Raw genomic sequence first — 51,133 nt, 5'->3', positions numbered from 1 at the left:
CTATGTTTTATCCAGATCTTTTTGATGTCATCGTTGTTGGTGGTGGCCATGCCGGAACTGAAGCAGCTATGGCATCAGCAAGAATGGGACGAAAAACATTACTTTTAACCCACAACATCAATACATTAGGTCAAATGTCATGTAATCCAGCTATTGGTGGTATTGGTAAAGGACATCTAGTCAAAGAAATTGATGCTATGGGTGGACTAATGGCACACGCCATTGATCTTGCAGGGATCCAATTTAGGATCTTAAATAGCAGCAAAGGTCCTGCGGTAAGAGCTACTCGTGCTCAAGCAGATCGATCCTTATATCGCAAAGTTATAAGAACAACGCTTGAAAACCAAGAAAATTTAATGTTATTTCAGCAATCTGTTGAAGATGTGATCATTGAAAACGATCAGATCACCGGCGTTGTTACCCAGATGGGTGTCTCTTTTAAAGCAAAATCGGTTGTATTAACCACAGGTACTTTTTTAGATGGTAAGATCCATATAGGCTTGGATAATTATAGCGGTGGTAGAACAGGCGATCCTGCGTCGATCGGCCTTTCTAAATCTTTACATCAATATCCATTTAGAATGGGACGTTTAAAAACAGGAACACCACCACGTATTGATGCTAGAACCATAGATTTTTCTAAATTAGGCACTCAATATGGTGATGATCCTGTACCTGTCTTTTCATTTTTAGGCGATGCTAAGCAGCATCCTAAACAGATCCCATGTTATATAACCAGTACTAATGAAACTACGCACGAGATCATTCGCAATAGCTTAGATCGTAGCCCTATGTACACAGGTGTGATTGAAGGTGTTGGACCACGATATTGTCCCTCTATCGAAGATAAAATAATGCGTTTTGCAGATCGTAATTCGCATCAGATCTATTTAGAACCTGAAGGTTTAGATAGCAATGAAATTTATCCTAATGGGATCTCGACCAGTTTACCTTTTGATACCCAATTAGCGTTTGTTCGTAGTATGAAAGGACTGGAAAATGCCAATATAGTAAGACCAGGTTATGCGATTGAATATGATTATTTTGATCCTCGTGATCTTAAACCTACATTAGAAAGCAAAGTGATCAAAGGTTTATTTTTAGCCGGTCAAATCAACGGTACTACCGGTTATGAAGAAGCTGCTGCACAAGGAATGTTAGCTGGTTTAAACGCGGCAAGATTTGTATATGATCAAGATCAATGGTATCCAACACGTGATCAAGCTTATTTAGGTGTATTAGTTGATGATCTTTGTACGTTAGGAACTAACGAACCTTATCGTATGTTTACTTCTCGTGCTGAATATCGTCTAATGTTGCGTGAAGATAATGCTGATATTCGTTTAACCGAAATAGGCCGAAAACTAGGCATGGTTGATGATTATCGTTGGCAACGTTTTAACGAAAAATTTGAAGCGATTGAACAAGAAAGATCTCGTCTTCGTGACATTTGGGTTCATCCTCATATTGAAACTATTGATGAAGTCAATGCGGTATTAAGTGCTAATCTCACTAAAGAGGCCAATGGTGAAGAGTTACTTAAACGCCCTGAAATGAGCTACAAAACACTACAGTCATTGTCTCTTTTTGCACCAGGCTTAACCGACCAACAAGCGGCAGAACAAGTTGAAATTCAAGTTAAATATGATGGTTATATAAAATTACAGATAGAAGAAATTGAAAGACAAAAACGTAATGAAGAAACCCTTATTCCTGAGCATATTGATTATGCAGAAATATCCGGGTTATCTAATGAAGTCGTCGCTAAATTAAAACAACATAAGCCGGTTTCAATAGGCCAAGCTTCACGTATTTCTGGTATTACACCGGCGGCAATTTCAATGTTATTAGTTTATTTAAAAAAGAAAAACTATGTTAAAAAAGAAACTCATTAATCTTATTGATCAAACGGATCTTTCGATCACTTCGCAGCAAATTGATCAGTTGATCGATTATGTTGAGATGCTTAATAAATGGAATAAGGCTTATAATCTAACCGCGGTACGTGATCCTAGTGAGATGCTAATTAAACATATTATGGATAGTTTAGTGGTATCGCCTTATTTAGTTGGCAATACTTTTATTGATGTGGGAACGGGTCCTGGATTACCTGGGATCCCTTTAGCTATCATTAATCCAGATAAGCAATTTGATCTGGTTGATAGTTTAGGTAAAAGGATCCGCTTTTTAAAACAAGTTCAATTTGAATTAAAATTACAGAATATTCAACCAATTCAAAGCCGTATTGAAGAATATAATCAAAAACAATTTGATGGTGTTATCAGTCGAGCCTTCGCTTCTTTACAAGATATGCTAATTTGGTGTAAACATCTACCTAATCAACAAGGATCTTTTTACGCATTAAAAGGTAGTGATCTTGATGCGATCCCGGAAGGATTTGTGCTTAAACAAAATATAAAACTTTCCGTACCCGAGTTGGATGCTGAACGACGTTTAATGATCATTGAGTAAATGGAAAATTGATCTAATCTTTTTTAGATCAATTTTTACGTCTCTTCAAATAATCCTTAATGCCATCAACTATGGCTTTAGATACTTGATTTTGGAAGGACGTGGTTTTGAGCTTTTGCTCTTCGGTTATATTACTAATAAAAGCTGTTTCAACTAAAACCGATGGAATATCTGGAGCTTTTAATACGGCAAAACCGGCTTTTTCGATCGACGGTTTATGCAAATTATTTACCTTTTTCATGCGATTTAAAATAGCACTACCCAATAATACACCATTAGAGAGCGTGGTCTTTTGGACTAAATCTAAAATAGTATTATCTAAATATTTATCACCACTGCGACTAACACCACCTATTTGGTCAGCATCATTTTGAGTTTGTGCTAAATAACTTGCTGCAGAACTACTCGCTCCACGGGTTGATAAAGCAAATACTGATGATCCTTTAACTGAACGGTTAGTAAATGCATCTGCATGAATAGATACAAAGAGATCGGCATTTAAAGATCTTGCTTTTGCTACGCGGACTTTTAAAGGAATAAATACATCTTCATTACGTGTCATATAGACTTTTATATTTGCTTCTTTTTTTAGCAAGTTATAGGTTCGCCGAGCAATTTGTAAAACAATATCTTTTTCGCGGGTTTTTTTGTAGCCAATCGCTCCAGGATCTTCTCCTCCATGACCAGGATCAAGCATGACAATAATGGGGGAATTTTTCTTCTTATTGGTTGGTGATTTTATTTGTGCCTGTTTTTTATTTAGATCGCCTCTTTGATACTCCTCTAAAAGGGTAAGTAAAGGATCATCGTCAGCAGAAGCTGATTTAGATGGATAAAGATCAACAACTAATCGATGTTTAAATTCAGCGATTGGCGACAATGTAAAGGTATTTGGATAAAAGTCTTGTTTTAATTCGACCATAATACGAACAGTACTTGGCGCTAACTGTGTCGCTTGGATGGATTTAATAAAGGGATCATTATTTAATATTTTGGTCGAAATAGTTTTTAATGTTGGATTTAAGTTGAGATTATCTATGTCAATGACCATTCGATCTGGATTGAATAGTTGTGCACATTTATAGTTAAGTTTAATATTTGACTCTAATGTTATTCGTGTATAGGTTGATGATGGCCAAACACGCACAGCAATAATTTGAGCCATTTTCGCCGCAAAACCAACTCGAGTAACCGACAACAAACAAGTCGCAATAACGCCTTTAATCAAAAAACGTTTTGTTGGACTAAATGTTTTTGACATACCTAAACACTTTTATATTAGTAATATTAATAGGATAAGAATGATAGCATAAAAATAAATAGAATGATTATTATAATTATCTGTTTATTAGGAAAATAATTTATTTTTCTTATAAATCAAAAATATTATTGATAATGAAAATGATTATCATTATTATCTGTTATTCTGTTTTTATAAGTTCTATTTTGATATTAATGAAAATCTACCAAAAAATTTGGATATTGCTTAAACCCTTCTGGTTTTCTCGTCACAGTATTTTTTCAGGTCTTTTATTTTTTTCAATTTTAGCGATGATCTATTTATTGGTAGAAATACAGGTTTGGCTTAATAATTGGAATAGTGATTTTTTTAATGCATTAGAAAAAATTGATGCTAATAAACTCAAAAATTTAGTCTTTTGGTTTATTGGCGTACTTGCCATATTGATTATTGTGCAAGTGAATAAATCTTGGTTAATAAAATTATTAAATATTCGTTGGCGTAAATGGTTAACTGAATATTATCTTAATCTTTGGTTAAAAGATAATCAATATTATTACTACTTACTTGAACATAAAGATCAGCAAATTGATAATCCTGATCAGCGAATAGCTGAAGATATACGAATGTTTATTGATAGGTTTTTGGCTTTAACATTAGGATTTATACAGTCTTTCTCTATGTTAGTCACATTCATTATCGTATTATGGAATGTATCAGGTTCTTTGGAATTTGAACTATTTAATCAACAGTGGAAAGTGAAAGGTTCATTAGTTTATTGTGTTTTTATTTTTGTTCTGATTAATAGTTTTATCGCTCATTTTATTGGTAAAAAAATCAGGTATCTAAATAGAGAAAAACAGAAAAGTGAAGCTAATTTTAGAACTGCATTAATTAATCAACAAACTAATGCTGAAACTCTGGTGCTTGATGAAGAAAACCAGAATAAGCAAAAAAATGAACTTAACCAACTTTTTTATTCAATTAAAGAAAACTGGCATAGATTGATGAATTGCCAACGAAATCTAGAATATTGGCAAGTTTTACATCAACGAATCAGTACAGTTATTCCTTTATTTTTACTTATTCCTATCTTTATTGCGGGAAAAATTAATATAGGGGGATTAATGAAAGCGAGACAAGCTTTCATGTTAGTTGCAAATAATTTAAGTTGGTTTATTAATAAATATGATGATTTAGCTGAATTTGCCGCTATTGTTGATAGACTTTATCAATTTCATATAGCTATTGAAAAAAAACATCATAATCCTACCCAAATCGGTGAAAAAATTGTTGTCAAAAAAGGTGAAATTCTATTACCTAATAATATTAATTTATTAAAAAATATAAATATTTCATTAAAAAAAGGTTGTTGGTTATATATTAAAGGACGATCTGGAATAGGTAAAACAACATTATTAAAAACAATAATGGGTGTTTGGCCTTATGCTAAAGGACTATTTATAAAGCCTGAAAAAATATATATGGTAACGCAAAATAGCTATATTCCAACCGGAACATTAGCTGATGTATTAAGGTTTCCTAGTCAAGGTAACATTTGCGAAAATATTCTTATTTCCACCCTAATTAAAGTCAATTTAGCTCATCTTATACCTAATCTTAATGCTCATCATCAATGGCAGAAAATATTATCTAGCGGTGAAAAACAACGGATTGGTATCGCTAGAGTTTTATTGAAAAATCCTGAATGGCTGTTATTGGATGAAGCAACAAGTCATCTAGATGAAGAGTCAGCATTAACCTTATTAAAATTATTAAAACAAAGTTATCCTCAAATGAGTGTATTGGTTGTATCACATCAAAATCAAATAGCACAACAAGTAGCAGATAGCATATATCAGTTGGAAGCAGACCAATGAAAACAATAAAAATATTATTTAAAGGAAATAAAGATGAAAAGAACGCTATTATTCATATTAATAACGTCTGTACTTGGTACTGCAAGCGCTAGCGATAATAAAGATATTCAATGTCAACAAGATGATAAAAGTTGTCAACTACAGAAAAATAAAGTAAATGAAGTAATGATTGTACATGCGCCAACGCCGGTACCAGTAAGTGGCAATACTTACTATGATTATATTGATATAGATAGGCTTCCTACTCGTAACGGAAATATAAGTGATTTACTGAAATCAAATCCAACGGTGCGTTTTAATGAATCAATGCGCAATAGTTTAAATCAAGGTTCTATCGATCCAGAAAATTTATCATTTCATGGAGCATCACCTTATCAAAATTTATTCTTAATTGAAGGTATTAGTGCAACAAATAATATCGATCCAGCTAACACAAACATGGTAGATAATGGCGTTAATATACCAAGTAATTCTCAAGGTTATTTTATTGATGTAGCCTTATTAGATAGTGTTCGAGTATTTGATAGTAATGTTCCTGTCGAATTTGGTCAATTTAATGGTGGTGTTGTCGATGCTAAACTACGAAAATTTAGTGGGGATGATAAATTAAAAATCAGTTTTAGAACATCACGTGATAATTGGACTAAAGAACATATTAATAGTCGTGATAGAGAGAGTTATGAAGCAGGTGGTAATGGTTCAACTAAAGTATATAGCCCAAACTTTACAAAATATTTTTATACCATTAGTGGCGATAAACAATTAACAGATACATTAGGTTTTACTGTTGGCTTTTCGCACCGGGAAAGTAATATGAATCGATATTCTCAGGGCAATCAAAATATAAAAATCCGTCATGAAAATACCGATCAAATTAATACATTTCTGACTAAATTAACATGGCTTGCTACTGATACGGCAACACATAATTTAGTTATCAAATATAATCAATCTAATCATGAAATCCAAACACCTGAATTTATAAATTCGGGACGAGATATGGGAAGTAAATCGTATGGTTTGGCGTGGGAGTATGAACAGCTATTTAAGGTGGGTAAATTAAATTTAAACATTGGTTGGGATCATATGAGTAATTATACTAAAGCCAATGCAACAACTCTTATGACACAAATGCCTTGTCTTTATTATCCTGAAAGTAACAGTTGTACTATTGGTGGGCAAGGACATATATCACAATATATTGAAAATATTACCTCTAAAGCTAGGTGGGATTTTAATCCATTTTATACGGGTTTAATCGAACATAATCTTTATTTAGGTGGTGAGTTTATATCTACTGATGCAGAAACAAAAAGGTATAATGAATCAGAAACTTACATATATAGAAAGAAAAAAAATAGTAATGTTTATCAAGTTATGAATCACTATAAGTATCAAAAAGGTAAGGGTTCATTAGATATAAAACAACAATCATTTTATTTGTCTGATACCATTAAGTTAGAGCGTTTTTCATTCACTCCTGGTATTCGTTATGATCATGAGTCTTTTTTAGATAATGATCATCTATCACCGCGATTACGAACGGAAATAGATGTATTTAATAATAATCAAACAATGTTAACTGCTGGTTACAATCGCTATTATGGAACTAGCTTTCTAGGTATGGGATTACGCGATATACGTTCTAATTTACGTTACAATGCGGTAACCGGTGAAAAAAAAGTAAATATTACTCAGTATAAAGATTTAAAAACACCTTACACAGATGAGTGGGCTATAGGTTTACAACAAAAAATCATCGGTTTTATTGTTGGTGCTAATTATGTAAATAGGCATGATAAAGATCAAATTTCTCGAGTCTCTATCCCTAATGGTTATGCTTATCGTAATGATGCTAAAAGTAAAACAGATTCTTATAATTTTAGTGTTAAACCAATTGAACCTTTTAAAATACAAAAATTAGAAGTTATGCCTCAACTAGTTTTAAGCTATATGGATAAAAAGAGTAACTCACGGCTAGAAACTGGTTATGATGATGATTATACGTCTCGTTATGATGAAGTTGTCTATAATGGTAAATTAATAAAACATGAAGATTTGCCAGCTGTTGATTATAACACGCCTTGGATTGCTTCATTTAATCTTGATTTTAATATACCTGATTATAATATTTTATGGGCTAATACTTTTACTTATCAAAGTGGCCAAGATGCCAGGATTATCGCTCGAAAAACAGATAGTTGTTATAACTCAAATTATAAAGATATAGCAAGACATTACTGTGATGTGTCACTAGGTTCTGCGGTTATTTGGGATGCCAAAGTGAAATGGAAACCTCATTTTATTCCTAAAGCTCCTTTTACCATTAGTGTTGATGTATTAAACGTTTTAGATCGAGTACACGCGGTTCCATATAATAGTTCATCGGCAATTCTTCCAAGTAGTTCAGCAATTACTAACTATGGTGCTGGTCGACAATTTTGGTTACAACTGGATTATGAATTTTAATTACTAACTATTAGTTTTTATTTACAAAATTATGTAAGTAACAAATATAAGTAATTAATTTAAAGGGAATAAAATATATGATAAAAAAAATTAGCCAATTGATTTACTTAATTATTTTTATAAGTTTTCAAACTTGTTTGGCTTCATTACCTGCCAATTTAATCTCTGATGATGAAAAGGTAGTAAGGGGTTCGTTAAAAAATGGTATGGACTATATTATTTACCCACATAGTAGTCCTAAAGGACAAGTTAATTTTTGGTTACAAATTCATTCAGGTTCATTACAAGAGGAAGAAGATCAACGAGGTATAGCTCATTTTGTTGAACATATGCTGTTTAATGGAACGCGTGATTATCCTAATAATAGTGTTATTGAAGAATTTGAAAAATTAGGCTTAAAGTTTGGTCGAGATGTTAATGCCTACACTAACTATAGTGAAACGGTTTATCAATTTAATATGCCAAGTGATAATCAACAAAATATCTCTAAAGTAATGAATATTTTTTATAACTGGGCATCGCAAGCAACATTTGATCCAAAGGAAGTCGATGATGAGCGAGGTGTAATTGTCGAAGAATGGCGAGCTAATCAAGGTTTAAAATGGCGAAATAGTATGCAAAGATATCCTTTTACTTTAACTGATTCTCGCCATTTAATTCGTGAACCAATAGGTTTAATGGACACTATTAATCATGTTTCACCACAACGGATTAAAGATTATTATGAAAAATGGTATCAACCTCAAAATATGACTTTTATTGTAGTTGGTGATATTGATGTAAAATATGCAAAAACGATTATTGAGAATACTTTCTCTTCTTTGATGAATAAAAATATTGTTAATAATGAAAGTTATAAAACACTAAATTACCAAATACCAGCCATTAATAAGGCGCGTTATAATGTTATTAGTGATGATGAAAATACAGTAAACAGCTTTGCTATCATATATCGTTATCCGCGAATTTTTGCTAAAAATGAACAAACATTTATTGAGCAAACCACTTATAGTTTGTTAACCCAACTGTTTAATCAGCGTTTTCATGACTTAATTCAAGAAGGTAAATTAACAGATGCTCAATCGGGAGTATCAATGGTTTCCCAGTTAGGAGATGATTATCAAGCTTCTTACTTTAGAATTGTGGCTAAAAAAGACGATCTTAAAGGGGCAATTAATAGCTTAATGTTAGAACTTGAACGTATTGATCGTTTTGGTTTTACTCAACCTGAACTTGAACGCTTAAAAAAAACGCAACTATCCTATCTTAAAAATGCTGCCGAAAATCCAGAAAGTCGTGATGCCAAAATGTTAATTTCACGAATTGATAATGCTTCTTTATATAATTTACCGATTATTTCGCCAAAAGATAAGTATCGATTAACATTAAAAGCGTATGAAGAACTTGATTTAACTAAAATAAATCAAGCTTGGCTAACATTGCGTCATGGAGAAGATAAAATTTATGAACAAATTGTTACAAAACAGATGGAAGCAAAAGCATTAACACCAGAGCAATTAGTACAATTAAATGACCAAGTGAAACAAACTGAGTTAAAAGCTTATCAACAAAATTTGCAAGAAAAACCATTAATGAATACATTTCCAGCTACTGGGAAAGTAACGCTTCGTGAAAATTTAAAAGATAATGCAACGATGCTTACTCTGAATAATGGTGCTAAAGTAATTGTATATCCAACAACATTTGATGATAGTAATATTAGTGTTATGGCTATTGGCCAACGAGGTGCGTTAAGTTTTTCTGATAATGACTATAATGCGGTGCAGTTTGCTAATAAAGTGGTTAATAATAGTGGATTGGGTGATCTTTCAGCCTCAGAATTAAAAAGTTGGATGGCGCAAAATCTAGCTAACATTAATACTATATTACAAGATCATCAAACGATTATCTCTTTAACGGGGAATAATAAAAATATCGAACCTATTTTCCAATTAATATATCAGCGATTTAATGCTACTAAAGTTAATCAAGAGATATGGAAAGTCATTAAACAGTCACAAGAAAATGAGATTAAAGCTTTAGAAATTCAACCTCGTTCACAATACGATCAAGCAGTATATCAATTAAGATATCAAGATTCTCGAGCATTACCTATTAGCCAACAACAACTTGATGCTATCGATAACAATCAGTTTCTTAAACTTGATCAACAGTTATTTAGTGATCCTAGTCAGTTTACTTTTATTATTGTTGGTAATATTAACCTTGATGAAATATCAAATTTGTCGGAAAAATATTTAGCCAGTTTAATTAACAAAGATTTTAGTTTGCCACCTTCTCGAGAATTAAATCGGCTAAATTCGCAACAGAATATTATTATTGAAGGTGAAAAAGAGCCTTATACACGGGTGATAAATTTTCGCTATAAGCCACTTTCAAGATCCTACGATGAAAAGACAAAACAACAACTGGCAGCGTTTAATTTTGTGTTAAGCCGCGATCTAAGAGTTGAAATTAGAGAAAAACAATCTGGCGTATATAGTATTGGCTCTATTACGTCTATTAACCCTTACGTTAATGAATTTGTCTATCGTTTTAATTTTAGTTGTGATCCTAGTAGATATAATGAACTAATTGAATTAAGCAAGAATATTATTGATAAGCGTATAGAAAAAGGTATCACTAGGGAAGAGTTAGCTGAGTATAAAAAAATTCAATTAAGAACAGCTAAATTACAAAAAAGCAGTAATGCTCAAATAGCAAGATTATTAGCAAATAGCTTGTCAATTTATCAGAATATGTCTTTATTTGATAATATCGAAAGTTACATTGAAGATTTAACAGTTGAAAGTATTAATCAAACAGTTAAACACTTTTTTAATGGTGGTTTGATTGAATCAACAGCAATATTAAAACCGAATGATATTTCACAACAATCTGAAAAATAATTATTTTTTATAAATTAGCTATTTTTCATTTTTCAATCAATGATTAAGGTAATATAAATTCTGGTTTTATATTGCCTTTTACTATTTTTAGTATAGACCCTACAATCACAAAGGATTACAATATAACACGCTAAAATCGCGGATTTAAACCCGTTTTCATTTTAACAATTAAATATAGCTGAGTTATTGATGAGCAAAAAATTACATATCAAAACTTGGGGCTGCCAAATGAACGAATATGATTCAAATAAAATGGCAGATCTCCTTGAGTCCACCCATGGTTTAACGCTAACCGAGAATGCTGAAGAAGCCGATATTTTATTATTAAATACTTGCTCTATTCGAGAAAAGGCCCAAGAAAAAGTCTTTCATCAACTAGGCCGTTGGAAAAATTTAAAACAACATAATCCTGATATTATTATTGGTGTTGGTGGTTGTGTGGCATCACAAGAAGGTGCGCATATTCGTAAACGTGCGCCTTTTGTCGATATTATTTTTGGCCCACAAACCTTTCACCGCTTACCTGAAATGATTGAACAAATTCGTAGTGGTAATGGTCATCATGTGGTTGATGTTAGTTTTCCTGAAATTGAAAAATTTGACCGTTTACCGGAACCGCGTAGTGAAGGTCCAACGGCTTTCGTTTCAATTATGGAAGGATGTAATAAATACTGTACTTATTGTGTAGTCCCTTACACCCGTGGTGAAGAGGTGAGTCGACCTTGTGATGATGTTATTTATGAAATAGCTCAACTTGCTGAACAAGGGGTGCGAGAAGTTAATTTGCTAGGTCAAAATGTCAATGCTTATCGTGGACCAACTTTTGATGGTGATATCTGTTCTTTTGCAGAACTATTACGTTTGGTTGCTGCTATTGATGGTATTGATCGTATTCGCTTTACAACCAGCCATCCAATTGAATTTACTGATGACATTATTGATGTCTATCGTGATACCCCAGAACTGGTTAACTTTTTACATTTACCGGTACAAAGTGGCTCTGACCGAGTTTTAAACTTAATGAAACGAACGCATACGGCAATTGAATATAAATCAATTATTCGTAAATTACGTAAAGTTCGCCCTGATATTCAAATTAGTTCAGACTTTATTGTTGGATTCCCTGGTGAGACTCAAGAAGATTTTGAACAAACCATGAAATTAATCGCTGATGTTAATTTCGATCTAAGTTACAGCTTTGTCTATTCAGCACGTCCAGGTACACCTGCTGCGGAAATGGAAGATAATGTTTCTGAAGATGAGAAAAAACAACGTCTCTATATTCTTCAAGAAAGAATCAATCAACAAGCGATGCAATTTAGTCGTCGTATGTTAAATACAGTACAACGTATTTTAGTTGAAGGCCCTTCTAAAAAGGATCTTATGGAGTTAACAGGGCGAACTGAAAACAATCGTATTGTCAATTTTGAAGGTCATCCGGACATGATAGGTAAATTTGTTGACGTTGAAATTACCGATGTTTATCCTAACTCATTACGTGGTAAAGTAGTGAGAACCGAAGATCAGATGGATCTACGGGTGAGTGAATCACCAATATCAGTTATTTCACGTACTCGTAAAGAAAATAATTTAGGCGTTGGTATTTATCAACCATAATTATAAAAAGTAGTGTAATTAAAATAATAATTAAAGATATTAATGGATAAGTAAGGAAAATAAAATGTTTATTATATTTGGTACCAAAGGACGTGAAGTCATTGAAAATACAGGGCAATTTAATTGCCCAAACTGTTGCTCTCAGCAATATATAACTGGCGATCAAAAACAGCAACAATATTCACAAATCAAAGTAGCTAAATATTTTACTCTCTTTTTTATCCCTATTTTTGATTATGAAACTTTAGGTCGATATATTAAGTGCCAACATTGTGATTCTGATTATAATGAAAAGGTTTTAGAGTACATTCCACCAACATTTGAACAGCAAGTTGCCTCTTTTGTTGAACAAGAGTTAAAAGGCGGTACGCCGATTACCATGGTTATAAATAAATTAAAAAGGCAAGGATTAGATAACGACCAAGCAACTAGCGCGGTGGATAATGTGGTTGGTGGCAATATAGTTACTTGCCATAATTGCAATATGGATTTCCTAAAAGGTATTGAAAAATGCTCTTTATGTGAAGGACGTATTGGTAGTTAAAATAAACAATTTGAGGACATAACATTGAATATTACGACATATGAAACAATGCTTGAACCAGCAGATAATCAGCGGCTTAATAGTCTTTGTGGTCCTTATGATGACAATATCAAACAACTTGAACGCCGATTGGGTATTGAAATAAATCATCGTGGTAATCTATTTGCTATTACTGGCGATGCTATTTGTGCGAAAGCGACAGCAGAAATTTTACAATCGCTTTATAAACAAACTAAAGTAAAAGATAAGATTATCGATATTGAGCCAGAACAGATTCATTTAATAATCAAAGAATCAGGTGTACTAGAAAAAGTTAGCGAGCACTTACCTTCGTATGTTGATCTGTATGGCAGTAAACAAGTGATGATAAAGACTAAGCGTGGTGTGATAAAACCACGCACCCCTAATCAAGCACAATATATTGCCCATGTATTAGATTATGATATTTCGTTTGGTATTGGTCCTGCTGGTACGGGTAAAACGTATTTAGCTGTTGCTGCTGCAGTTGATGCACTGGAAAAGCAACAAATTCGTCGAATCGTATTAACTCGCCCTGCGGTAGAGGCAGGTGAAAAACTTGGTTTTTTACCCGGTGATTTAAGTCAGAAAGTTGATCCTTACTTACGTCCACTTTACGATGCATTATTTGAAATGCTTGGTTTTGAAAAAGTCGAAAAACTGATTGAAAAAAGTGTTATTGAGGTTGCTCCATTAGCCTATATGCGTGGGCGAACTCTTAATGATGCCTTTATTATTCTTGATGAAAGCCAAAATACCACTATAGAACAAATGAAGATGTTTTTGACCCGCATTGGTTTTAACTCTAAAGCCGTAATCACTGGGGATATAACCCAAATTGATTTACCGCGTCATCAAAAGTCGGGATTACGTCACGCGATAGAAGTGTTAAGCGAGGTTGATGATATTAGTTTTAATTTTTTCAAGAGCGAAGATGTGGTTCGTCATCCTGTGGTGGCTAGAATTGTTAATGCTTATGAAAAATGGGAGCAACAAGAACACAAGCACCAGCAGTCATAAACAGAATTTAGAGGAGCTAGATTATCTCTATTTCAGGTAAAAATCTAAAAGGCAATATTCGCGATCACTCAGCAGAAACAAACTTATTTCTGCGTAGAGCACTGTTTGCGTTTGTGGTAATAATTCTATTAGTTTTTGTATTATTAGCCAATTTAGCTGATTTGCAAATTTTAAACTTTAGTTATTACAGTACTAAATCAAACAATAATCGTATTGAAATTATCCCAATTCCGCCTAGTCGCGGTATGATTTATGATCGTAATGGCACGCCATTGGCGATAAATAATATTACTTATCAACTTAATATAGTTCCTGATAAAACTAAAAACCTTAATGAACAGTTTGAACAGTTAAAAAAAATTGTTGATTTAACCGATGAAGATATCGAAAATTTTCAAAAGGAACGAAGAAATTATCGAGCTCATCGTCCAGTACCACTCAAAGAAAATTTAACTGATAAGCAGATTGCCCGTTTTATTGTTGATCAGCATCGTTTCCCATTTGTATCGATTGTTAAAATTCAACATCGATATTATCCATACGGTGCTTCGCTCACTCATATTCTTGGTTATATATCGAAAATAAACGCTCAAGATAAGCAACGCCTAGAGGAACAAAATAAAGCCAGTAATTATGTGGCCACATTTAATATTGGTAAAATGGGGATTGAAAGATATTACGAAGATGTTTTACATGGTACTGCTGGTAATGAAAAGGTTGAAGTAAATAGCCGAGGTCGTATTGTACGTTTACTTGAGCAGCATCCACCACAAGCGGGTGAAGATATTTATTTATCTATTAACCTTAAATTACAACTCTATATAGAATCGCTGCTCGCCGGTCGTAAAGCGTCAGTGGTGGCCATTGACCCTAATAATGGTGAAGTGTTGGCAATGGTTTCGACGCCAAGCTATGACTCAAATGATTTTGTTGGTGGAATTTCAAGTAAGAAATATAACGAGTTACTAAATGATCCAAGTAAACCTCTGTTTAATCGCGCCTTACTCGGTGCCTATCCACCTGCTTCAACAGTCAAACCGTTTATTTCAATAGCGGCATTAACTGAAGGCGTTGTTTCACCAAAAAGCGTGATTAATGATCCGGGTTGGTGGCAACTACCAGGTACAGAAAGGCGTTACCGAGACTGGTTAAAATGGGGACATGGTCGTGTCGATGTATTAAGAGCAATTGAAGAATCCGTTGATACTTATTTTTACCAAGTTGCTTATGATATGGGCATAGATCGTTTAAATTTATGGATGAAAAAATTTGGTTATGGTGAGCGAACTGGCATCGATATTTCTCCTAATGAAGAGTCACGTGCTGTTATGCCAAGTCGCGAATGGAAAATGAAACGCCATAAAAAATCGTGGTTACAAGGTGATACCATTCCAGTTGGTATTGGTCAAGGTTATTGGACAGCAACGCCAATGCAAATGGTTAAAGCATTGTCTATAATGATAAATAATGGTAAAACTTTTACGCCACACTTTTTATTATATAAAAAGAGTGACATTATTAATACCAATCAAAACCAACCAAAAATTGAACCATCAAAATATGTGGAAAACAACAGTCTTATTAATATTAATCCAGCCTACTGGGCATTAGCAAAAGAAGGTATGCATCGCGTTATGTTTGGTTCACATGGTACTGCACGAAAAGTTTATGCTGATGCTAAATATCAAGCTGCAGGTAAGTCTGGTACAGCTCAAGTTTATGGATTAAAAGAGAACGAAACCTATAATGCCAATCACATACCTGAACATTTACGTGATCATGCTTTATTTATTGCTTATGCACCTTATGATAAACCGAAAATAGCGTTGGCCATTGTTTTAGAAAACGGCGGCGGAGGTAGCTCCAACGGTGGTGCGGTCGCGCGTAAGATACTTGATTATTATCTGGAAGGTGATAATTCAGCAGAATTAAAAGATGACTCACCGAATATAGGACATGAAGATTAATTATGAGTAATATTAAGAGATCTTTTTGGCAAAAGATACATATTGATCCACTTTTTTGCTTATTTATCACCTTACTTCTTGGTTATAGTCTTTATATATTATGGAGCGCTAGTGGTCAAAGTATTGATATGATGCAAAAGCGGGTGATCCAAATAGTACTTGGTTTTTTTGCAATGATTGTCTTTGCTCAGTTTTCACCAAGAACCTATGAAAAGTGGGCGCCTTATCTCTATGTTGTTTGTATTATTATATTGTTATTGGTTGATATTTTTGGTTATACCAGTAAAGGGGCTCAACGTTGGTTAGATTTAGGTGTTATTCGCTTTCAACCTTCAGAAATAGCTAAAATAGCTGTGCCTTTAATGGTGGCTAAATTTATTCATCGTGATGGTTGTCCACCACCGCTAAAAACTACCGTACAAACATTAGCTATTATTGGTGTACCATCACTGTTAGTAGCAATGCAACCTGATTTGGGAACTGCTATTTTAATTATCATGTCGGGTATTTTTATTATCTTTTTGGCAGGAATTAATTGGCGATTTATTCTTTTTGCCTTGATATTGATCGCGATATTTTTACCGATTATGTGGTTCTACTTAATGCATGATTATCAACGTGAACGGGTTTTAACATTATTTAATCCTGAGCGTGATCCTAATGGTACAGGTTATCATATTCTCCAGTCTAAAACGGCAATTGGATCTGGTGGAATATGGGGTAAAGGTTGGCTGCAAGGTACGCAATCACAGTTAGAATTTTTACCAGAAAGACATACCGATTTTATTTTTTCAGTTATCGCAGAAGAATTTGGATTTATTGGTTCTATTATTTTGTTAGTCTTGTTTTTATGCTTAATTATACGTGGATTAATTATTGCTTCACGGGCACAAACGACCTTTGGGCGAATACTTTCTGGTGGCTTAATTTTAGTCTTTTTTGTCTACGTATTTATTAATATCGGTATGGTCAGTGGCATCTTACCAGTTGTTGGTGTACCATTACCATTAATAAGTTATGGTGGCTCATCATTAGTCGTTTTAATGGCAAGTTTTGGCATTATGATGTCTATTCACACACATCGATACATGTTATCTAAAAACATTTAACGGAATTTTTATCAATGAAAAAGAAATTTAAATTATCTTTTGGGTTATTGTCGCTCGCAATATGTTCTTCAGCCTCGGCGGAAATGATTTTTCCTATTCCTGCTATTCCACAATTAAATGCTGAAGCATATATCTTAATGGATGCCAAGTCTGGTGAAATCTTAGCGCAATACAATGCTGAACAACAGCGTGACCCAGCAAGCTTAACTAAAATGATGACCAGTTATGTTGTTGGTCAAGCTTTAGAATCCGGCAGAATTAAAAATGATGATATGGTTCTAGTTAGTAAAGATGCATGGGCAACAGGCAACCCAGCATTAAAAGGCTCGTCTTTAATGTTTTTAGAAGTTGGTAAAACTGTTCGGGTGTCAGATTTAAACAAAGGTATCATTATCCAATCAGGTAATGATGCGTGTATTGCTATGGCAGAGCATGTTGCTGGTAGCCAAGGTGCATTCGTTAATTTAATGAATGAATATGCAAAAAAAATTGGCTTACAACACACCCATTTTGAAACTGTACATGGTCTTGATGCGCCAGGTCAATATACAACTGCCAAAGATATGGCATTATTAGGTCAAGCTTTAATTCGTGACTTACCAACAGAATATGCTATTTATAAAGAAAAAGAATTTACCTATAATCTTTCTAAACCACAATTGAATCGTAATGGTTTACTATGGGATACTTCGTTAAATGTCGATGGCATTAAAACCGGGCATACTGCAGCGGCTGGTTATAATCTTGTAGCATCAGCAGTGGATGGCAACACCCGTTTAATTTCAGCGGTATTGGGCGGTCGAACATTTAAAGGTCGTGAAGAAGAAAGTAAAAAATTACTTACTTGGGGATTTCGCTTCTTTGAAACGGCAAATCCAGTAAAACCGAATGATCCATTAGTGAATAAGTCAGTTTGGTATGGTGATCAAAATGAAGTTAAACTCGGTTCCATCAATGGCGCATATATCACGGTGCCAAAAGGCCGTGCAGCGGATGTGAAAGTGCAATACAGCATTGATGATTATATTTATGCACCAATTAGCAAAGGTACGACGGTTGGTAAAATCCAATTTTTATTAGATGATAAAGTTATCAATGAACAACCTTTAGTTGCACTGGAAAATGTTGAAGAAACCGGATTCTTCGGCGGTATTTGGGATTGGATAAAATTACAATTCCATAAATTTTTTAATTAATTTGTTTTTTATAGCCGCTGTTTATCTTTTATTTGTGCAGCGGTTTTTCATTACTTGCTATAAGTAAATACTAACTCGATAACATTTGAATTACTGCTATTTTTGCCGTTAAAGAAAATGTTTCCTCTCCTCAACATTTTGCTAATAAATTGTATGATTTGCAACAAACATTAAGAATCAGATAAATTCGTTGATGCCACAAAAATAGAGGTATGAAGATTAAGCGATATTGCTAAATTATTAGTCAATCTATCTTTGTTGACTTTCTTTTCACTATATTTTGCCAAAAAAATTATAGATAGTCGTTAAGGTTTATCGACCTAGGAAGAAGGTTCACCAAGATAGAGCAAAATTCGCGACATTGAGGAAAAGATCTCTTCTAAAATTAATTCTACAAATGAAGGTAACACAGAAAATAAATAGGTTAACATTATTAACCCACATAATAATGTCAGTGGAAAACCGACCACAAAAATTGATAGCTGTGGTGTGATTCGATTTAATAAACCTAACGACAGGTTAATAATAAGTAATAGCGTCAGTAAAGGTAATGCCAACATAACACCGTTATTGAATAATAGACTTGTGGTTTCTATTAAAGCTAAATAGCCGTTTTCTTTTAACGGTGAAACACCAATAGGAATTATGCTAAAACTATTAGCTAAACCATAGATTAACCATAAATGGCCATCTAAACTTAAAAATACCAATAGGGCAGTAATATTAATTAAACGTGATAATACTGAGGTAGAAGGTCCGCCAACAGGATCATAAACCGTCGCCATGCCTAACCCCATTTGCATACCAATTAGTTCACCGGAAAACCTAACTGTCATAAAGGTGATTTGTATGGAATAACCAATTATGATGCCAATCATAATTTGTTGTCCAATGACCCAGATGCCCATTAGTGAATAAATGGTAAGATTATCGTCTAACTTTGGTAAAGGTAAAACAATCACAATCAGTATTGCTAAACCTATTTTGACACGGTTTGGTACTTCTCTTTCACCAGTAATAGGTGCGACCATAATTAAAGCTAAAATGCGGACAAAAGGAAGAAAACTTGATCTAACCCAAGAAAAATAATCAATATTCAAAAAATCCTGAATAGCTAAATCCATTGAAATTAACTTGTTAAGTTGGGTATATTCGTAATGACAAGGCTAATATAGTCGATCATTGTGGTTAGCATCGATGGACCTAAAATAATTAATACCACGATGACAGCTAAAATTTTTGGGATAAAAGTTAAGGTCATTTCATTAATTTGTGTTGCAGCTTGTAGTAAACTGACAATTAATCCTGTAATCAATGCCGCTAATAATAAAGGACCTGCAATTGATCCGGCAACTTTGATAGCTTGCATGGCGAAATGGCTAATAAATTCAGATTGCATATCGATCCCCTACTTTATCTTTGCTAACTAAAAAAGCTTTGAGCTAATGAACCTAACAATAGGTGCCAACCATCAGCTAATACAAACAGCATAATTTTAAAGGGTAGTGATACCGTTGCGGGTGGTACCATCATCATACCTAATGCCATTAAGGTACTAGCAACAACTAAATCAATTACCAAGAATGGAATAAAAAGCGTAAAACCAATTTGAAAGGCGGTTTTTAATTCACTTGCTACAAAAGCAGGAACTAAAATTCGCAGAGGGATTTCTTCTCGAGTTTGAATCTCAGAAGCATGGGACATATTTACAAATAATGCTAAATCACTTTCACGAGTCTGGGTTAGCATAAATTCGCGAAGCGGTTTAGTTGCCTCTTCTAGCCCTTCTTGCATAGTAATTTTTTGTTCTGAATAAGGAATATACGCGTTTTGATATATTTTATCTAGTGTTGGTGACATAATAAAAAATGTCATAAATAGCGCTATACCTAAAATTAATTGATTAGGTGGTGCTGATTGGGTGCCAAGTGCGCTACGTAATAACCCTAATACAATAATGATACGAGTAAAACTCGTCATTAATAACAGAATAATTGGGATAAAAGTCAGTAAAGTTAAAAAAACTAAGGTTTCAACAGGTAATGACCAATTTTGCCCATCTTGATTACCTGTTTGAGTAACAATCGTTAACGGTGATAATCCTGCGAAACTATATTGGCTAACAAACAATAAGCTTAGCAAAATAATATGTTTTAACCGCACGATTAGTTACTCCTTTTTGTCGCATTTAATACTGACTGCAATATCTGATTAAATGATTTGTTTTTTGATGTTTGCTCAACACCATTAGGTTCTGCTAATAACATTTCGGTACGTTCTTCATTTATAGTATGTAGTAATGTCATTTGCTGAGCAGTAACCCCAACAACCAGTAATTGATGGTCAACATAAACCAGAAGAATACGCTCTTTAGCACTTATATTGTATGTTGCTTTAACATCAATGAATTGCTTGGAAGACTTTCTCCAACCTGATCGTTTTAATATCCATCCTAAAAAAAAGATAACAGCAATAACACAAAAAAATGCCGAACCAATCTGACTATACAGACCTGATTCTATCGAAAAAGATGATAAGGTCTGAACATTGTTGGTTAAGGCAGGCTCTGTCATGGTTATCTCAACAATTATTTGTTTTTAACGGCTTAATCTACGTACGCGCTCAGATGGAGTCATAATATCGGTAATTCGTACCCCATAATTATCACCAACCACAACGATTTCACCTTGGGCAATTAAGTAACCATTAATAAGAATATCTAAAGGTTCGCCAGCTAAGCCATCTAAGGCAATAACTGAACCTTGTGTTAAATTTAATAAATCTTTAATGGTCATTTTGGTTCGACCAAGTTCAACACTTAGATTAACAGGAATATCTAAAATAAGATTGATATCTTGTTTTTTTATATCTGTTGGTTGCGGTGAAAGAGTTTCGAAAATAGCCTCTTTAGTTACTGACTCTTCATTAGCTACATTACTTGGTTGATTATCATCACCATTGTTTGGAATATCATTCATTGAACACTCCTTCATTCAATTGTTCTATAACTGGGTTGCTTATCTGTTCTACTTGGATTGCATATTGTCTGTTCACACTACCGTAATGACCTTTTAATACCGGAACACCACCAATGGTGACATCAAGGCTAGTTGGTTTTTCGATATCCAAAATATCGTTTACCTTTAAGGCCAATAATTTGGCAACTGTTGTTTGAATATTAGCAAAGTTAGCTACTAGCTCAACAGTTGATTGCTTAATACCGCTAGTCAGTGAACTCATCCAGACGTTATCATCTTGGCTAGTTTGATTTTCGCTCGGTGGCTTAATTAAAAGCTCTTTGATTGGCTCAATCATTGTATAAGGAATACAAATATAAAAATTGGCTTTAATGTTGCCAATTTCAACTAAAAATGTAGAGATTAATATAACATCATCGGGTGAACTGGTAATATTAGTAAATCTGCTTTCTACTTCTGAACGAATGTATTCTGTTTCAATATTGTAGACATCAATCCAAGAATTTTGGTAAGTAGTTAAGGCAAGATTTAACACTCGTCTAATGATTTCTTGTTCGGTGTGTGTATATTCTCGTTCTTTTTTATAAACATTAGATATATGTCCATCCCCACCAAAAAGTGTATCAACGACAATAAAAACCAATTCTGGTGAAAATGAAAATAAGCAACTTCCTCGTAAAGGGTTTAGATGAACTAAATTTAAATGATTGAGTGCCGAAACACTTGAAAACTCTTTAAACGTTTTCGATTCAATATGCGATGTAATAACATCGGTATTACGGCGTAATAAGTTAAATAATCCAATTCTAAACTGACGTGCAAAGCGTTCATTAATAATTTCTAACGCGGGTAATCGTTCAGGAATAAAGTTATGTTTAACTGATATATCATAAGGTTTAACTTCAGTCCGTTTACTTTGCGGTGAACGATAATTCTGCTCTGCATCATTGTTTATGCTTGCTGAATTTTCCTGTGAATACTCTGTTGAAGGTTCACTTATATCGGTATTAGATTGAAGATCATCAGACATGATAACTACCTTACAATAAAATCAGTAAATAAAACTTCATCAACTTGTACTGAACGTCTTGTATCATATTGGCGAGATAACGCCGCTTTTATCTGCTCTTGTAATTCAAGTTTGCCTGATTCTGTCTTTAAATTATTGATATACTGTTTAGAAGTTAACAGTAATACATTACTTCTTACTTCAGGTAGATAATCTAATAATATGTTCTTTTGTTCTTTATCAGCAACGCGTAACACAATACCAACATAAAGAATTTTATTGGTTTCTAAATTGTCTTCAGAAGGAGGTAGTGAAATTGTGAACGGTTTTAATGTTAAAAATACTGGTGACAACACTTCAGGCTCTAATTGGGCATTAGCCATATTTCTAGCTTGACTTTGTAACCATAAATAACCAGCGAAACCTGTTGCTACTAGCGTATTTAAAATAAGTATCACATTTAAAACACTTACTTTTTTATTTGTAGTTTCCATATTTATTATTGTCTCAATGAAATTTAACGAAATGTTTATAACTATCTAAATAATCAAAAAATTACTAAAATAATAAATCATGCTTTAATAATTAATTTGAAGAATAGGCAGTAAAAACATTACCTATTCAACCTTTTTGATATTTAGCTATCTAAATCTAATTCTCTCTTAAATACTATTATTTAGGCAAAAATACTTAATCCTGATTGAGTAACATTTGAACGATGTTCAGGTTTAGGTAAAGATTGATTTTTTTCATTTAATAACTGTTCTGTTTTAAATTGTTGTTCTTGTTTATATGGTGAAGACTGTTTGGAATCATTCATCATTGAAGAATCACTGATATCGGTCTGTTGTAATGTAATACCGTGTTCTTCCAATGAAGCTCTTAATTGTGGTAAAGCTGATTCTAAAACGTTTTTAACCATATTATGAGCAACAGCCATATGCAAGTTCATCTTGTCATCAATGATTGCTAATTTAATATGTAGTGAACCAAGTTCTTCCGGATGTAATTTTATTTCGGCATTTTGAATACCTTGACGGCAAATTAAACTAATTTTTTCATTTAATGCGGTTTGCCATTTAGTAATATCCATCGGCATCGGTAAATTTAAGTCTAATGTTGTCTGTTTTTCAACTAGTGGTGTTGACGTTGTTGATAGATTTTGACCATTTACCGCTGTTACTAATTCTGGTTCTTGGTTACTATTATTGATTTTGCTTTGTATAACTTGGTTTTCAAAAATTGAAGTTGAGGTAGATAATAGATTTTGACTATCTGGCTCTTGATTAGCATCGGCACTTTTACTATCAGTAGATTGTTTTTCAAAAAGCGATGCTGATGCAGGTAATAGATTTTGATTATTTTCCGCTGTTACTAATTCTGGTTTTTGGTTATTTTCCGCTGTTACTAATTCTGATTTTTGGTTACTACTGGCAATATTGCTATCAACCAACGTTGCCGATGTTTGGCTATTTTCTGGTGCAACTAATGCAGGATCTTGATTAGTATTATTAACCACTGTTGCAGATTTGGATAGTGGTGTTTGATCATTTCCGGCTGTTGCTAATACCGATTTCTGATTGTTATTAGCGCTATTGCTATCAAAAAGTTGCTTTTCAGTAATCGGTGTTGATGTGGATAATTGATTTTGATTACTTCCTGCTGTCACTAATGTTGGTTCTTGGTTGGTATTAGCGATATTGCTATCAAAAAGTTGCTTTTCAGCAATTGGCGTTGATGTAGATAATAGATTTTGGCTATTTCCTGATGCTACTAATGCTATTTCTTGATTAGAATTAATGATTTTGTTATCAGCAAGATTATTGGCAACGGTTTGTTGTAAATTGTTAAAGCTATTACTGCTTTGAGTCTTAGTAAGGTTGCTGTTTGGTAAAGTTTGATCTGCTTTTGCCGATTCAACTAAATTGATATTTTTTGAGGTCTTATGCTGATCATTTGCTTTGTTGATAAATTGTTCACTATTATTGATAGAAGTAAGGATCTCTGCCGCTTTTTGATCGATACTGGTTGGTTGTTTTACATTATTGGCAAGCTTGGCATCAAGAAGTAAATCATCAGCCTTAGTATTTCCTTTTAACAATGGTTTACTTTCATCTATCTGTTCAATAGTCTGTCTATTAGTGATAGATATTGTCGATTCTTGATCGGCTTGCAAATTAAGTGGTGATGCAAACAGCATGAATAATTCATCACTATTATTGCTATCTTCTTCTCTATTTAGCTTCTCTTTGAGTAAGTTTAAATTGATTAGTTTTTTATTGTCACTTAAATCTTGCTGTTTTTCAGTGAATTGTAACAATTGTCGAAAAAAATCGTCTTCAATAACAGATAACTCGCTGTCGTTAAATTCCAACGGCTGAGATGATATTAATGGTATATCGCTAAGTTTATTAATATTCATTCAAAATTCTCCTTGTTAACTGCTGTTGTGCAAATTCATCTGTTAATTTTTGTTGTAGACGACTTTGTTGTAACATTTGTTTTTTATCTTGTTTATCTAATAATGTGGTATAGGTCTTGAGGCTTTTTTGTGATTTATTAAGCTCATTAGTAATCTGTTTTTGTTTAATGTCTAAAGTTAATAATAGCTTTTTCTGTTGTGCTATTCCTAGCTCTATTGCCGAAAGAAACGAATTAAAATTACTTAGTTCCGCTCCTTTAATACCTTTCGATAAAGCGTCATTCAGGCGTTGTTGGTATTCTTCATAATAATCATTTAAAACATTAAGCTGTGATTGAGCATTACATTTGTTGTCGTGCGCATATTTTAATTTTATCAATTTGTCATCGACTGATTTTTCAGCTAACTTTTTTAATGTTAAAAAGGCAAATTTACTATTATATTGATTGTTCATTATTCTTTCCTAATTTGTCAGTTTGAATCTACAATACTGACTAATTGTTGATAAGCCTCTTGATAACTACAATGCTCATAAATACCTTGCTGTAAAAATTGCTGCATAGCAGGATAAAGTGATATGGCTTTATCTAATATAGGATCGGTTCCTGGTATATAAGCACCAACGTTAATTAAATCACGATTTCGTTGGAAGCTTGAAAATAGTTGTTTAAATACCCGTGATTTTTTTTCATCTTCTGGTTTAGTGAGATCTGTCATCACTCGGCTGATTGACGCTTCAATATCAATAGCAGGATAATGGCCTGATTCGGCAAGTGAACGGGATAAGACAATATGACCATCAAGGATCGCTCTGGCAGAATCAGCAATTGGATCTTGTTGATCATCACCTTCGGTTAACACGGTATAAAAAGCGGTAATAGCACCTTTACCTTTTGCATCATTACCGGCCCTTTCAACTAATGCAGGTAATTTGGCAAATACCGATGGTGGATAACCTTTAGTTGCTGGTGGTTCGCCGATTGCTAAGGCTATTTCACGTTGTGCCATGGCGTATCGAGTTAAGGAATCCATGATGAGTAAGACATTAAATCCTTGATCACGAAAATTTTCAGCGATTTTCGTGGCGTATGCTGCACCTTGTAAACGTAATAATGGCGATACATCGGCTGGTGCAGCAACAACGACTGAGCGTGCTAAACCTTCTTCACCTAAAATATTTTCAATAAAATCCTTTACTTCTCGGCCTCGTTCACCGATTAAACCAACCACTATTATATCGGCTTTGGTATATCGAGCCATCATGCCGAGCAAAACACTTTTACCCACACCAGAACCAGCAAAGAGTCCCATTCGCTGACCTTGCCCAACAGTTAATAAAGCATTAATTGCACGAATACCAACATCAAGAATTTGATGAATAGGAGCTCTTGTTAGTGGGTTGAGTGATTTATTGATTAAACCTTCATATTCAATATTTTCAGGTAGTGGTTTACCATCGAGAGGTTTTCCCATTGCATCAACAATTCGACCTAATAAACCGATACCTAAAGGTAAAACTTTGTGGCTAAAATGAGTTAAATCGTATCGTGATGTGTAAACTCTAGCATCTAATAATATGCCGTCGGTAGACTCAAATGGCATCAAATATAAAGTTTTTCCTTTAAAACCAATTACTTCACACTCAACAGCTTGGATGGTTCCATCTAATTGTCGTTCAACAAAACAGTTGGATCCTAATGGTAATTTTAGACCAACGGCTTCTAAAACTAGGCCAGAAGCTTTAACTAATCGACCATATTGGCGAATCAATGATGCAGATTGTAATTTCTGTTTCGCACTTTCAATTTTAGTTGCCCATTGTGTACAAAATTCCACTTTAATGCTCATCTCCATGCACACTATCTGAAATGATTTGCCAGTGAGTAGTTACACTGGCGTCGATTTCATTAGTTTGGGTAAATATTCTGCAACCACCCAATTCAATATTAGCATCAGCAATAAACTGCCATTCATTTTGTTGCAATTGCTCATCTATCAGTGGTTCAAGCCATAAAAAATCTTTTGGATTTACTTTTACCACAATTGGTGGATTAACAACAGTGTTTTGTTCAATTAATGATTTTATGGTATGCATTAATTGTCTTTGCTCAACTTCGGATAGAGAACCAATCGTCTTTTGGGCGGCGATTAAAGCTAAATCAAACAGTTTTGGTACAATTTTTTCATCAATTTGATTAATAGATTGTTGAAAACTATCTGCTAACATTTTGATTATATCTAAAGTTTTTAATTTTTCTTCGGTTAGTTGTTGCTCTATTTTTTCACGACCTTCCTGTTGACCAATTTCTAACCCTTGTTCGTAGCCGGCTTGTTTGCCCGCACTGAAGCCTTCTTGATAGGCTTCTTCTCTTACTTGTTGTTTAATATTTTCTAATTCTAGCACTATTTCAGGGCTATTAATATCAATAGCATCATCAGCCTCCTCTTGCATTTCTGCTTCAGGCTGATGCTCGCTCTCTTCCAACTCTTCCGTTTTTTGTTGGTTAGTTGATGATGCTGGTTGTTCGGTTAGCGCTAAATCTTGGAAGTGTAGCGGTTTCCAACTTGATGAATTATTTTGGTTATACATATTCTTCATCATCATTACTTAGTATTATCTCACCTGTTTCAGCTAAACGACGAGCAATTTCCAAAATTTTCTTCTGTTCAGATTCAACTTGTGATAAGCGTACAGGCGGTCTGTTTTGTAAATCTTCGCGCAATATCGACGCAGCACGTTGTGACATATTTGATAATATTTTTTCGCGTAATGGCTCTGTCGCACCCTTCATAGCAATGATTAAAGTTTCATTATCCACTTCTTTGATGAGACGTTGGATACTCTTATCATCAACATCAACCAGATTTTCAAACAAGAACATTTCATCAATAATTTTTTGTGAAAGTTCATCGTCATATTCACGTATCGCATTGATAACAAGTCCTTCTTGCTGCGATTTCATTAGATTAATGATTTCTGCTGCGGTGCGGATGCCACCCATATTGTTAAGCTTCACATTTTGTCCATGTAGTAAGGTTGATAATGATGTTGATAACACTTCTAATGCAGAAGGTTCTACCCCACCAAAGGTTGCAATACGTACCATTACGTCATTGCGTAAATCGTCATCAAATAGATTTAAAATATCAGCAGCTAATTCACGGTTCAAGTGAACTAATATAGTAGCAATAATTTGCGGATGTTCTTTCTCGATTAAATCAACAGCTTGAGCTGCTTCCACATAATTGAGCATTTTTAAACCATCTGTGGTATCTTCAATATTATTACCTAACAGTTCATCGAGTATATGACTAGCTTTTTCTGTGCCAAGTGATTTTTCAAGGATTGTTCGCAAATAACTGTTAGTGTCAGTATTTAATACAGCGCAATCATCAAGCGCGGTTTGACACTCATTAAGAATATTTTTAAGTTGTTCTTGAGTTAATTGTGGTAACCCCATCATGGCACTACTAATTTGTTGTACCTCTTTCTGATTTAAATATTGCATTACTTTTGCAGCTAACTCTTCACCTAAGATCATTAAAATTGTCGCTGCTTTTTGAGATTCAGTTAAACTCATTACTTGGTGTCCTTCTTATTCATCCAACCACGTATAATTAATGCCATTACGCGAGGATCTTTTTCGACAATTTTTCGAATGTATTGCTGTTGTTGCATATTATCTTCAAGAATTTTCTGTTGTAGTTTACTGTGAGCTTTATAATCAAGCTTATCTTCAGTTATTATTGGACTATCAACTGAGGTGTTATCAGTTTTAATAAGGTATTGTCTTTGGATTTTGAGCCATACCGAACGTAACACTTTACGCCATGCCAACCAAATAATGAAGATTAAAGTCAGATATTTTATTAGTGTTTTCAAAAAGTCGAAAACTTCATGTGATTGGAAAAATGGGGTCGTGTCGCTATCATCAATTTGATCAGTGAATTTCATATTAGCTACCGTTAATGAATCTCCACGCGAGTCAGAAAAGCCCATTGCTTGACGGGCAAGCGCTTCAATATGCGTTAGTTCTTTTTCATTTAATTTTACCCATTGATCGGTTGGGTAATTTTCGCTTTCTGAATTTTCTTCATTTAAAGATTCGGCTTCATCGGCTGTGATGAATTTATAATTAACTAAAACAGCTACTGATAAACGCTTGATACGTCCTTCTGGTATTTTGCTGTGAACAACTTGGCGATTAACTTCAAAATTCAACGTACTATTCGACTGTGAATGATACATTTTTTGTTTGCCGTCTTTATCATTTGCCGCTTCTCCATCAATTGGAGCACTTGGCGTCGGCACTGGTTGATTAGATAAAGCGCCTGGCACACCGCCTATAGTACCACTAGAAGCTATCTCTTGGTTCTGTACTTGTTGTTTACTGCGAATAGTCTGATGGGCTTCATCACTATTAGGATCATAGATTTCAGATGTTGATTCTTGGCGACTAAAATCAATCTCAGCATTGACTTGAACCTTAACATTCTGTTTACCTAAAATCGGTATAATAATTTTTTCTACTCGTTCACGGATTGAATTTTCAATACGTTCGCTGTACTCAAGTTGAGCAACATTAACAATAGCGTCACGGTATTTTTCACCCGTTAATAAATTACCGTTTTGATCGATGATAGTCACTTTATCCGCTTGTAGTTCCGGTACACTGCTCGAAACTAAATGAATAATGGCATCAATTTGGCCTTGTGATAAACTACGACCTGGTAATAACGTTAATGCGACTGATGCGGAAGGGAATTTTCTCTCTCTAACGAATAAAGAGGGTTTTGGCATTGCCAAATGGACTCTGGCATCATCAACACTACTGATGATTGAAATCGTTCTAGATAGTTCGCCTTCTAATGCTCGTTGATAGTTGATTTGTTCATTGAACTGACTCATGCCAAAACTTTCTTTGTCGAGTAGTTCAAAACCGATAGAGCCACCTTTTGGTAAGCCCATTTGAGCAACGCGTAGGCGAGTATCATAAATTTTATTTTCTGGAACTAAGATGGCAGTGCCTGAAGATGAAAATTTATAAGGAATATTCATCTTATCAAGTTGGCTAATAATTTCACCGCCATCTTTCTCATTTAAATTACTAAATAAGACACCATAATTATCGCTTTTAAGCCATAAATAGGCAATACTACTTATAGCAATTAAAACTACCCCTATAATAAGGAGAAGCATTTTTTGATTTTGTTTTAATTGATTGATAAACGGTAACTTATTCAATATTGATTCGCCTTTGTTACCCTCAGTCTGGCTATCCATATGTTTCCCAATTCTAAACAGGTTAGATTAATTCTATGGTTTATTATCTGTGTATTTAAAAAAATCAATAGCTAAAAAAGCACACTCTTTACCCTTTAGTTATCGCTTTTAGATTATTATCTTTATGATAATTTAGCTGCTAATCTGATTAAGAAGAATAAAAGTGAACTTTGTTATTATGAATAGTATCGAGGCTTTTAACCCTACAATATTAACCAATCTAGGTTTTTCAGCAGAACAACCAATAAACGACAAATATAGTTTTGTTGCTGAATTAAAAATGGCATTAGATAAAATAAGTCAAACACAAATAGAGGCTAATAAGCAAGCTAGAGCTTTTGAAATGGGAGAACCGAATATCTCATTGAATGAAGTTATGGTTAGTATGCAAAAGTCTTCTGTTTCTTTACAATTTGGTGTTCAAGTTCGTAATAAACTAGTGGCAGCATATCAAGAAATCATGAATATGAATGTTTAGATCTTTATTCGATTGGTAACGTTCAAGTTAATCGATAGTGTTTAGATTTAAATAGTATCATTAAAGCGTTGCCAATTTTTATAAAAATGTTGGTTTAATATGACTATTTTTATTGACTAAAAATAGTTAGTCTACTTCTCCTTCCCCCATCTTGTTGTAATTTAAATCTTTAATTTGTTTTTCATTTATATAAAGCTGATACGGATTGTGACGAATTTATCGTTATCGTATTTTAAAACAGTGATCTAAAATTAATAGCCTTTTTATTATTTTGTATATAATGGCTATAACTTGATCTTCATATAGATTTAATTGCAAATGATAGAAAAGGGTTGAAAAAAATAATAGTAGTTGTCGGTTAATTACTATTTAGTATATCAACTAATTAACAAATATAGGCTTGTGTGTCTGTATTTAAACTTTTGCTATGGCTAGTTATTTAAAAATTTAGTTATATCTTGTTATTTATCACGCCATATTTTTAGCAAGGGATCGAATGAAAGACTAATAAAAATACCTAAGATAAAAAGGGTTAAATAATTTATACAAAAGTAGAGCCTTTTGGGGATGTTATTATAGTGAAGCCCGTCACCACCTGTTGTGTCTATTAAAATATGTAAATTATTGTGAAGTATTTTTATTATTGGTATGAGTAAGGGCATGCTTCAACTTAATTAAAATTGATAAATAAAAAAGTTTGAGGAAAAGGATATTAGCTCACGAAAATAACTCAAAAACCTTTTCCTCAATAATATGTTATCTATTTTTAATTAGTTAACTAATTAAGTCAATGGTATTAACTTATACTAAGTTAGCTATTTTTTGATAACTATCTATTTTAGTTTGATAATCAACTTGTTCACCAATCAGTTCAGCCAGTTCACTATGCCGCCTATGAATTAACTTTTCTAGTTGCAGTTGGCAGCTAAGGATATTCTTGATATACATTCGAATACTATCTTGCTGCGATGATGGTATATCATTAATAAGATTTATATCATCATTTAGCTGGATATTTTCGGCTAATTGATGATATTTAGCTTGTAAATTAATTAATGATTCCCAGTTTTCTTGTTGCGCATTCTCTAGCATCTGTTCAACAACATAATTAAGTTGTTCATATTGTTCTAATAATAAATTGGCATTCAAAACTGATACTCTCATTATTCTGCTATTTTTCGCCAAGCTTGCGCAATGTTATCAAGCAAATCGAAACAAAGTTGTAGTTTTTGTTTATCACTGTGTAAATTAGCCAAAACCAGTTGCTGAATAATATAGTGATACAACTCATCTAAATTTTCAGCAATTTCACCGCCTTTTTCTAAATCAAGGCAACTCTTAAGTCCATTATCAATGATATTAATTGCTTTTGAAATGGCTTCTCCTTTACCAGCAATATCACCCTTTTCTATATATAAACCAGCTAATTGTATGGCATTAAGAGCGGCGTCAAATAACAAAACAATAAGCTGGTGAGGCGAAGATTGACTAACACTGGTTTCTAAATCAACTTCTTTATAAGCTTGAGATCCCATTTTATACATTGTGTTATCCTTTATTTTTTCATATTCGCCATCATATCAAATTGGGAAGTTAAGTAAGTACTCAAACTATTTAATTCATTGATTAATACATCTAATCGAGTAAATTGCGTGCGATAAATATCAACGGTTTTATTAATGGAGTCATTGATCTGCTCATAGCGTTTATCTAATGATTTTAAGGTGCTATTTAAACCATTAGTTGCATTATCAATCGTACCATTTTTGTCGATGAAGCTACTGACTTTAGCAAAAATTTCGTTAGCTATACCCGTTTCACCATTACCGGTAAATAAAGTTGCTACCGCTTCACTGTTTTCCTTAAGCACTTGTTCTAGCTGGTTTTCTTTAATAACCAAATTACCATTGTTGTCCATATTTATACCAATTTGAGCCAATACTGAAAATTCACCAGTTTGACCTTTAGCAAATATTGAACGAATACTTTGATCTATGTTACGTAGTGTTGAATTACCAATCAGTGGACCATTATCATCATTCAATTTATCTGAATTGGCCTCACTAGGAGTAAATTTAGTTAAGGTTGATATGGTTGATTTTAACTGATTAAAAGCCTCCACCCACTCTTTAAGTGCCACTTGAGCTTTTTCATTATCGGCCGTGATAGTTAAATTTTGTGGGGTGGTTGTTACCGCTTTTAAGTTGATATCAACACCAGGAATAACATCTTTAACTGTATTGGAACTACTATTAATAGCAATACCGTTAAAGTTAAATTTGGCATTTTTCGCTTCAACTACCTGACTCATTGCCGATGTACTTGGTTGATTAATATCAAAACCAATTAATGAATTGAGGTTACTATCATCTGATGATATAGACGTGATGGCTTGTTGTTCGCCGGTTTCTTTCGATGTGATAACTAGCTGATAACTATTGGTTCCTGAACGTACAATCGTCGCATTTACGGTTGAATCACTGGTTGAACCATCTGCATTAACAATCTGGGCTTGATTAATTGCGTTAGCTATTGATTCTAAAGAAGTTTCATTTTCAGCTAATGAGATATCTAACCGGTTGCCATTGGCTTGTTGAATGGTGATTGTGCGTGTTGCGTTATTATTGCCTAATGCGGTATTTTTATCATTAACGGCGTTGGTGGAAATGCTGTGAGCTGTGGCAAGTTGTTCCACATTAATCACATAATTACCTAATTGTGCATTGCTACTTACAGTACTAGTAAAGTAGTTATCACTGCCTACCACTGTGCGCGCTTGGAAGAGCTCTTTTTTTTGCAATTTTGCAGTTGCACTGTTGAATGTTGATAGTGCACTTTTTAATTTACCAAAGCCACTTATTTTATTATTAACTGTTTTTTGTTGTGCTTTTACTGGGGCTAGGCGATTTTTTTCAGCAGCTTCTAATTTATCTAATATTTCATTTAAATCTAAACCAGAACCAACTCCTAATAAATTCATTGCCATGATTAATTATCCTATTGTGAATTCTTGTATCCCTCAAATTATCGACCAGAATTATAAAAAGTTTAGTTTGGATAGTAAATTTATTAATAAGGAAAGAAAAAATGGTGATTGCTTAGTAAAAAAGTGTTTATTTTTTTAGTAAGTAAAATTTAAATAACAATATGAATTTTATTAATAATATTATTAATTTGGCTGCTGATTTTTGCGGATTAAATCTATTCGAGCTAAAAAATATTAAAGTTTCCTTTTTTTATACCGATAACTAAACCATCAGCAAGAATATTGAGTAATTTTTCAATATCCCGTTGATCTTACTAATTATATTAAAGGAGATAAAAAATGGCTCAGGTAATTAATACCAATACTATGTCTTTACAAACAAGATTTAATCTTAACAAATCACAAAATGCGCTTTCAACTGCAATTCAGCGTTTATCATCAGGTTTACGTATTAACAGCGCTAAAGATGATGCCGCAGGTCAAGCGATTGCGACTCGCTTTACAGCAAATATTCGTGGTTTAACTCAAGCTGCACGTAATGCAAACGATGGTATTTCACTTGCACAAACTGCTGAAGGTGGAATGGACGAAATTACTAATAATATACAACGTATTCGTGAGTTAACTGTTCAGGCGCTAAACGATACTAACACTCTTGAAGATCGTAACTCAATTCAAGAAGAAATCTCACAACGTCTAGAAGAAATCGACCGTATTGCAAGGGAAACTTCGTTCAATGGAAGAAGTGTTTTAAATAGTAGTGATATACTTAATATTCAAGTGGGTGCGAATGATGGTCAAATCATTCAAGTGCAGTTGATGACGCTTAACACAACTTCATTAGGTATTAATGGTTTAAATGTATCAACAATAGCTAGCGGAGCAACTCCTCCTGCTACTATATTACAACCAATTGATGACGCATTAAAAGACATTGCTAGCTTTCGTAGTACGCTTGGTGCGGCACAAAATCGTTTTGAGTCTACTATTTCTAGTCTAAATGTTACTGTAAATAATCTTAGTGCTGCGCGTAGCCGTATTGAAGATGCTGATTACTCTGTAGAAGTATCTGAAATGACTCGTAATCAAATCTTACAACAAGCAGGTACTGCAGTATTAGCTCAAGCTAACCAAATACCACAAAATGTATTAGCATTATTACAATAAGGTATATCTCTAGAATTTTAACTATTCTAATTTGGTACTATAGCAATAATGGTATTTTGATACCATTATTGCTAATAATGTTAATTACCTATTTTTTAACATCTTATTCTTGACATTAATTCAGACAATTATTGTCATAATATCTGTTAGCATTTTTTTTACATTGGTTCAGGAAATGAGTGATAGCTTGTATAACTCTCAAGGTGTAGTGAATCAAATTGATTGGCAACAGTATATTTATCTAGTTCGTAATGAAGCGTTAAAACTGGCGGTTCGTTTACCGATAACTATTGAACTTGATGATTTATTGCAAGTTGGCTATATTGGTTTATTAGACACGATAAAGCGTTATGATGCTTCACAAGGTTATACTTTTACCACATTTGCTATTCCTAGAATAAAGGGAGCAATGTTAGACGAGTTGCGTAGTCGAGATTGGCTACCAAGGCAAACTCGCAAAAAAATTAAAGATGTTACTAATGCCATTAACGAGTTAGAGCAAGTCTTAGGTGTTCCGCCTAATGATCACCAGATAGCTGCACATATGCAATTGTCGCTTAGTGAGTACCATAAAGTATTATTAGATTCAAACTATAGCCAAATCTGTTCTTTCGATGAGGTACAAACAAAATTAGGCGATAATTTGGATGCACTGATCGAGACGGATATAGATAATAACCCTTTTTCTTCCATCATAAATGATGAAACGCGTAATATTATTGTTGAGCAAATTGATAATTTACCTGAAAAAGAAAAGATGGTTTTAGTGCTTTATTATCAAGAAGAGTTGAATTTAAAAGAGATTGGCAAAGTGTTAGATATTAGTGAATCTCGGGTTAGTCAATTACATAGTCAAGCTATAAAACGGATACAGAGCAAAATATAATATATTAAAAAAAAATAAAAAAAAGAAAAAAATTAAAAAATAAATTGAAAATAAATTGAAATGATTTTTTTATTGACCTTTCGCTTTTAAAAATGTAACTTTAACCAATATAAAGAATATAAGCTGTATTTTATTAATTTTGCGTTTTTTTTGCGCACAATAAAGGATATGGATTGTGGTGGTTAAATTGGGAAATATACAAGATGACGATGTTTTGAAATGTATACATCATTTGAATCTTTCAACACTTTTATTAAGCCAACGGATGATTGAAAAAGATAAAGTGATGGCAATGTATCGATTAGGTATAGATGAGAAAACCGCAGATATTTTGAGTAATTTAAGTGCTTCTCAAATGTTGGTTTTATCGGAAACTAATCAATTAACTTTTCAATTTCGATTTAAAAATTCAGCAATGATTGAAAAATTAACTGAAGAGTCTCGCATTAGTGATATAAAGCAGATGCATACTGGGATCCTTCTATCAAGCTTGCTTTTAGATTCTATTAATAAGTAGGTAAATGGTAAGATGAGTGGCACAAGTATTATTCAAGAATATAAAGAAGTTCAATTAGCTATTCGATTAATTACTCTTGGCGCTAGAATTCAAATGTTGGAAAGTGAAACCAATTTAAGTCGCGGAAAGTTAATTAAACTCTACAAAGAAATTCAAGGATGCCCTCCACCTAAAGGTTTATTGCCTTTTTCAACAACTTGGTTTATGACTTGGGAGCCCAATATTCATTCAAGTATGTTTTATAATGCTTACCATTTTTTAGTGAAGCATGGCACTAAATCTGGTGTTCATGCCATTGTTAAAGCTTATGAGCTCTACTTAGAACAATGTTCTGTGCCAAGTGATGAAGAGCCCGTTTTGGGATTAACTCGCGCATGGATTTTAGTCAAATTTGTTGAAAGTAATGTTATGCAGCAATCATGTTGTAAAGAGTGTAAAGGTCGCTTTATCACTCATGCTTACCAGCCACATAATAGCTTTATTTGCAGTTTATGCCAACCTCCTTCAAGGGCAGAAAAAAATAGTAAAACTCAGGCTGAGAACAAAGAAAAATGTTTACAAGTTTTATCAATACCTAGCGCATTCAATTTGGTTACAGCAAATCAGATGATGATTTAGGTAAAATTTACAATTAATCAAAAATAAATTAGTTATATTTTATGTTTATGGAGATAAAAGAGAGCCAATGCTAATAATAATAGGATATATTGTAGTTATCGCTTCTGCTTTAGTGGGTTACGTGTTAACTGGAGGGTATTTGGCAGTACTTTTTCAACCATTAGAGTTTCTCATAATTGGTGGTACGGCTATTGGTGCTTTCATAGTGAGTAATGAAAAAAAAGCGATAAAAGCAACAATTAAATCATTGGGTAGTTTATTTAAAACCTCAAATTATAATAAAGCCCTTTATTTAACATTAATTAATTTAATGTACAACCTTCTAACTAAAGTACGTCAAAATGGCGGGTTATCGATTGAGCAAGATATTGATAATCCAAAAGAAAGTGCGTTATTTAAAAAATATCCACTCATTTTGGCCAATCCGCAAATCTGTGATTTTATTACTGATTATTTTCGATTAATGATCAGTGGAAATACCGATGTGTACGAAATTGAAGCCTTAATGAATGAGGAAATAGAGACTTGTACTAATGAGTTAGAAAAACCTGCTTATGCCATTTCTTGTGTTGGCGATGGGTTGCCAGCTTTTGGGATCGTTGCGGCGGTTATGGGTGTTATTAATACATTAGCACAAGCAGACAGACCAGCTAATGAGTTGGGTGAGCTAATTGCCCATGCCATGGTTGGAACCTTTTTAGGTATTTTGCTTGCATATGGATTTGTTTCACCGTTGGCTGCTTTATTAAGGCAAAAAAATGCTGATACAGTAAAAATCTTAGAATGTATAAAAGTTATTCTTATTGCCAGTATGCATGACTATGCGCCACAAATTTGTATTGAGTTTGGTCGAAAAACTATTTTTTCGCATGAACGACCTTCTTTCTTTGAATTAGAGAAATATATTCAAGAAGTGAAAGATAAAAACGCTAACTCAAAAGAAAATAGAGAATAATGAAAAATAAATCATTAAAAATAATTATTTCTAAAAAGAAGTCCAAGCATGGCATTTCTCATCATAATGGTTCATGGAAGATTGCCTATGCTGACTTTATGACCGCCTTAATGGCGCTTTTTTTAGTGTTATGGTTGATAACTAAATCAAGTCCAACAGAATTACACGGGATTGCAGAATACTTTAGAACACCGTTGATACTTGGTCATAATGGTGGCAAGAACGTTAGTGACAGTAATAGTCCTATACCTGGTGGTGGCGATGATGTCACTAAAGATTCAGGCGAAGAAAACGAAAACCCAATAAATGACGAACTGATTAAGTCAGATCCTGATGAAGATGAGCGAAATAAGCTAATTGAGACCGCTCGTAAGATTTATGAAGAATTTGAATTAGATCCTAGATTACAAAAATTAGCGGCTAATCTTATTATTGAGCTAACTGAAATGGGGTTAAGAATTCAAATTTTAGCCACTGACGATAAGCCGATGTTTGATGTTGGTAGTGCAGTTATTCACCCTAATATGCAAGAGATTTTATACGCATTAGCGCCAATAATTAATTCGTTACCTAACAAAATGACTCTATCTGGTCATACCGATGAGCGTCAGTATATAACTGGTGATCGTGGTTATAGTAACTGGGAATTGTCAGCAGATAGAGCAAATTCATCCAGACGAGAACTCATTGCTGGTGGATTAGATTCAAATAAGATTATTCGAATCATTGCGTTAGCTGATACGGTTGGTTTAAATAATTCTACTTACAGTAAAGATGCAAATCGTCGTATAAGTATTTTGATTTTGAATAAATCTGCTCAAAAATATATTGAAGAAGAAAATACGATGACAGGTATTGATTTTTTAAAACATTTTAAACAAAATCAATCAGAATAATATCAATAACTATAATTTATTGAATGTGCTAAAAATTAAAATTAATTAAAAATCCAATTTTATCTAAAAAAAACTAAAGTTTTATGATTTTAGTCCGATACAAGGAATAAACCTTTAAGTTGATAAGTTTTATTGTTGACTAAATTTTTATTTAGGAGCTTTTATGGCAGGTTCATTGTTGAATTCAGGTATTAGTGGATTAAACGCAGCACAAAATATGCTTAATGTAATAAGCAATAATATCAGCAATACGCATACAGTTGGTTATAATCGTCAACAACAAATTTTACGTCCAGCAATGGAAACGAAATATAATTTTGGATTTGTTGGTAACGGTGTAGCGATCTCAGCAACGAATCGAGTCTTTAATGGCTTGGTCGTTGATCAATTACGTCAAGCACAATCGCAAAATGGTGCGATGAAGTCTTATTATAGTGAGTTGTCAAAAATTGATAACTTATTAGTTGATAATGATAGCAGTATTTCTTCGCAATTAAATAACCTGTTTGCAAGTCTAAATAAGCTCTCTTCAAATGCTGGCGATTTAGCAATTAAACAATCAGTCATTAATGATCTTACCTCTTTAGTTAGTCAATTTAATAAAACTGAATTGAATTTAAAAAATCAGATTGCCGATATCAATTCTGATATTGTAAATAATGTTAATGAAGTTAACTTTCGTCTTCAACAAGTTGCGGAACTTAATCAGAAAATTGCAAGATTAGAAGCTGTAGGTAATGGTAATGAACCAAATGCATTACTTGATGAACGTGATCAACTGGTTAATGAATTATACGAAATGATTGGAATAACCGTTACTGAGCAAAATGGACAATATAATATTTCATTGCCTAATGGTTTAAATTTAGTTCAAGGATCATCAGTAAATCTGTTATCTGTACAACCGTCTAAAGATGATCCATCTTTAAACGCGATTATTTACAGACATAATTCAGGGGCGACTCAAGAATTAACAAGTAAAAATATCGCATCTGGTCGACTAAATGGATTGTTATCTCTTCGTGATGGACCGCTTAATGAAGCTCGTAACCAATTAGGTTTGATCGCATTAAATTTAGCTGAACGCTTTAATGAAGTACATATGTCAGGTGTTGATGTAAATGGTGTCGCTGGCGAGAAATTATTTGATTATCATAAACCTAGTAGTATTGTTAATTCTCGAAATCAGGGTAATGCGACGGCTGCGGTTAGTTATACGTCAGTAACTGAGGTAAAAGCGTCTAATTATAAGATTGAATTTAATGGCAGCGACTGGGTGGTAATCAGACAATCTGATAACCAGCAAATTACCCCACGTGTTGTCGGTAGTACTTTAGAGTTTGATGGATTATCTATTGCAATAAGTGGCACACCAGTCGTTGGGGATAGTATCTTAATTAAACCTGTTGCCGATATAGCATCATCACTAGAGTTATTAGTTAAAGATGTGAATAAGCTAGCAACAGGTATTAATGATAGTGAAAATGGTCATGGCGATAACCGTAATGTAATTAAATTGCTAGATATACAAAAAGAAAAACTAATTAATGGTACCAAAACTTTAAGTACTGCGTATAACGCATTAGTTAGTTATGTAGGTGGTCAAACGCATACGGCTAAAGTTTCTGCACAATCTAGTCAGAATATTGCACAAGAGATCAATGCACAAAATCAAGAAATTTCGGGTGTTGATATTGAAGAAGAATATATTTCGATGCAAGTTTATATGCGTTATTACCAAGCTAATGCAAGAATCATTGATACGGCAACAGTAATATTTGATACCATTTTAGGTTTAGCTAAATAATAAAAGGATTTCGTTATGCGTATTAGTACTAATTTAATGTTTCAAAAACATTTAACAAGTATTACAAATACTAATGTAAAATGGCAAGAGTCAGGTTCGCATTTATCAACAGGTAAAAAAATATTAGCACCTTCTGATGATCCTATTGGTTCATCACAATCATTAATCTTAAAACAGGCTCAATCAAGAAATGGTCAATTTCAATCAGCTCGCGAAAATGCTAATGACTCATTGAGTTGCCAAGAAACAGTATTACAAGAAGCAAATACCGTTATACATTCGATCCAAGAGACCTTAGTTTATGCCGGTGATGAAACGTTAACAGATTTAGATAGATTAAATTTAGCCGATAAACTAAAAGGATTAAAAGAAGAGTTATTTTCTTTAGCTAATGCCAAAGATGCTAATGGTAATTATCTGTTTGCTGGTTATAAAAATGACACTCCGCCTTTTGTTATCAGTGCCGGTCAAGTTAGTTATGTCGGCGGTTCAGCAAACATTAAAGTTTTTATCGATGAGACGCATGAAGTATCATTAAGTTTTACTGGCGCTCAAATTTTTATGACAGGTGCTAATCCTAATGCTGAAAGTAATATTTTTGCCAGTATTGATTATGCATTAGAAGCGTTAGAAACTGGTATCGATAGTTCTAATCCTGCCGCAATTGCGCAATTTAGAGATGGTTTATCCAAAGCCAGTCAAGGGATCGCTAATTCGTTTGAAAACATATCAACTGTTAGAGCGGCTGGCGGTAATGTATTAACAGAACTAGAACGTCTAACTATGCATGGAAAAGCTTTAGATAATGAATTTGAAACACAAATTAGCTTGATTGAAGATGTTGATTGGTATGAAGAAATTTCAAAATATATGATGCTACAAGTCAACTTACAAGCTGCTCAATACACGTTTAAGTCGTTACAAAGCATGTCTTTATTCCAACAGGCATAATTAATTTAATATGTTTAAACTTTAGTTAATTCAAGATTAAGATTACCGTTTAAAAAAGGAAGCTCTTCGCTTCCTTTTTTTAACTTTTTAAAATCCATTTATCAAATATCACTTTTTTCTAGATAAACACCGTTCAAATAGTATTAAAATATAAATTGATTAAATTAATAAATTAACTGTGTTGTTTATACTTTTCCAAGCATAAGCCAATTAAAACTGGATCCAATTTATGGGTGCAATAAGCATATTAAACAAAAATTTACCGCTCAGTTTTAAACATTATTTATGATTATGATGAAGCATTTTTTAGCAAAAGTTATTATAGCTGATAGTCTATTTAATCAATTGTAAAGTAATTGAGTATGGCAATATTTGACAAATTAATAGCAAGCAATTGGTAGAGTTAGAAGTGCAAATATCCCATTGTTAGTACACAAATCAAGTAGAACATCATGCTATTTGTTTCATGTTTCTATATTCAATTGGTGGCATATTAGTTAATGCTTCTTGTAGCCTTTTTTGTGTTATATATCTCTAACCACAGTTCCGTTATTTTTCTTACTTGTTCCCAATTTTTAAATAAATACCAATTTAACTTCTCCGTTTGATATGTCCGGTTAAATCGTTCTATATAGCCGTTTTGATAAGGATTACCAGATTTAATATAACCTAGCGTTATTCCATGTGATTTTGCTCAGTTTGTGAATCTGTTTAAGGTAAATTTTTCGCCATTATCAACGCGCATTTTTAATGAATAATAACTATGGTATTGACTAGTCTATCTAAATAATTAATTAATGGGTAACTCTACCTGCCGATAAACTCACTACTATATCAATACCTAAAGCCTGATGATTAAAGTCACCAATAACATTAAAAGTTCCAAATCGACGATTTTTTGAGAACTATCTCTCATAAAATCGATTGTCCAACATTCTCCTAAATGACTTGATATTGATAATGGCTCTGAATAATGTTGGGCGATTGTTTATTGCGTTTAGAACGGATATTGAGTTTTAACTGCCAATAAACCCGATAAACTCGTTTATGATTCCATATATATCCCTGTTTCCTGATTCGATAAAAACAGTTAAGAAATCTGCAACGTCAATGCTTATCTGTTATTGACTTAAGTCACGAAATAATTATAGCGTCATCTGCCAATTTAGGTTGTTAGTAGTAAGCACAATGGCTTAAATTCACAATAGTATAACTCATTTTAATTGTTATACAGTATTGTGAATGTAGTGTTTGTGTTCTACTCTTACGAACTGACGTCGGCACTAAAGCTTGTTTATTATTTCTTGTCGCAGTGAGAGGTCAAACTTAATTGGGCATAGAGCTGTTTGAGTTTACGATTTTCAGCTTACAGTTGTTTTAAACCGCTTAATCTCCGAAGATTGCTACCTCCATATTTACGGCAAAGATTTTTGAAAAGGATGCCAACTTCAGCTTATTTTAAAATTGAAATAATTTAATGTTCTGACAATTTTTTCATATTGAAATTCTCCTTAAAAATATTATCGAGAATTTTCTATTTTTTTATGTACTATTTTTAGAATTAGTTAAAGAGGTAGTTAAAAAGGTAGTGAATATCATTTATAGCTAAACAATCAGCCAAGTATATCGCTCAATATTAGTTACCCTATATCAACTATTAAATTAATATATGATTTTCACAATCATTATTAATGATAACAAATCATATATATCATTACGGCATTAGACCTCAGGCTTTACCAACAACATAAGGCCAATAACTTAACCTAATTTAATATAGCGAGTTGTCTTTATAAACTATTCTTTAAAAGCAATATGTTTAAAACCAGATATCGATTTTGGTGGTGTTTTTTTTGTAATGTCCTCAATACGACTAATAATTTGAATCAACTTATCGCTATAGTTAGGATCGGTTGAATAACGCGCTTGTTGCAACGCCTTGGCGGCGGCTCTGGCATCTGGTGCGTTAACAACATCCTGATAGCGGGGATTTTTGGTTAGTAAATTAAGATAGTCAGCTAATGCATGTTGTTTACTGTTATAAACTCTAAATTCGTCTTGAATTTTCACCATGCTGTCATTTATAAATTCTCGAGTTGTTGAGCGAGTTGAATTACCTTTCCATGACGAAGTTGCTTTTATACCGAAATAATTATAACTTGATTGATTATCAGTTGTTTTTATTAGATTTTTACCCCAGCCTGTTTCTAAAGCAGCTTGAGCAATAATAACTTCATAGGGAATACCATAAGCTTTAGAAGCCTTTTTAGCTGTTTCAAACCACTCGACTACAAATTGAGTGATATGATCTTTATCCAAGTCATTGTTTGAGTTTTGTAAAGCTAACTCGTTAGGCTTAGATAAGTTATTGGCTTTATATTGCTGGTAAAGCCTTAGGCCTAATGCTTCAGGTGATAAATTTGATTGGTTATCACTAAATAAGGATTGTGCTAATTGTATGTTATTTTGACTGTTATCAGCTTGAGATTGCCGGTTATTAATATTAATCGGTGTGTTTGATTGGTTATTTAATTGTTTACTAATATCATTGGTTAGTCCAAAACCTTTATCTGTTGCAGGCTGAGTAATCTGTTTATCAGATACTGAGGTAAATAATTGCATTGCAGATTGCTCAGATAACTCGTTATGAGTAACGGTTTTGGGTATGGACTGCTCCAACAAATTCGTAAATTGTGTTTCAAACTTATCTGTAACTTGTTTGATATTTTCACTTGATCGAACAACTACGTTGGGCCTTAATTGGCTCATGTCTGAAAAATCATAAGTAAAGCGATTAATGACCTGGTTTACTACATTTTTCATATCAATAATTCTACTTTATCGACCTTTATTAAGACCATCAAGTGCTGTTTGCAAGGATAATTCATTAGTATCAGTTTGAGTTAGATTATTGGTCTTATACTGCTGGTAAAGTATTTGACCTAATGCTTCAGGTGTTAAATTTGAAGATTGGTAATCATCACCAAATAGTGATTGTGCTAATCGTTTATTAGTTTGGTTACTATTATCAGTTTCAGATTGCTTGTTAATATTAACCGCTCTGTTTGATTGATTAGTTAATTGCTTGGCAATAATGTCGGCTAACCCAAAACCTTTACCAGCTGCTTGCTGAGCAATTTGTTGATCAAACATTGAGGTAAATAATTGCATTGAAGATTGGTTAAATAAACCACCACTAGGCACAGCTTTGCGCATAGATTGCATCATCATATTTATAAATAATGTCTCAAATTGATCAGCCACTTTTTTGATACTTTCACTTGACCCACTAACTGCTTCGCGTCTTAATTGGCTAATGTTTGAAAAATCATAAGCAAAACGATTAATAGAGTGATTTACTATATTTTTCATATCAATATCCTACTTTAAAATTTTACTTTAAATCGTTTCCAATGAGGCGTGTAAACAACCTGCGCTTTTTAATGCTTCAAGTATCGACATCAATTCTGTAGGATTTGCGCCTAATAGGTTAAGTGAGCTAATAACTCGGTTTAAATCGGCGCCAGAACCTAAATTATGTAGTGCACCACCATCTTGTTGGATGCTAACTTCATTATCAGGAACAACGGCAGTTCTACCTCCAGCAAATGGGGTATTCGGTTGGCTAACTCTTAATTGATTATTTACTACAACTGATAAATTACCATGAGCAACCGCACAATTGTCTAATTGAACTCTTTGATTCATCACAACCACGCCAGTGCGAGTATTAATCACAACTTTGGCTGAAATTGGCGTTGAGCTAATTTCGAGATTCTGAATTTTAGATAATAATTTAACTCTTGTTTGACTGTCTTGTGGCATGATTAATTTAACTGTCATACCATCTAAAGGAACGGCGATATTTTTCTGCACCTTGTTAATTGCTTCTGCGATTTTAGCTGCTAAAGTAAAGTCAAATTGGTTAAGGTGTAAGTGAATAGTCCTTTCTTCATCTAAACGAGTGGTTAATTCTCTTTCAATTGTCGCTCCACCAGGAATCGCTGCGCCCGCTGTTTGATTGACACTTACTCGACTTCCTCTAGTGCTTGCGCCCATACCACCAACAAAAAGATTACCTTGCGCAATGGCATAAACTTGATTGTCGGCGCCTTTTAATGGCGTCATAATTAATGTACCACCACGTAGACTTTTCGCATTACCTAATGAAGAGACAACCACATCAATTTGTTGTCCAATACGAGCATAAGAAGGCAATTTTGCTGTTACCATTACCGCAGCAACATTTTTTAACTGCATGTTACTAGCTGAAGGAACAGTAATGCCTAATTGTGAGAGCATGTTAGTTATACTTTGTATGGTAAATGGGGTTTGTGAGGTTTGGTCTCCAGTACCATCAAGTCCAACAACAATTCCGTAGCCAACTAAGGCGTTTTCACGAACACCTTGAACGGTAACTAAATCTCGTATTCGCTCTGCATAACTATAAGGTACAACAGCTAGCACCATTAAGATAAAACAGATGAAACTACGTAATTTATTAAACATATTTAGACTCATTAAAACGGTGAAATGTTTAAGAATAGGCGTTGCAACCAACCCATAGTTTGTGCTTCATCAATGTAACCATTACCTACATATTCAATGCGAGCATCAGCAACTTGAGTTGATATAACGGTATTATTACCACTTATTGTTCTTGGATTAACAACACCGGAGAATCGAATAAACTCTGTTCCCTGGTTTATAGCAATTTGTTTTTCGCCAATTACTTTTAAATTACCATTAACCATTACATCTTGAACGGTGACAGTAATCGTTCCGCTAAAAGTGTTTTTTGCATTAGCCCCACCAGAACCTTTAAAATCATTAGTACCTGAGACATCAGTATCTACCTTTCCTCGACCAACGAGTCCATCTAAAAATTTAGGTACTGTCGTGACCCCTAAATTAGCGCTACCATTACGGCCAGCATTAATCGATGAGCTTTTACTAGCACTAACGTTTTCTTGTAGAACAATCGTTAGTATGTCTCCAATATTGCGTGGCCGGCGATCTTCAAACATTGGTTGATAACCATAACTACTTGGTTGTGAAGCTTGAAAAATCGAGCCACTCGAATTTGCAATCACTGTTACTTGAGGAACAATACTCGTTTGCCCTTCAACCAACGGTTTTTTAGGTAATTGGCTACAACCAACTAAAAATAGTGCTACTAAAATATAAAGATATCTCATATGCCTATCATTTTGTTAGATTTATAACTGATTTAAACGTTGCAACATTTGGTCAGAAGCCGATATTGCTTTACTATTAATTTCATAAGCACGTTGTACTTGTATCATGTTAACTAGCTCTTCTGCAACATTCACGTTAGATGTTTCAAGATAACCTTGATAGAGTAATCCAGCACCATTTAAACCTGGCGTATTTTCAGTTGGAGCCCCCGAACTTTCGGTTTCTAAATAAAGATTTTCACCAATGCTTTCAAGTCCTGTTTCGTTAATAAACGTATGTAATGTCAATTGACCGATTTGCACTTGGGTTGTTTGGTTAGCCAAAGTAACACTAACAATACCGTCTCGTGCCACAGTCATTTTGATGGCATTTGTTGGAATGTTAATTGTTGGTTGAAGCTCATAACCAGTAGCGGTAACTAACTGACCGTTTTGATTAACTTGAAAAGCACCACTTCGCGTATAGGCAAGTGTTCCATCAGGCATTAAAATCTGGAAAAAACCTTGTCCGTTAATAGCGACATCATTACTGTTATCCGTTAATTCTAAATTGCCTTGGCTATGGATACGTTCTGTTGCCACAGGTCTAACGCCGGTACCAATTTGTAATCCAGAAGGTAATGTTGTTTGTTCAGATGATTGAGCGCCAGGTTGGCGAATAGTTTGATATAACAGATCTTCAAAAACTGCACGTTGGCGTTTAAAGCCACCAGTACTAACATTGGCTAGATTATTGGAAATTATATCCATATTCATTTGTTGCGCACTTAAACCAGTTTTTGCAATCCATAATGATTTAATCATTATTTTTTCCTATTTTAATTAAGTTAATGATAATATTTGATTAGCTCTTTGTGCATTTTCATCAGCAGTAGAAATTTGTTTCATCTGCATTTCAAATTGACGAGCATGACTAATCAAATCCACCATTGCAGTAACGGGATTAACATTACTGCCTTCTAATACCCCAGACATAAGCTTGGCGTTAGGATTATCTTCTAACACTGCTCCACGGTTATTAATTGTTGCTTCAGTTGCATGGAAAAAACCATCATCACCTCGCACAATTTCATTACGTTCAAGGTGAACTTTTTTTATTTTTCCCCCTTGAGCAATGGTAGTGGGCATATCGCCAGCACCTAAAGTTGATAAAGTCCCGTCTGCACTAACCGTAACTTGTGAATTCTGAGGAACAGTTAATACGCCATTATCACCAAGTAATGGATAGCCATTAATGTTAAGAGTGCCTTCTTCATCAATTTGAATTGCACCATTACGTGTATATCCTTCACTGCCATCAGGTAATTGCACTGCTAGCCAATCGTCTTGAGATAAGGCAACATCTAAATTTTGTCCAGTGTAATTAAATGCTCCCATTGTTGAATCGTATGTTGGCGTGGTTGCGGCAACCAGAGTCCTTGTTTGCATACTACTACCTACAATGGGAACAGCTTTCATAGCCACTAATTGAGCACGAAAGCCCACTGTTGATACATTAGCTAAGTTATGACTGGTTATGGACTGTTGATTTAATGTCTGGCTTGCACCAGACATAGCAGTATAAATAACGCGATCCATAAATATTCCTTAAATTATCTTAAATTAACTAAAGTATTAAGTATTTGATCTTGAGTCTTAATGGTTTGAGAATTAGATTGATAATTACGTTGAGCAACAATCATATTGACTAATTCTTGGCTCATATCAACATTAGATGCTTCAACTGCACCACTAGTTAATATGCCAAAAGTCCCTGTATTGGCTATGCCTAATACTTCTCCACCAGAATTAATGGTTGATCGCCAGTTATTATTACCCGCTGGTTCTAATCCATTAAGATTGGCGAAATCAGCCATCGCAATCTGACCTAATATCATTGTTTGTTGGTTAGAATAAACACCATAAATTGTGCCATCATCATTAATATTAAAGCCAACCAGATCACCTGCAGCAAAACCATCAGCGTAAGGAGATTTAACACTACCTGCTTCCTTACCTAAATTTTGTTGGGTACTGTTTAGATATGACAAGGTAAAAGTATTATTTGCTGAACCATTTATCCCATTAACATTAATAATCATATCTGGATTACTAATTAATCTACCTGCTGTGTCAAATTCCATCTGACCTAATGGTTGAAGGGTGGCGGTTGGATCACTATTATCAATATAATGAACATCCCAATGGTTATCAGAGGTTTTTACATAAATAAGTTGAACATTATGTTGATTACCTAAGGAGTCATAAGTTGTGATAGTGTTTGAATAGTTAAAGGTATCAGACTCTTCTGCATTGACAGGCGACCTTACAGGTATTTCGTTATTTGAATTTAAGTTGATTTGCATAGAAGCTTTAGTCGTTGCTGTTGCATTCAACATTACTTGCGAAATCTGTAATGGAACAGGTGTTGCCCCTTGCTGAATTTTTGGTGGCATACCGGTTGTTGGATAACCTGTTAAATGGAAGCCTTCAGTTGATATAATATTACGCTCAGCATCTAATTGAAACTGACCATTACGGGTATAGAAGACTTGTCCACCACTATCGATTAAGCGGAAAAAGCCATTACCTGAAATCGCGACATCTAAATTATTATTCGTTGCGGTTGTTATACCATCATTAAAATTTTGCATAACATCGGCAATTTTAACGCCCATTCCTACTTTTGAGCCAGCATAGAAATCAGCAAATGCGATGCTAGAACTTTTAAAGCCGACAGTTGCTGCGTTGGCAATATTATTACCAATAACATCTAAGTGTTTTGATGCGGCATTCATACCACTAATTGCTTGAGAAAATCCCATATTAACTTATTCTCCTTCAAAGAATTTGACGTACTTCGTCAATACTAATTGAACCAAGTATTCCTAAATCAAGTAATATTTGGTTGTTAACTTTGCTTTTAATTATTCCGTAGACAAACGAGTAAGATAATGGTGTTGATGGTATTTTTTTCCCATCAGAGCTAGCTTCGACCGAAAACGTATAACTTCCATCTGGAGCTTGCGTTTCATCATTAAGTTTGCCCGTCCAAGTAAAAGTACAAACTCCAGCCGAAACTGGACCTAGATCAATCTCATCCACAACTTTACCGCTTTGATCTCTTACGGTGATAATTACAGAATCAGCATTACTTAAAAGTTCAAATCCCGACGGTGTAATAATTGTCTCTTTTTGACTCTCTGATCCTTCATCACCACTATTTGATGAGGCGACTAAAATTTTATTACCAGGAACCATGACCCCTTTGCCAATCATATTACTTGCATTAACCGACATACTATCGTCAATTTGACCTGAGACGACATTTAAAGTGGTATTAAGCCGTTCAATACCGGCTAAGGTGTTAATTTGCGCAAGTTGCGAGGTTAACTGACTATTGTCCATAGGATTGGTCGGATCTTGATTTTTCATTTGGGCAATAAGCAAAGTCAGGAAATTATCTTGTAATTCCTGACTAGAGTTACCATCTGATGTCCCTTTTTTTACCGTTTGAGGTGTTGCGGCATTTGGTGTTCCAGATACTGTCACATTTGAAATACCCATTAATTAAGCCCTTTTATTGCCCTAAGGTAAGTGTTTTTAGCATTAAACTTTTTGCTGTATTAATCACTTCAACATTCGCTTGATAACTACGAGATGCTGAAATAGTATTGACCATCTCTGCTACTACATCTACGTTAGGTTTTTGTATGTATCCTCTTTCATCAGCTAAAGGATGGTTAGGTTCATATACTAAATTCATTGGTGCTGGGTCTTCAATCACTTCTGATACTTTTACCCCAGCTACGCTATTTTGGTAACCATAATTATCAACTTCGAAAATAACTTGTTTGGCTCGATAAGCTTGACCAGAAGTACTGGTAATACTATCGGCATTAGCTAAATTACTAGCACTAATATTCATTCGTTGAGTTTGAGCCATTAAAGCTGAACCAGAAATAGAAAAAATAGAGAAACTCATATTAGTTATCCTTGTTGTAATACGGAAACTACATTTTTAAATTGTTCACCTAAAAATGTTAAATTACTTTGATAATGAATACTGTTATCCATAAAAGCCGTTCGCTCTTGATCCATTTCGACAGTATTGCCATCCGCCGATGATTGATAAGGAACACGATAAAGAAGACGATAATCAAGGGGACCGATAATATTTGTTTGAATATGTCTTGCAGATGTAACACTAAGCTTTATACTATTAAAAGTATGTTGATTATTGATTGCTTTCTTTAATTCAACATTAAAGTCAATATCCCTAGCTTGATAATTAGGCGTATCACTATTAGCCACATTGGCTGCAAGTATGTTTTGTCGCTTTTCACGAACATCTAGTGCCTTTTCATGGAAATTAACAAAAGTATCTAATTTATTTAGCATAGAATGATCTCATTTTTTCTCAATATCTAGAATTTTAAGCAAATCAAAAAAAAATCATCGTATAAATAACGATAAAAATTGCCCTTATTTCAACATTCAATAATTGCTTGATACAGTAAAATTTAATCATAAATGGTATTAAAAAAATACGGATATGTCT

At 33.7% G+C, this 51,133-nt stretch carries 48 protein-coding genes and 1 pseudogene (1 of these 49 cut by a window edge); 21 read left to right on the top strand and 28 right to left on the bottom strand.

Translation table 11 applies throughout. The features are described from left to right. Positions 1-2: 2 nt before the first annotated feature. Entirely contained in the window at positions 3-1,895 is a 1,893-nt protein-coding gene (gene mnmG / locus DKK70_RS16335; protein ID WP_110434933.1) for a tRNA uridine-5-carboxymethylaminomethyl(34) synthesis enzyme MnmG, read from the top strand. Further along, on the top strand, positions 1,873-2,472 hold the full coding sequence (rsmG, locus tag DKK70_RS16330; protein WP_110434932.1) for a 16S rRNA (guanine(527)-N(7))-methyltransferase RsmG: 600 nt from the start codon (positions 1,873-1,875) through the stop codon (positions 2,470-2,472). The genes mnmG and rsmG overlap by 23 nt, the downstream gene beginning before the upstream one ends. A 28-nt stretch (positions 2,473-2,500) precedes the next feature. Here the strand turns inward: rsmG and DKK70_RS16325 are convergent, their stop codons facing one another. Next, a complete protein-coding gene (locus DKK70_RS16325; protein WP_110434931.1) occupies positions 2,501-3,733 on the bottom strand; it encodes an N-acetylmuramoyl-L-alanine amidase in 1,233 nt (410 codons plus the stop codon). Between the two features lie 134 nt (positions 3,734-3,867). Between DKK70_RS16325 and DKK70_RS16320 the strand changes: the two genes are divergently transcribed. The 9 genes from DKK70_RS16320 (at position 3,868) to DKK70_RS16280 (ending at position 18,441) form a co-directional block, all read left to right on the top strand. Beyond that, a complete protein-coding gene (locus DKK70_RS16320; RefSeq protein ID WP_110434930.1) occupies positions 3,868-5,592 on the top strand; it encodes an ABC transporter ATP-binding protein/permease in 1,725 nt (574 codons plus the stop codon). Between the two features lie 33 nt (positions 5,593-5,625). Next, positions 5,626-8,061, top strand: coding sequence for a TonB-dependent receptor plug domain-containing protein (locus tag DKK70_RS16315; protein WP_110434929.1), 2,436 nt, complete (start codon positions 5,626-5,628; stop codon positions 8,059-8,061). Between the two features lie 77 nt (positions 8,062-8,138). Then, entirely contained in the window at positions 8,139-10,970 is a 2,832-nt protein-coding gene (locus DKK70_RS16310; protein ID WP_110434928.1) for a M16 family metallopeptidase, read from the top strand. A gap of 189 nt (positions 10,971-11,159) precedes the next feature. Then, positions 11,160-12,587 carry a tRNA (N6-isopentenyl adenosine(37)-C2)-methylthiotransferase MiaB gene (gene miaB / locus DKK70_RS16305; protein ID WP_110434927.1) on the top strand — a complete coding sequence of 476 codons (1,428 nt, stop codon included), beginning with the start codon at positions 11,160-11,162 and terminating at the stop codon, positions 12,585-12,587. Between the two features lie 64 nt (positions 12,588-12,651). Continuing rightward, the gene (locus DKK70_RS16300; RefSeq protein WP_110434926.1) at positions 12,652-13,131 is read left to right on the top strand and encodes a zinc-ribbon domain-containing protein; all 480 of its coding nucleotides are present in this window, start codon (positions 12,652-12,654) and stop codon (positions 13,129-13,131) included. Between the two features lie 24 nt (positions 13,132-13,155). Continuing rightward, complete coding sequence (locus DKK70_RS16295; protein ID WP_110434925.1) at positions 13,156-14,169, top strand: PhoH family protein; 1,014 nt, start codon at positions 13,156-13,158, stop codon at positions 14,167-14,169. A gap of 29 nt (positions 14,170-14,198) precedes the next feature. After that, on the top strand, positions 14,199-16,136 hold the full coding sequence (gene mrdA, locus DKK70_RS16290) for a penicillin-binding protein 2 (RefSeq protein ID WP_110434924.1): 1,938 nt from the start codon (positions 14,199-14,201) through the stop codon (positions 16,134-16,136). A 2-nt stretch (positions 16,137-16,138) separates the two neighbouring features. Next, entirely contained in the window at positions 16,139-17,245 is a 1,107-nt protein-coding gene (gene mrdB / locus DKK70_RS16285) for a peptidoglycan glycosyltransferase MrdB (protein ID WP_110434923.1), read from the top strand. 14 nt (positions 17,246-17,259) lie between these two features. Further along, entirely contained in the window at positions 17,260-18,441 is a 1,182-nt protein-coding gene (locus DKK70_RS16280; protein WP_110434922.1) for a serine hydrolase, read from the top strand. A 320-nt stretch (positions 18,442-18,761) separates the two neighbouring features. Here the strand turns inward: DKK70_RS16280 and fliR are convergent, their stop codons facing one another. The 13 genes and pseudogenes from fliR to fliF all read right to left on the bottom strand — a co-directional run bounded on the left by fliR (position 18,762) and on the right by fliF (position 30,134). Next, positions 18,762-19,565 (bottom strand): flagellar biosynthetic protein FliR, encoded by an 804-nt coding sequence (fliR, locus tag DKK70_RS16275; protein WP_110434921.1) that lies wholly within the window; start codon positions 19,563-19,565, stop codon positions 18,762-18,764. A 5-nt stretch (positions 19,566-19,570) separates the two neighbouring features. Next, positions 19,571-19,840, bottom strand: a complete 270-nt coding sequence (gene fliQ / locus DKK70_RS16270) for a flagellar biosynthesis protein FliQ (RefSeq protein WP_110434920.1) — start codon at positions 19,838-19,840, stop codon at positions 19,571-19,573. A 23-nt stretch (positions 19,841-19,863) separates the two neighbouring features. Next, entirely contained in the window at positions 19,864-20,604 is a 741-nt protein-coding gene (fliP, locus tag DKK70_RS16265) for a flagellar type III secretion system pore protein FliP (protein ID WP_110434919.1), read from the bottom strand. A 2-nt stretch (positions 20,605-20,606) separates the two neighbouring features. Further along, positions 20,607-21,014 carry a flagellar biosynthetic protein FliO gene (fliO, locus tag DKK70_RS16260; RefSeq protein ID WP_110434918.1) on the bottom strand — a complete coding sequence of 136 codons (408 nt, stop codon included), beginning with the start codon at positions 21,012-21,014 and terminating at the stop codon, positions 20,607-20,609. Between the two features lie 24 nt (positions 21,015-21,038). Continuing rightward, positions 21,039-21,302 (bottom strand): annotated as a pseudogene (gene fliN, locus DKK70_RS16255) (flagellar motor switch protein FliN); the annotation flags it as partial. Between the two features lie 109 nt (positions 21,303-21,411). Further along, positions 21,412-22,449 (bottom strand): flagellar motor switch protein FliM, encoded by a 1,038-nt coding sequence (gene fliM / locus DKK70_RS16250; protein WP_110434916.1) that lies wholly within the window; start codon positions 22,447-22,449, stop codon positions 21,412-21,414. Between the two features lie 5 nt (positions 22,450-22,454). Further along, positions 22,455-22,922 (bottom strand): flagellar basal body-associated FliL family protein, encoded by a 468-nt coding sequence (locus tag DKK70_RS16245; protein WP_034883540.1) that lies wholly within the window; start codon positions 22,920-22,922, stop codon positions 22,455-22,457. Between the two features lie 182 nt (positions 22,923-23,104). Then, positions 23,105-24,850 (bottom strand): flagellar hook-length control protein FliK, encoded by a 1,746-nt coding sequence (locus DKK70_RS16240; protein ID WP_110434915.1) that lies wholly within the window; start codon positions 24,848-24,850, stop codon positions 23,105-23,107. Next, positions 24,840-25,304: a flagellar export protein FliJ gene (gene fliJ / locus DKK70_RS16235; RefSeq protein ID WP_110434914.1), complete on the bottom strand. Its 465-nt coding sequence runs from the start codon at positions 25,302-25,304 to the stop codon at positions 24,840-24,842. Before fliJ ends, DKK70_RS16240 begins: the two co-directional genes overlap by 11 nt. Positions 25,305-25,321: 17 nt before the next feature. After that, entirely contained in the window at positions 25,322-26,698 is a 1,377-nt protein-coding gene (gene fliI / locus DKK70_RS16230; RefSeq protein WP_110434913.1) for a flagellar protein export ATPase FliI, read from the bottom strand. Beyond that, entirely contained in the window at positions 26,688-27,440 is a 753-nt protein-coding gene (locus DKK70_RS16225; protein WP_181416037.1) for a FliH/SctL family protein, read from the bottom strand. Before DKK70_RS16225 ends, fliI begins: the two co-directional genes overlap by 11 nt. Then, positions 27,433-28,431: a flagellar motor switch protein FliG gene (gene fliG / locus DKK70_RS16220; RefSeq protein ID WP_110434911.1), complete on the bottom strand. Its 999-nt coding sequence runs from the start codon at positions 28,429-28,431 to the stop codon at positions 27,433-27,435. Before fliG ends, DKK70_RS16225 begins: the two co-directional genes overlap by 8 nt. Next, positions 28,431-30,134 (bottom strand): flagellar basal-body MS-ring/collar protein FliF, encoded by a 1,704-nt coding sequence (gene fliF, locus DKK70_RS16215; protein WP_110434910.1) that lies wholly within the window; start codon positions 30,132-30,134, stop codon positions 28,431-28,433. Before fliF ends, fliG begins: the two co-directional genes overlap by 1 nt. A gap of 178 nt (positions 30,135-30,312) precedes the next feature. Between fliF and fliE the strand changes: the two genes are divergently transcribed. Then, entirely contained in the window at positions 30,313-30,612 is a 300-nt protein-coding gene (gene fliE, locus DKK70_RS16210; RefSeq protein WP_110434909.1) for a flagellar hook-basal body complex protein FliE, read from the top strand. An 801-nt stretch (positions 30,613-31,413) separates the two neighbouring features. Here the strand turns inward: fliE and fliT are convergent. From fliT to fliD, 3 genes are read right to left on the bottom strand one after another with little or no spacing between them, the layout of a single operon-like run. Next, a complete protein-coding gene (gene fliT / locus DKK70_RS16205; RefSeq protein WP_110434908.1) occupies positions 31,414-31,776 on the bottom strand; it encodes a flagellar protein FliT in 363 nt (120 codons plus the stop codon). Next, complete coding sequence (gene fliS / locus DKK70_RS16200) at positions 31,776-32,156, bottom strand: flagellar export chaperone FliS (protein WP_110434907.1); 381 nt, start codon at positions 32,154-32,156, stop codon at positions 31,776-31,778. Before fliS ends, fliT begins: the two co-directional genes overlap by 1 nt. An 11-nt stretch (positions 32,157-32,167) precedes the next feature. Further along, on the bottom strand, positions 32,168-33,598 hold the full coding sequence (gene fliD / locus DKK70_RS16195; RefSeq protein ID WP_110434906.1) for a flagellar filament capping protein FliD: 1,431 nt from the start codon (positions 33,596-33,598) through the stop codon (positions 32,168-32,170). Between the two features lie 339 nt (positions 33,599-33,937). Here fliD and DKK70_RS16190 point away from each other — a divergent pair, with 339 nt between their 5' ends. The 8 genes from DKK70_RS16190 (at position 33,938) to flgL (ending at position 41,395) form a co-directional block, all read left to right on the top strand. Further along, on the top strand, positions 33,938-34,765 hold the full coding sequence (locus DKK70_RS16190; RefSeq protein ID WP_110434905.1) for a flagellin N-terminal helical domain-containing protein: 828 nt from the start codon (positions 33,938-33,940) through the stop codon (positions 34,763-34,765). Positions 34,766-34,940: 175 nt separating this feature from the next. Then, a complete protein-coding gene (locus DKK70_RS16185; protein WP_110434904.1) occupies positions 34,941-35,651 on the top strand; it encodes an RNA polymerase sigma factor FliA in 711 nt (236 codons plus the stop codon). A gap of 196 nt (positions 35,652-35,847) precedes the next feature. Next, positions 35,848-36,168 carry a flagellar transcriptional regulator FlhD gene (gene flhD, locus DKK70_RS16180; RefSeq protein ID WP_034883583.1) on the top strand — a complete coding sequence of 107 codons (321 nt, stop codon included), beginning with the start codon at positions 35,848-35,850 and terminating at the stop codon, positions 36,166-36,168. A gap of 12 nt (positions 36,169-36,180) precedes the next feature. Continuing rightward, entirely contained in the window at positions 36,181-36,786 is a 606-nt protein-coding gene (gene flhC, locus DKK70_RS16175) for a flagellar transcriptional regulator FlhC (protein WP_110434903.1), read from the top strand. A 67-nt stretch (positions 36,787-36,853) separates the two neighbouring features. Further along, entirely contained in the window at positions 36,854-37,741 is an 888-nt protein-coding gene (gene motA / locus DKK70_RS16170) for a flagellar motor stator protein MotA (RefSeq protein ID WP_110434902.1), read from the top strand. After that, complete coding sequence (gene motB, locus DKK70_RS16165; protein ID WP_110434901.1) at positions 37,741-38,637, top strand: flagellar motor protein MotB; 897 nt, start codon at positions 37,741-37,743, stop codon at positions 38,635-38,637. The genes motA and motB overlap by 1 nt, the downstream gene beginning before the upstream one ends. 163 nt (positions 38,638-38,800) lie before the next feature. Next, entirely contained in the window at positions 38,801-40,444 is a 1,644-nt protein-coding gene (gene flgK, locus DKK70_RS16160; protein WP_110434900.1) for a flagellar hook-associated protein FlgK, read from the top strand. A gap of 15 nt (positions 40,445-40,459) precedes the next feature. Continuing rightward, positions 40,460-41,395 carry a flagellar hook-associated protein FlgL gene (gene flgL, locus DKK70_RS16155; RefSeq protein WP_110434899.1) on the top strand — a complete coding sequence of 312 codons (936 nt, stop codon included), beginning with the start codon at positions 40,460-40,462 and terminating at the stop codon, positions 41,393-41,395. Between the two features lie 493 nt (positions 41,396-41,888). Here the strand turns inward: flgL and DKK70_RS17750 are convergent, their stop codons facing one another. The 11 genes from DKK70_RS17750 to flgB form a co-directional block, all read right to left on the bottom strand. Further along, on the bottom strand, positions 41,889-42,074 hold the full coding sequence (locus DKK70_RS17750) for an integrase core domain-containing protein (RefSeq protein ID WP_110434938.1): 186 nt from the start codon (positions 42,072-42,074) through the stop codon (positions 41,889-41,891). 1,118 nt (positions 42,075-43,192) lie between these two features. Beyond that, entirely contained in the window at positions 43,193-44,218 is a 1,026-nt protein-coding gene (gene flgJ, locus DKK70_RS16145; RefSeq protein ID WP_110434898.1) for a flagellar assembly peptidoglycan hydrolase FlgJ, read from the bottom strand. 15 nt (positions 44,219-44,233) lie between these two features. Further along, positions 44,234-44,767: a rod-binding protein gene (locus DKK70_RS16140; protein WP_110434897.1), complete on the bottom strand. Its 534-nt coding sequence runs from the start codon at positions 44,765-44,767 to the stop codon at positions 44,234-44,236. Between the two features lie 27 nt (positions 44,768-44,794). Further along, entirely contained in the window at positions 44,795-45,904 is a 1,110-nt protein-coding gene (locus tag DKK70_RS16135; protein WP_110434896.1) for a flagellar basal body P-ring protein FlgI, read from the bottom strand. 11 nt (positions 45,905-45,915) lie between these two features. After that, positions 45,916-46,593, bottom strand: coding sequence for a flagellar basal body L-ring protein FlgH (locus DKK70_RS16130; RefSeq protein WP_110434895.1), 678 nt, complete (start codon positions 46,591-46,593; stop codon positions 45,916-45,918). A 21-nt stretch (positions 46,594-46,614) separates the two neighbouring features. Continuing rightward, entirely contained in the window at positions 46,615-47,397 is a 783-nt protein-coding gene (gene flgG / locus DKK70_RS16125; RefSeq protein ID WP_110434894.1) for a flagellar basal-body rod protein FlgG, read from the bottom strand. An 18-nt stretch (positions 47,398-47,415) separates the two neighbouring features. Then, on the bottom strand, positions 47,416-48,171 hold the full coding sequence (locus DKK70_RS16120; protein WP_110434893.1) for a flagellar basal body rod protein FlgF: 756 nt from the start codon (positions 48,169-48,171) through the stop codon (positions 47,416-47,418). A 14-nt stretch (positions 48,172-48,185) separates the two neighbouring features. Continuing rightward, positions 48,186-49,397, bottom strand: a complete 1,212-nt coding sequence (gene flgE, locus DKK70_RS16115; RefSeq protein WP_110434892.1) for a flagellar hook protein FlgE — start codon at positions 49,395-49,397, stop codon at positions 48,186-48,188. Between the two features lie 16 nt (positions 49,398-49,413). After that, positions 49,414-50,139 (bottom strand): flagellar hook assembly protein FlgD, encoded by a 726-nt coding sequence (locus tag DKK70_RS16110; protein ID WP_110434891.1) that lies wholly within the window; start codon positions 50,137-50,139, stop codon positions 49,414-49,416. A 13-nt stretch (positions 50,140-50,152) separates the two neighbouring features. Further along, positions 50,153-50,557: a flagellar basal body rod protein FlgC gene (gene flgC, locus DKK70_RS16105; protein WP_110434890.1), complete on the bottom strand. Its 405-nt coding sequence runs from the start codon at positions 50,555-50,557 to the stop codon at positions 50,153-50,155. Between the two features lie 5 nt (positions 50,558-50,562). After that, entirely contained in the window at positions 50,563-50,973 is a 411-nt protein-coding gene (gene flgB / locus DKK70_RS16100; RefSeq protein ID WP_110434889.1) for a flagellar basal body rod protein FlgB, read from the bottom strand. Between the two features lie 154 nt (positions 50,974-51,127). On the opposite strand from flgB, the gene flgA reads away from it, so the two are divergent. After that, a protein-coding gene (flgA, locus tag DKK70_RS16095) for a flagellar basal body P-ring formation chaperone FlgA (protein WP_110434888.1) crosses the window boundary here: on the top strand, positions 51,128-51,133 show its beginning. Its footprint extends 669 nt past the window's final position; 6 of the gene's 675 nt are visible here — the first part of the coding sequence; the start codon lies at positions 51,128-51,130; its stop codon lies beyond the right edge, outside the window.

It is taken from the genome of Gilliamella apicola (assembly GCF_003202655.1).
GTDB lineage: Bacteria > Pseudomonadota > Gammaproteobacteria > Enterobacterales > Orbaceae > Gilliamella > Gilliamella apicola_R.
Note: the sequence above shows the minus strand (reverse complement) of the source record. Positions and strands in the feature narration are given on the sequence as shown.

What these genes read in the sequence shown, in the direction of transcription:
- mnmG (WP_110434933.1), top strand. Translation starts at nt 3, where the DNA reads ATGTTTTATCCAGATCTTTTTGATGTCATCGTTGTTGGTGGTGGCCAT.
- rsmG (WP_110434932.1), top strand. Translation starts at nt 1,873, where the DNA reads ATGTTAAAAAAGAAACTCATTAATCTTATTGATCAAACGGATCTTTCG.
- DKK70_RS16325 (WP_110434931.1), bottom strand. Translation starts at nt 3,733, where the DNA reads ATGTCAAAAACATTTAGTCCAACAAAACGTTTTTTGATTAAAGGCGTT.
- DKK70_RS16320 (WP_110434930.1), top strand. Translation starts at nt 3,868, where the DNA reads ATGAAAATGATTATCATTATTATCTGTTATTCTGTTTTTATAAGTTCT.
- DKK70_RS16315 (WP_110434929.1), top strand. Translation starts at nt 5,626, where the DNA reads ATGAAAAGAACGCTATTATTCATATTAATAACGTCTGTACTTGGTACT.
- DKK70_RS16310 (WP_110434928.1), top strand. Translation starts at nt 8,139, where the DNA reads ATGATAAAAAAAATTAGCCAATTGATTTACTTAATTATTTTTATAAGT.
- miaB (WP_110434927.1), top strand. Translation starts at nt 11,160, where the DNA reads ATGAGCAAAAAATTACATATCAAAACTTGGGGCTGCCAAATGAACGAA.
- DKK70_RS16300 (WP_110434926.1), top strand. Translation starts at nt 12,652, where the DNA reads ATGTTTATTATATTTGGTACCAAAGGACGTGAAGTCATTGAAAATACA.
- mrdB (WP_110434923.1), top strand. Translation starts at nt 16,139, where the DNA reads ATGAGTAATATTAAGAGATCTTTTTGGCAAAAGATACATATTGATCCA.
- DKK70_RS16280 (WP_110434922.1), top strand. Translation starts at nt 17,260, where the DNA reads ATGAAAAAGAAATTTAAATTATCTTTTGGGTTATTGTCGCTCGCAATA.
- fliR (WP_110434921.1), bottom strand. Translation starts at nt 19,565, where the DNA reads ATGGATTTAGCTATTCAGGATTTTTTGAATATTGATTATTTTTCTTGG.
- fliQ (WP_110434920.1), bottom strand. Translation starts at nt 19,840, where the DNA reads ATGCAATCTGAATTTATTAGCCATTTCGCCATGCAAGCTATCAAAGTT.
- fliO (WP_110434918.1), bottom strand. Translation starts at nt 21,014, where the DNA reads ATGACAGAGCCTGCCTTAACCAACAATGTTCAGACCTTATCATCTTTT.
- fliM (WP_110434916.1), bottom strand. Translation starts at nt 22,449, where the DNA reads ATGTCTGATGATCTTCAATCTAATACCGATATAAGTGAACCTTCAACA.
- DKK70_RS16245 (WP_034883540.1), bottom strand. Translation starts at nt 22,922, where the DNA reads ATGGAAACTACAAATAAAAAAGTAAGTGTTTTAAATGTGATACTTATT.
- DKK70_RS16240 (WP_110434915.1), bottom strand. Translation starts at nt 24,850, where the DNA reads ATGAATATTAATAAACTTAGCGATATACCATTAATATCATCTCAGCCG.
- fliJ (WP_110434914.1), bottom strand. Translation starts at nt 25,304, where the DNA reads ATGAACAATCAATATAATAGTAAATTTGCCTTTTTAACATTAAAAAAG.
- fliI (WP_110434913.1), bottom strand. Translation starts at nt 26,698, where the DNA reads ATGAGCATTAAAGTGGAATTTTGTACACAATGGGCAACTAAAATTGAA.
- DKK70_RS16225 (WP_181416037.1), bottom strand. Translation starts at nt 27,440, where the DNA reads ATGTATAACCAAAATAATTCATCAAGTTGGAAACCGCTACACTTCCAA.
- fliG (WP_110434911.1), bottom strand. Translation starts at nt 28,431, where the DNA reads ATGAGTTTAACTGAATCTCAAAAAGCAGCGACAATTTTAATGATCTTA.
- fliF (WP_110434910.1), bottom strand. Translation starts at nt 30,134, where the DNA reads ATGGATAGCCAGACTGAGGGTAACAAAGGCGAATCAATATTGAATAAG.
- fliE (WP_110434909.1), top strand. Translation starts at nt 30,313, where the DNA reads ATGAATAGTATCGAGGCTTTTAACCCTACAATATTAACCAATCTAGGT.
- fliT (WP_110434908.1), bottom strand. Translation starts at nt 31,776, where the DNA reads ATGAGAGTATCAGTTTTGAATGCCAATTTATTATTAGAACAATATGAA.
- fliS (WP_110434907.1), bottom strand. Translation starts at nt 32,156, where the DNA reads ATGTATAAAATGGGATCTCAAGCTTATAAAGAAGTTGATTTAGAAACC.
- fliD (WP_110434906.1), bottom strand. Translation starts at nt 33,598, where the DNA reads ATGGCAATGAATTTATTAGGAGTTGGTTCTGGTTTAGATTTAAATGAA.
- DKK70_RS16190 (WP_110434905.1), top strand. Translation starts at nt 33,938, where the DNA reads ATGGCTCAGGTAATTAATACCAATACTATGTCTTTACAAACAAGATTT.
- DKK70_RS16185 (WP_110434904.1), top strand. Translation starts at nt 34,941, where the DNA reads ATGAGTGATAGCTTGTATAACTCTCAAGGTGTAGTGAATCAAATTGAT.
- flhC (WP_110434903.1), top strand. Translation starts at nt 36,181, where the DNA reads ATGAGTGGCACAAGTATTATTCAAGAATATAAAGAAGTTCAATTAGCT.
- motA (WP_110434902.1), top strand. Translation starts at nt 36,854, where the DNA reads ATGCTAATAATAATAGGATATATTGTAGTTATCGCTTCTGCTTTAGTG.
- motB (WP_110434901.1), top strand. Translation starts at nt 37,741, where the DNA reads ATGAAAAATAAATCATTAAAAATAATTATTTCTAAAAAGAAGTCCAAG.
- flgK (WP_110434900.1), top strand. Translation starts at nt 38,801, where the DNA reads ATGGCAGGTTCATTGTTGAATTCAGGTATTAGTGGATTAAACGCAGCA.
- flgL (WP_110434899.1), top strand. Translation starts at nt 40,460, where the DNA reads ATGCGTATTAGTACTAATTTAATGTTTCAAAAACATTTAACAAGTATT.
- flgJ (WP_110434898.1), bottom strand. Translation starts at nt 44,218, where the DNA reads ATGAAAAATGTAGTAAACCAGGTCATTAATCGCTTTACTTATGATTTT.
- DKK70_RS16140 (WP_110434897.1), bottom strand. Translation starts at nt 44,767, where the DNA reads ATGAAAAATATAGTAAATCACTCTATTAATCGTTTTGCTTATGATTTT.
- DKK70_RS16135 (WP_110434896.1), bottom strand. Translation starts at nt 45,904, where the DNA reads ATGTTTAATAAATTACGTAGTTTCATCTGTTTTATCTTAATGGTGCTA.
- DKK70_RS16130 (WP_110434895.1), bottom strand. Translation starts at nt 46,593, where the DNA reads ATGAGATATCTTTATATTTTAGTAGCACTATTTTTAGTTGGTTGTAGC.
- flgG (WP_110434894.1), bottom strand. Translation starts at nt 47,397, where the DNA reads ATGATTAAATCATTATGGATTGCAAAAACTGGTTTAAGTGCGCAACAA.
- DKK70_RS16120 (WP_110434893.1), bottom strand. Translation starts at nt 48,171, where the DNA reads ATGGATCGCGTTATTTATACTGCTATGTCTGGTGCAAGCCAGACATTA.
- flgE (WP_110434892.1), bottom strand. Translation starts at nt 49,397, where the DNA reads ATGGGATTTTCTCAAGCAATTAGTGGTATGAATGCCGCATCAAAACAC.
- DKK70_RS16110 (WP_110434891.1), bottom strand. Translation starts at nt 50,139, where the DNA reads ATGGGTATTTCAAATGTGACAGTATCTGGAACACCAAATGCCGCAACA.
- flgC (WP_110434890.1), bottom strand. Translation starts at nt 50,557, where the DNA reads ATGAGTTTCTCTATTTTTTCTATTTCTGGTTCAGCTTTAATGGCTCAA.
- flgB (WP_110434889.1), bottom strand. Translation starts at nt 50,973, where the DNA reads ATGCTAAATAAATTAGATACTTTTGTTAATTTCCATGAAAAGGCACTA.